Annotated in this window: 52 protein-coding genes (1 of these 52 only partly in view); 22 read left to right on the top strand and 30 right to left on the bottom strand. The window is 71.4% G+C overall.

Annotated elements, in window-relative coordinates; translation table 11 throughout:
* Window positions 1-36, top strand: partial view of a protein kinase domain-containing protein gene (locus ACWD0Y_RS15490; protein WP_450260856.1) — the final stretch only. Its footprint begins 1,671 nt before the window's first position; only the last 36 of its 1,707 coding nucleotides appear in the window; its start codon lies beyond the left edge, outside the window; the stop codon is at window positions 34-36.
* 10 nt (window positions 37-46) lie between these two features.
* Here ACWD0Y_RS15490 and ACWD0Y_RS15485 read toward each other — a convergent pair whose 3' ends face one another.
* From ACWD0Y_RS15485 to ACWD0Y_RS15475, 3 genes are all read right to left on the bottom strand, one after another.
* Window positions 47-1,069, bottom strand: a complete 1,023-nt coding sequence (locus tag ACWD0Y_RS15485; protein ID WP_450260855.1) for a phosphotransferase — start codon at window positions 1,067-1,069, stop codon at window positions 47-49.
* 15 nt (window positions 1,070-1,084) lie between these two features.
* Window positions 1,085-1,531: a pyridoxamine 5'-phosphate oxidase family protein gene (locus tag ACWD0Y_RS15480; protein WP_450260854.1), complete on the bottom strand. Its 447-nt coding sequence runs from the start codon at window positions 1,529-1,531 to the stop codon at window positions 1,085-1,087.
* Between the two features lie 134 nt (window positions 1,532-1,665).
* The gene (locus tag ACWD0Y_RS15475; protein ID WP_450260853.1) at window positions 1,666-2,328 is read right to left on the bottom strand and encodes a response regulator; all 663 of its coding nucleotides are present in this window, start codon (window positions 2,326-2,328) and stop codon (window positions 1,666-1,668) included.
* 325 nt (window positions 2,329-2,653) lie between these two features.
* On the opposite strand from ACWD0Y_RS15475, the gene pdhA reads away from it, so the two are divergent.
* Genes pdhA through ACWD0Y_RS15460 form a run of 3 tightly spaced genes read left to right on the top strand, consistent with a single transcriptional unit; the run spans window position 2,654 to window position 6,296 of the window.
* Window positions 2,654-3,811, top strand: coding sequence for a pyruvate dehydrogenase (acetyl-transferring) E1 component subunit alpha (gene pdhA / locus ACWD0Y_RS15470; protein ID WP_450260852.1), 1,158 nt, complete (start codon window positions 2,654-2,656; stop codon window positions 3,809-3,811).
* Window positions 3,812-3,813: 2 nt separating this feature from the next.
* Entirely contained in the window at window positions 3,814-4,812 is a 999-nt protein-coding gene (locus ACWD0Y_RS15465) for an alpha-ketoacid dehydrogenase subunit beta (protein WP_450260851.1), read from the top strand.
* Window positions 4,813-4,826: 14 nt separating this feature from the next.
* Complete coding sequence (locus tag ACWD0Y_RS15460; protein ID WP_450260850.1) at window positions 4,827-6,296, top strand: dihydrolipoamide acetyltransferase family protein; 1,470 nt, start codon at window positions 4,827-4,829, stop codon at window positions 6,294-6,296.
* A gap of 64 nt (window positions 6,297-6,360) precedes the next feature.
* Here the strand turns inward: ACWD0Y_RS15460 and ACWD0Y_RS15455 are convergent, their stop codons facing one another.
* Window positions 6,361-6,816, bottom strand: coding sequence for a VOC family protein (locus ACWD0Y_RS15455; RefSeq protein ID WP_450260849.1), 456 nt, complete (start codon window positions 6,814-6,816; stop codon window positions 6,361-6,363).
* Between the two features lie 104 nt (window positions 6,817-6,920).
* A complete protein-coding gene (locus ACWD0Y_RS15450; protein WP_450260848.1) occupies window positions 6,921-7,844 on the bottom strand; it encodes a BRO-N domain-containing protein in 924 nt (307 codons plus the stop codon).
* A gap of 208 nt (window positions 7,845-8,052) precedes the next feature.
* Here ACWD0Y_RS15450 and ACWD0Y_RS15445 point away from each other — a divergent pair, with 208 nt between their 5' ends.
* Together ACWD0Y_RS15445 and ACWD0Y_RS15440 are read left to right on the top strand one after the other, a co-directional pair.
* Complete coding sequence (locus tag ACWD0Y_RS15445; protein WP_450260847.1) at window positions 8,053-8,736, top strand: GntR family transcriptional regulator; 684 nt, start codon at window positions 8,053-8,055, stop codon at window positions 8,734-8,736.
* On the top strand, window positions 8,733-10,061 hold the full coding sequence (locus ACWD0Y_RS15440) for an MFS transporter (protein ID WP_450260846.1): 1,329 nt from the start codon (window positions 8,733-8,735) through the stop codon (window positions 10,059-10,061). The genes ACWD0Y_RS15445 and ACWD0Y_RS15440 overlap by 4 nt, the downstream gene beginning before the upstream one ends.
* Window positions 10,062-10,074: 13 nt before the next feature.
* On the opposite strand, the gene ACWD0Y_RS15435 is transcribed toward ACWD0Y_RS15440, so the two are convergent.
* Window positions 10,075-10,899 (bottom strand): maleylpyruvate isomerase family mycothiol-dependent enzyme, encoded by an 825-nt coding sequence (locus ACWD0Y_RS15435; protein WP_450260845.1) that lies wholly within the window; start codon window positions 10,897-10,899, stop codon window positions 10,075-10,077.
* 158 nt (window positions 10,900-11,057) lie between these two features.
* Between ACWD0Y_RS15435 and ACWD0Y_RS15430 the strand changes: the two genes are divergently transcribed.
* Window positions 11,058-11,843 (top strand): carbon-nitrogen family hydrolase, encoded by a 786-nt coding sequence (locus ACWD0Y_RS15430; protein ID WP_450260844.1) that lies wholly within the window; start codon window positions 11,058-11,060, stop codon window positions 11,841-11,843.
* 44 nt (window positions 11,844-11,887) lie between these two features.
* Here ACWD0Y_RS15430 and ACWD0Y_RS15425 read toward each other — a convergent pair whose 3' ends face one another.
* Window positions 11,888-12,217, bottom strand: a complete 330-nt coding sequence (locus ACWD0Y_RS15425; protein WP_450260843.1) for a winged helix-turn-helix transcriptional regulator — start codon at window positions 12,215-12,217, stop codon at window positions 11,888-11,890.
* A gap of 133 nt (window positions 12,218-12,350) precedes the next feature.
* Between ACWD0Y_RS15425 and ACWD0Y_RS15420 the strand changes: the two genes are divergently transcribed.
* Window positions 12,351-13,238, top strand: a complete 888-nt coding sequence (locus tag ACWD0Y_RS15420) for an NAD(P)-dependent oxidoreductase (protein ID WP_450260842.1) — start codon at window positions 12,351-12,353, stop codon at window positions 13,236-13,238.
* 34 nt (window positions 13,239-13,272) lie between these two features.
* Here ACWD0Y_RS15420 and ACWD0Y_RS15415 read toward each other — a convergent pair whose 3' ends face one another.
* A complete protein-coding gene (locus ACWD0Y_RS15415) occupies window positions 13,273-13,767 on the bottom strand; it encodes an LURP-one-related/scramblase family protein (protein WP_450260841.1) in 495 nt (164 codons plus the stop codon).
* A gap of 203 nt (window positions 13,768-13,970) precedes the next feature.
* Here ACWD0Y_RS15415 and ACWD0Y_RS15410 point away from each other — a divergent pair, with 203 nt between their 5' ends.
* The gene (locus ACWD0Y_RS15410) at window positions 13,971-15,788 is read left to right on the top strand and encodes an NHL domain-containing thioredoxin family protein (protein WP_450260840.1); all 1,818 of its coding nucleotides are present in this window, start codon (window positions 13,971-13,973) and stop codon (window positions 15,786-15,788) included.
* Between the two features lie 76 nt (window positions 15,789-15,864).
* Here ACWD0Y_RS15410 and ACWD0Y_RS15405 read toward each other — a convergent pair whose 3' ends face one another.
* From ACWD0Y_RS15405 to ACWD0Y_RS15390, 4 genes are all read right to left on the bottom strand, one after another.
* Window positions 15,865-16,086 (bottom strand): DUF6458 family protein, encoded by a 222-nt coding sequence (locus ACWD0Y_RS15405; RefSeq protein ID WP_450260839.1) that lies wholly within the window; start codon window positions 16,084-16,086, stop codon window positions 15,865-15,867.
* A 104-nt stretch (window positions 16,087-16,190) separates the two neighbouring features.
* Window positions 16,191-17,486, bottom strand: a complete 1,296-nt coding sequence (locus ACWD0Y_RS15400; protein WP_450260838.1) for a M18 family aminopeptidase — start codon at window positions 17,484-17,486, stop codon at window positions 16,191-16,193.
* 46 nt (window positions 17,487-17,532) lie between these two features.
* Window positions 17,533-18,246, bottom strand: a complete 714-nt coding sequence (locus ACWD0Y_RS15395) for a hypothetical protein (RefSeq protein ID WP_450260837.1) — start codon at window positions 18,244-18,246, stop codon at window positions 17,533-17,535.
* A gap of 102 nt (window positions 18,247-18,348) precedes the next feature.
* Window positions 18,349-20,175 carry an acyl-CoA dehydrogenase gene (locus ACWD0Y_RS15390; protein ID WP_450260836.1) on the bottom strand — a complete coding sequence of 609 codons (1,827 nt, stop codon included), beginning with the start codon at window positions 20,173-20,175 and terminating at the stop codon, window positions 18,349-18,351.
* A 177-nt stretch (window positions 20,176-20,352) separates the two neighbouring features.
* On the opposite strand from ACWD0Y_RS15390, the gene ACWD0Y_RS15385 reads away from it, so the two are divergent.
* Entirely contained in the window at window positions 20,353-20,814 is a 462-nt protein-coding gene (locus tag ACWD0Y_RS15385; protein WP_093799970.1) for an SseB family protein, read from the top strand.
* Here ACWD0Y_RS15385 and ACWD0Y_RS15380 read toward each other — a convergent pair.
* Window positions 20,811-21,659 (bottom strand): aldo/keto reductase, encoded by an 849-nt coding sequence (locus ACWD0Y_RS15380; RefSeq protein ID WP_450260835.1) that lies wholly within the window; start codon window positions 21,657-21,659, stop codon window positions 20,811-20,813. The two genes, ACWD0Y_RS15385 and ACWD0Y_RS15380, sit on opposite strands and share 4 nt — an antisense overlap.
* A 202-nt stretch (window positions 21,660-21,861) precedes the next feature.
* Here ACWD0Y_RS15380 and ACWD0Y_RS15375 point away from each other — a divergent pair, with 202 nt between their 5' ends.
* Window positions 21,862-22,821: a pirin family protein gene (locus ACWD0Y_RS15375; protein ID WP_450260834.1), complete on the top strand. Its 960-nt coding sequence runs from the start codon at window positions 21,862-21,864 to the stop codon at window positions 22,819-22,821.
* A 95-nt stretch (window positions 22,822-22,916) separates the two neighbouring features.
* Window positions 22,917-24,023 (top strand): AI-2E family transporter, encoded by a 1,107-nt coding sequence (locus tag ACWD0Y_RS15370; protein WP_450260833.1) that lies wholly within the window; start codon window positions 22,917-22,919, stop codon window positions 24,021-24,023.
* 7 nt (window positions 24,024-24,030) lie between these two features.
* On the opposite strand, the gene ACWD0Y_RS15365 is transcribed toward ACWD0Y_RS15370, so the two are convergent.
* Entirely contained in the window at window positions 24,031-24,861 is an 831-nt protein-coding gene (locus ACWD0Y_RS15365; protein WP_450260832.1) for an MBL fold metallo-hydrolase, read from the bottom strand.
* Window positions 24,862-25,064: 203 nt separating this feature from the next.
* On the bottom strand, window positions 25,065-27,185 hold the full coding sequence (locus ACWD0Y_RS15360) for an ATP-binding SpoIIE family protein phosphatase (RefSeq protein ID WP_450260831.1): 2,121 nt from the start codon (window positions 27,183-27,185) through the stop codon (window positions 25,065-25,067).
* Window positions 27,186-27,312: 127 nt separating this feature from the next.
* Between ACWD0Y_RS15360 and aspS the strand changes: the two genes are divergently transcribed.
* Both aspS and ACWD0Y_RS15350 read left to right on the top strand, forming a co-directional pair.
* The gene (gene aspS / locus ACWD0Y_RS15355; RefSeq protein WP_450260830.1) at window positions 27,313-29,079 is read left to right on the top strand and encodes an aspartate--tRNA ligase; all 1,767 of its coding nucleotides are present in this window, start codon (window positions 27,313-27,315) and stop codon (window positions 29,077-29,079) included.
* A 153-nt stretch (window positions 29,080-29,232) separates the two neighbouring features.
* The gene (locus ACWD0Y_RS15350) at window positions 29,233-30,063 is read left to right on the top strand and encodes a hypothetical protein (RefSeq protein ID WP_450260829.1); all 831 of its coding nucleotides are present in this window, start codon (window positions 29,233-29,235) and stop codon (window positions 30,061-30,063) included.
* A 96-nt stretch (window positions 30,064-30,159) separates the two neighbouring features.
* Here the strand turns inward: ACWD0Y_RS15350 and ACWD0Y_RS15345 are convergent, their stop codons facing one another.
* From ACWD0Y_RS15345 to ACWD0Y_RS15335, 3 genes are all read right to left on the bottom strand, one after another.
* Window positions 30,160-32,250, bottom strand: a complete 2,091-nt coding sequence (locus tag ACWD0Y_RS15345) for a hypothetical protein (RefSeq protein ID WP_450260828.1) — start codon at window positions 32,248-32,250, stop codon at window positions 30,160-30,162.
* 304 nt (window positions 32,251-32,554) lie between these two features.
* Window positions 32,555-34,162, bottom strand: a complete 1,608-nt coding sequence (gene metG, locus ACWD0Y_RS15340) for a methionine--tRNA ligase (RefSeq protein WP_450260827.1) — start codon at window positions 34,160-34,162, stop codon at window positions 32,555-32,557.
* A 109-nt stretch (window positions 34,163-34,271) separates the two neighbouring features.
* Entirely contained in the window at window positions 34,272-36,221 is a 1,950-nt protein-coding gene (locus tag ACWD0Y_RS15335; protein ID WP_450260826.1) for a VWA domain-containing protein, read from the bottom strand.
* A 418-nt stretch (window positions 36,222-36,639) separates the two neighbouring features.
* Between ACWD0Y_RS15335 and ACWD0Y_RS15330 the strand changes: the two genes are divergently transcribed.
* Window positions 36,640-38,697, top strand: coding sequence for a PhoX family protein (locus ACWD0Y_RS15330; protein WP_450260825.1), 2,058 nt, complete (start codon window positions 36,640-36,642; stop codon window positions 38,695-38,697).
* A gap of 42 nt (window positions 38,698-38,739) precedes the next feature.
* Here the strand turns inward: ACWD0Y_RS15330 and ACWD0Y_RS15325 are convergent, their stop codons facing one another.
* Together ACWD0Y_RS15325 and ACWD0Y_RS15320 are read right to left on the bottom strand one after the other, a co-directional pair.
* Complete coding sequence (locus ACWD0Y_RS15325; protein WP_450260824.1) at window positions 38,740-39,729, bottom strand: hypothetical protein; 990 nt, start codon at window positions 39,727-39,729, stop codon at window positions 38,740-38,742.
* Window positions 39,730-39,787: 58 nt separating this feature from the next.
* Window positions 39,788-41,272: an APC family permease gene (locus ACWD0Y_RS15320; protein ID WP_450260823.1), complete on the bottom strand. Its 1,485-nt coding sequence runs from the start codon at window positions 41,270-41,272 to the stop codon at window positions 39,788-39,790.
* Window positions 41,273-41,464: 192 nt separating this feature from the next.
* Here ACWD0Y_RS15320 and ACWD0Y_RS15315 point away from each other — a divergent pair, with 192 nt between their 5' ends.
* Complete coding sequence (locus tag ACWD0Y_RS15315; protein ID WP_450260822.1) at window positions 41,465-41,869, top strand: RNA-binding S4 domain-containing protein; 405 nt, start codon at window positions 41,465-41,467, stop codon at window positions 41,867-41,869.
* 20 nt (window positions 41,870-41,889) lie between these two features.
* A complete protein-coding gene (locus ACWD0Y_RS15310; protein ID WP_093799958.1) occupies window positions 41,890-42,108 on the top strand; it encodes a hypothetical protein in 219 nt (72 codons plus the stop codon).
* Between the two features lie 278 nt (window positions 42,109-42,386).
* Here ACWD0Y_RS15310 and ACWD0Y_RS15305 read toward each other — a convergent pair whose 3' ends face one another.
* Complete coding sequence (locus ACWD0Y_RS15305) at window positions 42,387-44,399, bottom strand: FUSC family protein (protein ID WP_450260821.1); 2,013 nt, start codon at window positions 44,397-44,399, stop codon at window positions 42,387-42,389.
* Between the two features lie 148 nt (window positions 44,400-44,547).
* Entirely contained in the window at window positions 44,548-44,799 is a 252-nt protein-coding gene (locus ACWD0Y_RS15300) for a DUF2630 family protein (protein ID WP_093799956.1), read from the bottom strand.
* 218 nt (window positions 44,800-45,017) lie between these two features.
* Between ACWD0Y_RS15300 and ACWD0Y_RS15295 the strand changes: the two genes are divergently transcribed.
* The 3 genes from ACWD0Y_RS15295 to ACWD0Y_RS15285 all read left to right on the top strand — a co-directional run bounded on the left by ACWD0Y_RS15295 (window position 45,018) and on the right by ACWD0Y_RS15285 (window position 47,642).
* Window positions 45,018-46,070, top strand: coding sequence for an ATP-binding cassette domain-containing protein (locus tag ACWD0Y_RS15295; RefSeq protein ID WP_450260820.1), 1,053 nt, complete (start codon window positions 45,018-45,020; stop codon window positions 46,068-46,070).
* Window positions 46,067-46,927, top strand: coding sequence for an ABC transporter permease (locus tag ACWD0Y_RS15290; RefSeq protein ID WP_450260819.1), 861 nt, complete (start codon window positions 46,067-46,069; stop codon window positions 46,925-46,927). Before ACWD0Y_RS15295 ends, ACWD0Y_RS15290 begins: the two co-directional genes overlap by 4 nt.
* 109 nt (window positions 46,928-47,036) lie before the next feature.
* Window positions 47,037-47,642 carry a tellurite resistance TerB family protein gene (locus ACWD0Y_RS15285; RefSeq protein WP_450260818.1) on the top strand — a complete coding sequence of 202 codons (606 nt, stop codon included), beginning with the start codon at window positions 47,037-47,039 and terminating at the stop codon, window positions 47,640-47,642.
* A gap of 52 nt (window positions 47,643-47,694) precedes the next feature.
* On the opposite strand, the gene ACWD0Y_RS15280 is transcribed toward ACWD0Y_RS15285, so the two are convergent.
* Both ACWD0Y_RS15280 and ACWD0Y_RS15275 read right to left on the bottom strand, forming a co-directional pair.
* A complete protein-coding gene (locus tag ACWD0Y_RS15280; RefSeq protein WP_450260817.1) occupies window positions 47,695-48,087 on the bottom strand; it encodes a hypothetical protein in 393 nt (130 codons plus the stop codon).
* 119 nt (window positions 48,088-48,206) lie between these two features.
* Window positions 48,207-49,163, bottom strand: coding sequence for a hypothetical protein (locus ACWD0Y_RS15275; RefSeq protein ID WP_450260816.1), 957 nt, complete (start codon window positions 49,161-49,163; stop codon window positions 48,207-48,209).
* 318 nt (window positions 49,164-49,481) lie between these two features.
* On the opposite strand from ACWD0Y_RS15275, the gene ACWD0Y_RS15270 reads away from it, so the two are divergent.
* On the top strand, window positions 49,482-49,883 hold the full coding sequence (locus ACWD0Y_RS15270; RefSeq protein WP_450260815.1) for a hypothetical protein: 402 nt from the start codon (window positions 49,482-49,484) through the stop codon (window positions 49,881-49,883).
* A 70-nt stretch (window positions 49,884-49,953) separates the two neighbouring features.
* Here ACWD0Y_RS15270 and ACWD0Y_RS15265 read toward each other — a convergent pair whose 3' ends face one another.
* Together ACWD0Y_RS15265 and ACWD0Y_RS15260 are read right to left on the bottom strand one after the other, a co-directional pair.
* The gene (locus ACWD0Y_RS15265; RefSeq protein WP_450260814.1) at window positions 49,954-50,196 is read right to left on the bottom strand and encodes a DUF397 domain-containing protein; all 243 of its coding nucleotides are present in this window, start codon (window positions 50,194-50,196) and stop codon (window positions 49,954-49,956) included.
* Complete coding sequence (locus ACWD0Y_RS15260) at window positions 50,193-51,062, bottom strand: helix-turn-helix domain-containing protein (protein ID WP_450260813.1); 870 nt, start codon at window positions 51,060-51,062, stop codon at window positions 50,193-50,195. The genes ACWD0Y_RS15265 and ACWD0Y_RS15260 overlap by 4 nt, the downstream gene beginning before the upstream one ends.
* Before the next feature lie 123 nt (window positions 51,063-51,185).
* Here ACWD0Y_RS15260 and ACWD0Y_RS15255 point away from each other — a divergent pair, with 123 nt between their 5' ends.
* A complete protein-coding gene (locus tag ACWD0Y_RS15255) occupies window positions 51,186-51,611 on the top strand; it encodes an ATP-binding protein (RefSeq protein ID WP_450260812.1) in 426 nt (141 codons plus the stop codon).
* Window positions 51,612-51,644: 33 nt separating this feature from the next.
* On the opposite strand, the gene ACWD0Y_RS15250 is transcribed toward ACWD0Y_RS15255, so the two are convergent.
* The 4 genes from ACWD0Y_RS15250 to ACWD0Y_RS15235 all read right to left on the bottom strand — a co-directional run bounded on the left by ACWD0Y_RS15250 (window position 51,645) and on the right by ACWD0Y_RS15235 (window position 55,240).
* Window positions 51,645-52,259, bottom strand: a complete 615-nt coding sequence (locus ACWD0Y_RS15250; RefSeq protein ID WP_450260811.1) for an FMN reductase — start codon at window positions 52,257-52,259, stop codon at window positions 51,645-51,647.
* The gene (locus ACWD0Y_RS15245) at window positions 52,256-53,371 is read right to left on the bottom strand and encodes an LLM class flavin-dependent oxidoreductase (protein WP_450260810.1); all 1,116 of its coding nucleotides are present in this window, start codon (window positions 53,369-53,371) and stop codon (window positions 52,256-52,258) included. The genes ACWD0Y_RS15250 and ACWD0Y_RS15245 overlap by 4 nt, the downstream gene beginning before the upstream one ends.
* Before the next feature lie 120 nt (window positions 53,372-53,491).
* Entirely contained in the window at window positions 53,492-54,766 is a 1,275-nt protein-coding gene (locus ACWD0Y_RS15240; protein ID WP_450260809.1) for a cation:proton antiporter, read from the bottom strand.
* A 3-nt stretch (window positions 54,767-54,769) separates the two neighbouring features.
* Window positions 54,770-55,240, bottom strand: coding sequence for a cation:proton antiporter regulatory subunit (locus ACWD0Y_RS15235; RefSeq protein ID WP_450260808.1), 471 nt, complete (start codon window positions 55,238-55,240; stop codon window positions 54,770-54,772).
* Window positions 55,241-55,485: the final 245 nt, after the last annotated feature.

Raw genomic sequence — 55,485 nt, 5'->3', positions numbered from 1 at the left:
GGTACGGACGCGGCCGGCGGAGCCGCCACCCCCTGATCCGGGCCCCTCATCCGGCGAACGCCTCGCGCACCGCCTCGTACTCCCTCGTCCACCACACCGCCAGGGCCGACACCGCAGGAAACTGCGGGTCGGCCCTTCGGTCGTTCAGCTGGTAGCGCCAGCGCAGTATCCAGAAGTCGTTGAGCCGCTCCCACCACACCCGGTGCACCGCGGCGGCCAGCTCGTCCGCACCGGCCCCGGCCGCCCGCCGGTACGCCGCCGCGTACGCCCGTACCTTCGCCAGCTCCAGCTCCCCGTCCGGCCGCACGAAGAAGATCGCCGCGGCCCGTACCGCCTCCTCCGCGCGCGGCTGCACCGCCAGGCGGTCCCAGTCGACGATCGCGGCGGGCTCGGCGCCCCGGTAGAGCAGGTTCAGCGGATGGAAGTCGCCGTGCACCCATCCGGTGGCGGGCTCGGCGACCGGCGGGGGCCGCCGGTGGGCGTGCCGCTCCAGGAGGGCCCGCCGCTCCAGGAGGCGGTGTTCCGCCAGTACGTCGAAGGCGTCGCGGGGCCGCCGCCCGCGCGCGAGCGTCAGCAGCTCGTCGATCAGGGCGAAGGTGTCGGCGGGGTCGGCGCAGTCGGCGCAGCCGTGCGTACGCCGTGCGGTCTCCTCCATCACCCGGTCGAGGCAGGTGTGCACGAGCCCCAGGAGCGCTCCGAGCCGCCGGGACTCCGCCGTCGTGAGCTGGGCGCCGTCCCGGTGCCGGCCGTCGATCCACGGGTGCAGGGCGTAGCAGCGGCCGCCGATCACCGTGACCGTGCCGCCGTGGGTGTCCTCGACGGGCGGGGCGACGGGGACGCCGAACGCCTGGAGGTGGCGGGTGGCGCGGTGCTGGCGTCTGATCGTGTCGCGGTCGCCGTCCAGGTGGTGCTTGAGGAAGTAGTCGCCGCGGGTGGTCACGAGGCGGTAGCCGTGGTTGAGCAGGCCCTGGGCCACGGGCTCGCAGGAGAGCGGCTCGCCCGGGTCGCGGTAGTGGCGCAGCAGGGAGCCGACGGGCGGTGGAGGGGCGGGTACAGATGAGCGTGACACCCGCCAGATGTTAGATCACAGAGCGTACTCGTCGTGTCGCTCAGGGGTGCAGCTCAGGGTGTGCACGGTGGTGAACTGCGGTTCGATGCGCATGTAGACGGGATCGAAGGGTTCGCCGTTGACGTAGTGGGGGCCGCGGCCGAAGAGCTCCAGCTCGTCGGCGTTCGGTTCGAACAGCTCGGCGGTGCCGGTGAACTGGACGGACCACAGGGTGGCGTCGCCGGCGCCGGGGCCGGAGCTGAAGTTGTCCGCGCCGTACGCGACCACGCTGCCGTGGCAGGCCTGGTGGTGGTTGAGGCCCGCGTGCATGCGCAGCAGCACGTGCCCGCGCACGACGATGTGACGTGCGACGGCGAGGAAGGGCAGGGCCCGCATGCTCGTGACGACTCGGCCGTAGGGGACGCGGCGGAGGAGCTCGACGGCGCGTGGATCCTCGGCGGGCTGGGCGGGCTCGGTGGGCATGCCCTTCACTGTCGGCCACCGGCAGGGGCCCGGAAAAGGGACGGAAGTCCCGAATCGCACCCGGAACCCGGAACCCGGAACCCGGAACCCGGAATTTGGAATTTGGAAAACGGAACCCGGAGGGCGGGGGCCGGCTAGCGCTTCTCCTCCGCCTGCTTGCGCGCCACATACGCGGCGGCCTGGGAGCGGCGCTCCATGCCCAGCTTGGAGAGCAGGCTGGAGACGTAGTTCTTGATGGTCTTCTCCGCGAGGTGCAGCCGCTCGCCGATGACCCGGTTGGTCAGGCCCTCGCCGATCAGGTCGAGGATCCTGCGCTCCTGCTCGGTGAGGCGCGCGAGCCGGCTGTCGTCCTTGGTGGCGCTGCCCGAACGCAGCCGCTCCAGGACGCGGGCGGTCGCCACCGGGTCCAGCAGCGACTTGCCCGCCGCCACGTCGCGCACGGCCGCCAGCAGCTCGTTGCCGCGGATCGCCTTGAGCACGTATCCGGAGGCACCGGCCATGATCGCGTCGAAAAGTGCCTCGTCGTCGGAGAACGAGGTGAGCATCAGGCATTTGATGTCCTCGTTCTGCGAACGGACTTCGCGGCAGACCTCCACACCGCTTCCGTCGGGCAGCCGTACGTCGAGAACCGCCACGTCGGGACGGGTCGCCACGATCCTGACCAGGGACTCTGCGGCTGTGCCGGCCTCACCGACCACCTCGATGTCGTCCTCGACGGAGAGCAGTTCGTGGACGCCGCGCCGGACCACCTCGTGGTCGTCGACGAGAAATACGGTGATTTTTCCATCTTCGCGCACGCCGTCATCCTCACACACGAACTCTTCCCGTGTCGTAGGTCGCCGGGATAACGTGCCGTTGTTCCGGCGGACTGCAAGGCTCTGACCAGTGGTTGTTCCCGAATTCTGCGATTTACTTGGATATCCAAGCAAAATCGCAGGTCAAGTGGGGTTTCGCAGTTATGCGGCCCACTGGGTAACGTGCCTGTGGCAGGCGTTTCGCCGGGGCACCTGTCACATCTGTTCCCGGCCGAGTCGCACCCACCCCGTGCACGAGGACGCGAGCAGGTGAGCCGCACTGGTCACCGGCAGACCCCGGGGGCCGGACAGACGGAGGAGCACGCACGTGACCGTGGAGAGCACTGCCGCGCGTAAGCCGCGACGCAGCAGCACCAAGCGCGTCAGCGCCAAGAAACCCCAGCGATCCGAGCCGGAGCTCGTACAGCTGCTCACCCCCGAGGGTGAGCGCGTCGAGCACCCGGACTACGCGATCGACCTCACCCCGGACGAACTGCTCGGCCTGTACCGGGACATGGTCCTGACCCGCCGCTTCGACGCCGAGGCCACCGCGCTCCAGCGCCAGGGCGAGCTGGGCCTGTGGGCCTCGCTGCTCGGCCAGGAGGCCGCCCAGATCGGCTCGGCCCGCGCGCTGCGTGACGACGACTACGTCTTTCCGACGTACCGCGAGCACGGTGTCGCCTGGTGCCGAGGTGTCGATCCGACGAACCTGCTGGGAATGTTCCGTGGCGTGAACCACGGTGGCTGGGATCCCAGCACCAACAATTTCCATCTGTACACGATCGTCATCGGCTCGCAGACGCTGCACGCGACCGGTTACGCGATGGGTGTCGCCAAGGACGGCGCGGACTCCGCGGTCATCGCGTACTTCGGCGACGGCGCGTCCAGCCAGGGCGACGTCGCCGAATCGTTCACCTTCTCGGCGGTCTACAACGCCCCGGTCGTCTTCTTCTGCCAGAACAACCAGTGGGCGATCTCCGAGCCCACCGAGCGCCAGACCCGCGTCCCGCTCTACCAGCGCGCGCAGGGGTTCGGCTTCCCGGGCGTGAGGGTCGACGGCAACGACGTCCTCGCCTGCCTGGCCGTGACCCGCGACGCGCTGGAGCGCGCGCGGCGGGGCGAGGGGCCGACGCTGGTCGAGGCGTTCACGTACCGCATGGGCGCGCACACCACCTCCGACGACCCGACGAAGTACCGGGCCGACGAGGAGCGCGAGGCGTGGGAGGCGAAGGACCCGATCCTGCGCCTGCGCACGTACCTGGAGAAGGCGGGCCTCGCCGGCGCGGCCTTCTTCGAGGCGCTGGAGACCGAGAGCGAGAGCCTCGGCAAGCGGGTCCGCGAGGCGGTGCGCGCCATGCCCGACCCGGACCAGCTGGCGATCTTCGAGAACGTCTACGCGGACGGCCACGCCCTCGTCGACGAGGAGCGCGCGCAGTTCGCCGCCTACCAGGCGTCCTTCGCGGCCGAGTCAGGGGAGGGCAAGTAAGCATGTCCGTTCAGTCCGTCCAGTCCGTCCAGAAACTCCCCCTCGCGAAGGCGATCAACGAGTCGCTGCGCAAGGCCCTCGAAACCGACCCCAAGGTCCTGATCATGGGCGAGGACGTCGGAAAGCTCGGCGGCGTCTTCCGGGTCACCGACGGGCTCCAGAAGGACTTCGGCGAGGAGCGGGTCATCGACACCCCGCTCGCCGAGTCCGGCATCGTCGGCACGGCGATCGGCCTCGCGCTGCGCGGCTACCGCCCGGTCGTGGAGATCCAGTTCGACGGGTTCGTCTTCCCGGCGTACGACCAGATCGTCACGCAGCTCGCGAAGATGCACGCGCGTTCGCTCGGCACGATCAGGATGCCGGTCGTCATCCGCATCCCGTACGGCGGCGGCATCGGTGCGGTCGAGCACCACAGCGAGTCCCCGGAGGCGCTGTTCGCGCACGTCGCCGGGCTGAAGGTGGTCTCGCCGTCCAACTCCTCGGACGCGTACTGGATGATGCAGCAGGCCATCCAGAGCGACGACCCGGTGATCTTCTTCGAGCCGAAGCGGCGCTACTGGGACAAGGGCGAGGTCGACGTCGAGGCCATTCCCGGCCCGCTCCACACGGCGCGCGTCGTGCGTGAGGGCACCGACCTGACGCTCGCGGCGTACGGCCCGATGGTGAAGGTCTGCGTGGAGGCGGCAGCGGCGGCGGCCGAGGAGGGCAAGTCCCTCGAAGTCATCGACCTGCGGTCGATGTCCCCGATCGACTTCGACACGGTCCAGACGTCGGTCGAGAAGACCGGCCGCCTGGTCGTGGTCCACGAGGCCCCGGTCTTCTACGGCTCGGGCGCGGAGATCGCCGCCCGCATGACGGAGCGGTGCTTCTACCACCTGGAGGCGCCGGTGCTGAGGGTGGGCGGCTTCCACTCGCCGTACCCGCCGGCGCGCCTGGAGGAGGAGTACTTGCCGGGACTCGACCGGGTACTCGACGCCGTCGACCGCTCGCTTGCGTACTGAGGAGAGCCGTGACGATGACTGAGACTTCCCAGACTCCCCGTACCTCCCAGCGCTTCCGCGAGTTCAAAATGCCCGACGTGGGCGAGGGACTCACCGAGGCCGAGATCCTCAAGTGGTACGTCCGGCCGGGCGACACGGTCACCGACGGCCAGGTGGTGTGCGAGGTCGAGACGGCGAAGGCCGCCGTGGAACTCCCCATCCCGTACGACGGCGTGGTGCACGAGCTGCGCTTCGACGAGGGCGTGACGGTCGATGTCGGCCAGGTGATCATCACGGTGGACGTGGCGCCGGGGTCGGACACGCCCGCCGCCGCTCCGGCCCCGGTGGCGGAGCCCGCGCCCGAGGCGGACCGGCCCGAGGAGGCCAAGCCCGCGGCCCGCCAGCCGGTGCTCGTCGGCTACGGCGTGTCCGAGGCCTCCACGAAGCGCCGCCCGCGCAGGGGCGTGGCGGCCCCGGCGGAGACGGTGGCGGCCGCCGCCGCCGTCCAGGCGGAGCTCAACGGTCATGGCTCCGGCGCCACGGCGGCGCCGGAGTCCCGGCGGTCCCGTCCGCTGGCCAAGCCTCCGGTCCGCAAGCTCGCCAAGGACCTGGGCATCGACCTGGCCACGGTCACGCCGACCGGCCCCGACGGGATCATCACCCGCGAGGACGTCCGCGCGGCGGTCCCGGCTCCGGCACGCCCGGAGCAGGAGCAGGCGGCCCAGCGGGCGAAGCCCGGTCCGGTGTCCGCACCGGAGACGGCTGCGGCTGCGGCTGCGGCTCCGGGGCCGGTCACCGCCGGCGCCCGGGAGACCCGTACCCCCATCAAGGGCGTACGGAAGGCCATCGCGTCGGCCATGGTGAACAGCGCGTTCACCGCGCCGCACGTCACGGAGTTCATCACCTTCGACATCACGCGCACGATGAAGCTCGTCGAGGAGCTGAAGTCCGACAAGGACATGGCGGGCCTGCGGGTCAACCCGCTTCTCCTGATCGCCAAGGCGTTCCTGGTCGCGATCAGGCGCAACCCGGACGTCAACGCGGCCTGGGACGAGGCGAACCAGGAGATCGTGCGCAAGGAGTACGTGAACCTGGGCATCGCGGCGGCCACCCCGCGCGGCCTGATCGTCCCGAACATCAAGGACGCCCAGGCGAAGACCCTGCCCGAACTCGCCTCCGCGCTCGGCGAGCTGGTCTCCACGGCCCGCGAGGGCAAGACGCCCCCGGCGGCGATGCAGGGCGGCACGGTGACCATCACCAACGTCGGCGTCTTCGGCGTCGACACCGGTACGCCGATCCTCAACCCGGGCGAGTCCGCGATCCTCGCGGTCGGCGCGATCAAGCTCCAGCCGTGGGTCCACAAGGGCAAGGTGAAGCCCCGTCAGGTGACCACCCTCGCCCTCTCCTTCGACCACCGCCTGGTCGACGGCGAGCTGGGCTCCCGGGTCCTGGCGGACGTGGCGGCCGTACTGGAACAGCCGAAGCGCCTGATCACCTGGGCCTAGGCATCCGCTTTCCCCCGGACCGGGTCCCGCCGCACGGCGGGGCCCGGTCCGGCTGTTTCCGGGCTCAGCCGACGCAGAACTCGTTGCCCTCGGGGTCCTGGAGGACGACGGCGTAGAACTCCATGTCGGGCCGGTCCAGGACCCGGAACACCGTCGCACCGGCGCCGGTCAGCCGTCTCACCGTGTCGGTGACGCGCCGGGTCCGGACGTCGAGCGGAACGCCGCGTCCGCCGCTCACCTTCACGTCGAGGTGCACCCGGTTCTTGACGCTCTTGGCTTCCGGAACCTGCTGGAACCACACCCGGGGCCCCCGCCCCGCCGGGTCGACGATCGACTCGGGGCTCTCGCCGGCCCCGGCGGGCAGCTCCTCCTCGGTCACGCCCGTGCCGGCCCAGTACGCCCGCCACGTGGAGTACCCGCCCGGCGGGGGCTCCGGCACGTAACCCAGCGCGTCGCACCAGAAGGCCACCAGCCTCCGCGGGTCCGCGCAGTCGACCGTCACTTGCAGCGTTGTCTCCATGGGCCGAGCGTCCCGGACGGGTCTGACAGCGGCGGGGCCTCCCGGCGCCCCGGACCACTGCGCCGGCGCCGGACCGGGCGGACCTGCGGCCGGCGCAGGCGGTCCTACGGCCGGTGCAGGACGTAGACCGGCGGTCCCTCCTCCGTGCCGTCCGCGGGGCGGATGCACGCGTGCTCGCGCATGAGTCTCAGGCACTCGTCGACGCGGGGCACCGGCAGCCCCGTCCGCTCCGCGATGGATTCGAGCGACTGCCGGAGCTCACCGTCCTGGGCCAGTGCGGGAGCGATGGTGACGGCCACGGCCCATACGTCCCCCGTCACCGACATGCGCGCCTTCCAGTCGGCCAGCACCGCCTCGGCGGTGAGGCGGGGGTGCCGGACGGCCGGCGGCGCGGTGCGGTCGGTGAGCAGCACGTCGAGCCGGTCCGCGACCCGCTCCATGGCGGGCGCGGTCGCCTGGTGCGCGACAAGGGACGCGTGCTGCGCGGCAAGCGACTCGCGTTGTACGGCTGCGAATTCCTCGTCCGACCGGAGGTTCCGTTCCTCGCTCCGGACGATGGCGTCGGCGATCCGCGCCGGCATGGCGTAGGCCGCGGGGGCCGCGGGGTCCGACGGCTGCACTTCGGCTTCGGGGAGGGCGTAGGAGCCGTACCGCTGGACGGACAGGACCACCTCGGCGACCCATTCCCTGAACGGTGTGCAGGCGGGTTTCGTGCAGCCGATGACGAGGAGGACGAGCCCTTGCAGATCGATGAGCTGAAGGTCCCGGCGCCACTCTCTGCCTGCGGGGATGCCGAGACCGTGACTTCTGGTCAGCGTCTCCAGGCGCTCGCGGTGTTCTTCCGGGACGTGATCGAGGAGAGCCTTCCCGGGCCTGGTGTACCCGAGTTTCCTGCATACGTCGGACGCCGGGAACCAGTGGCTTCCGTCGGGCATCGTCAGCCTCCGGAGCCGTGCCCCGGCCGCGCCGTAGGCGAAGTCGCCGATGTCGATCGCCTCGTGCTGCGGCGGCATGCCGTGTTCGTTCATTCGGACCACCTCCAGGGCGGAACGTAGAACGGCGCGAATCGGATATGCCAGTCGAATCGTGAATGTTCACAAGTGTGGGTGGACCAGGTGGATTTCCCTGCGGATGATCACCAGTGTCCGTATAACGAACGCTGTCGGGCAGTCGCCTTCCGTTCCGGGATGCGGACGCCGGTTTCTGTTGTACCCCTGTTGTATCTATGCTGTGCGCATGCCTGCCGCGCCCCCGCTTCCCGCCCGCCCCGCCACCGCCCCCGGCAAGCAGCCCCCCGCTGCCGAGCGCGTCTACACCCACATCAAGAAGGGTGTGCTCGACCGCCATTACGAGGGCGGCACCCTCCTCACCGAGGGCGATCTCGCCGAAGCCGTCGGCGTGTCCAGGACGCCCGTGCGGGAAGCGCTGCTGCGGCTGGAGGTCGAGGGGCTCATCAAGCTGTACCCGAAGAAGGGCGCCCTCGTCCTCGCCGTCTCCGCCCAGGAGATCTCGGACGTCGTCGAAACCCGGCTGCTCGTCGAGGAGTTCGCGGTGCGCCGGGCGGTACCCGCGCCCCCCGCCCTCGTCGCCCGGCTCGAAGAGCTGCTGGAGGAGCAGAAGCAGCGCGCCCTGGAGGGCGACCTCGCCGAAGTCGCCGTCACCGACCGCTGCTTCCACGCCGAGATCGTCCGCCACGCCGGGAACCAGATCCTCTCCCGCCTCTACGACCAGCTCCGCGACCGTCAACTGCGCATGGGCGTCACCATCATGGAGGCGCACCCCGACCGCGTGGCCAAGAACATCACCGAGCACGCCGAGATGCTCGAAGCCATCAGGGCGGGGGACGCGGAGGGCGCCGCGCAGTGCGTACGCCGCCACGTCGGCCGGGTCAAGGTGCTGGTCCGGGGTGAGGACCGGTGAGGGTTCCCCCCGTTCCACCCGGCCCCGCCGCTCCCGCCGCCGCCCTGCCCGGCGATCCGCCCGGCGGCCGGCGCGCCGCCGCCGTCTGGGGCATCGGCGTCGCCGTCTACTTCGTCGCCGTCATCTTCCGTACGAGCCTGGGGGTCGCGGGGCTGGACGCCGCCGACCGGTTCGACGTCAACGCGTCCGCGCTGTCGACGTTCTCGATCCTCCAGCTCCTCGTGTACGCGGGCATGCAGATACCCGTCGGCCTGATGGTCGACCGCCTCGGGACGAAGAAGGTCCTGACCCTGGGCGTCGTCCTGTTCACCCTCGGGCAGCTCGGCTTCGCCCTCTCTCCCTCGTACGGCACGGCCCTCGCCGCCCGCGCCCTCCTGGGCTGCGGCGACGCGATGACCTTCATCGCCGTTCTGCGGCTCGGCGCCCGCTGGTTCCCGGCCCGCCGCGGGCCGCTCATCGCGCAGGTCGCCGCGCTCTGCGGGATGGCGGGCAACCTCATGTCCACGCTCGTCGTCGCGCGCATGCTGCACGGCGTCGGCTGGACCACCACCTTCGCGGGCAGCTCGCTCGCCGGGGTGCTCGTGCTCGTACTCCTGCTGCTGTTCCTCAAGGACCACCCCGAGGGGCACGAGCCGGCGCCCGCCGAGCACGCGGGCGCGGCCTACGTCCGCAAGCAGATCGCCGCCGCGTGGCGCGAGCCCGGGACGCGGCTCGGGATGTGGGTGCACTTCACGACGCAGTTCCCGGCGATGGTGTTCCTGCTGCTGTGGGGGCTGCCGTTCCTCGTCGAGGCGCAGGGGCTCTCGCGCGGGACGGCGGGCGAACTGCTGACGCTCGTCGTGCTGTCCAACATGGCGCTCGGCCTGGTGTACGGGCAGCTCATCGCCCGCCACGGCGCGGCCCGCGCGCCGCTCGCCCTCGGCACTGTCGGGGCGACCGCCCTGCTGTGGGCGGCGACCCTCGCGTACCCGGGCGACCACGCCCCGATGTGGCTGCTGGTCACGTTGTGCGCGGTGCTCGGTGCCTGCGGTCCGGCCTCGATGATCGGCTTCGACTTCGCCCGGCCCGCCAACCCGCCGGAGCGCCAGGGCACCGCGTCCGGGATCGTCAACATGGGCGGCTTCGTCGCCTCGATGACGACGCTGCTCGCGGTGGGCGTGCTGCTCGACGCCACCGGGGACAACTACCGGATCGCGTTCGCCTCGGTCTTCGTGCTGGAGGCGGCCGGGGTCGTGCAGATCCTGCGCCTGCGCAAGCGCACGGCCCGCCGGGAGCGGGACCACCTGGTCGCCAGCCGTGTCGAGGCGGTGCACGTCCCGGTCTGACGGGGCGACGGCCTTACGGCGTGACGGCGAAGTTGCGCAGGATCGCGTCCGCCAGCTCCTCGTCGCCCTCGACCTTGACGCGGTCGGCGACCGCGCCGTGGCGGACCCGGCCGCAGGCCAGGCGTACGTACGTCTCCCAGTCCATGACGATCGTCGCGAGCGGGCCCAGCGAGGGCGTGCCGTCCACCGTGCCGCGGCCCTCCGCGTCCACGCGGACCGTGCGCATGAACTCGACCGGGCCGTGCACGTCGAAGACGACCGCGGAGCCGGCGGGCGCGTCGGCCCCCTTCGCGACGACCTTCGGCAGGCCCTGGACGAGGACGTCGCGGGTGACGAGCGCGCCGGGGGAGTCGAGGTTGCCGGGCCGGCCGAGCGCCGTGCGCAGGTCCTGCTCGTGCACCCAGGTGTCGAAGGCCCGCATCCGCAGGGCCAGTTCCAGGGTCTGCTCGGCACCGAGCGGGGCGCGGACCATGGTGTCGGGGGAGCGCGTCTCGTTGCGGAGCTGACGGGCGCGGCGGATGATCGTGTATTCGAGCTCGGAGGTCATCTCCGGCGCGGTGTGGTGGCGCCGCACGTCGACCTGCATCTCCATGTACCGGGCGAACTCCGACGTCACGTGGTACAGGTCACGCGGCAGCGAGTGGATCGGCCGGGGGTCGCCGAGCATCTCGCACTCCATGCCGATGACGTGCGAGACGATGTCGCGCACCGACCAGCCGGGGCACGGCGTGCGACGGTTCCACTCGCCCTCGACGAGCGGTGTCACCAGCTCGGATATCGCTTCGATGGAGTGGGTCCATGCTTCGGCGTAGGGCTGGAGGCTGGGATGGACGGTCACGGGACCCCTCGTGCGGTTCAGTGGCGGTGGCGCGGGCTGGTCTGGGCTCTGTGGGAGGCTTGCACGCTAAGTTACGCTGCCCCGTGGCACCCTGGCAGTGCTTTGGTGTGACGATCGTAGGCCCGTGTTGACGGCTCGAATGCCAGGACGGTGGTAGTGTGCGCGCCTCCCTCATCCAGATCGCAGTAGATCCGGACGAATCTGTCAATTCTCGTCGGCTGCGTGTGGCTTCGCTCGTGCGTGAGCAGCGCGAGCGGCACGGCGCGGATCTGGTGGTCCTTCCCGAACTGTGGACGACCGGGGCCTTCGCGTACGAATCCTTCGTCGACGAGGCGGAGCCCCTGGAGGGCCCGACGTACCAGGTGATGGCGGAGGCGGCGGCCGGCGCCGGGGTGTGGCTGCACGCCGGATCGATCGTCGAGCGCGACCCCGAGGGCCCCCTCTACAACACCTCGCTGGTCTTCTCCCCCGACGGCGAGCTCGTCCGTGCGTACCGCAAGATCCACCGCTTCGGCTTCGACAAGGGCGAGGCCGTGCTGATGAGCGCGGGCGAGGAGCTCGTGACGGTGCGGGCCGCGGACCTGACCTTCGGCCTCGGGACCTGCTACGACCTGCGCTTCCCCGAACTCTTCCGCGGCCTCGTCGACGCCGGGGCGCAGGCGTTCGTCGTCCCGGCCGGCTGGCCCGCCCGGCGCCGCGACCACTGGACGCTGCTGGCCCGCGCCCGCGCCGTCGAGAACCAGGCGTACGTCCTGGCCTGCGGCACCGCCGGCACCCACGCGGGGGTGGAGCAGGCGGGGCACAGCATCGTCGTCGACCCGTGGGGCGAGGTGCTGGCGGAGGCAGGAACGGCGGAGGAGGTGCTCACGGTCGACCTGGACCCGGCCAGGGTGGCGAAGACCCGCGACCAGTTCCCGGCCCTGAAGGACCGGCGGCTGCGCTAGCGGCGCCGTGAGGGCGCCGGGACCCGGGGCGTCGGGGGCCCGGCTCAGGGGAGGGCCTCGATGCGCTCCATGTGCGTCTCGCCCCACTCGCCGAGCGGCATGAGCGCCGTGTTGAGCGACTGGCCGAACTCGGTCAGCGAGTACTCCACCCTCGGCGGGACCTGGTGGTAGACCTCGCGGTGGACCAGGCCGCTGGCCTCCATCTCGCGGAGCTGGAGAATCAGCATCCGTTCGCTGATGCCGGGCACCGCCCGCCTCAGTTCCCCGAAGCGCAGGGGTCCTTCGTGGATCGCGAACAGGATCAGCCCCTTCCACTTGCCTCCCATGACGTCGATGGCGGCGTCGAGTCCGCAGGTGTAGGACCGCTGCTTCATCACCACTCCCTACTGACAAAAATGTGGGTACCCGACAAAAATGTAGGTACTTGATGGTGTGTCAGTAAAGCACCAGCATGGGTTTCGCAGCTGCCGAACGATCCGTCCGACCGCCGAGGGGCTGGAGCGAAACATGACTGCGAACCACCGCACACCCGTGACCGTCGTCGGGCTGGGCTCGATGGGCAGGGCGCTGGCCGAGGCGTTCATCGAGGCCGGCCACCCGACGACCGTCTGGAACCGCACCCCCGAGAAGGCCGCGCCGCTCGTCGCCAGGGGCGCCGTGCACGCGGAGACGATCGGGGAAGCGGTCGCCGCGAGCCCGCTGACCGTCGCCTGTCTGTCCACGTACGACGCCACGCTCCAGAGCCTGGAACCGGCCGGCGACGCGCCGGCCGGGCGCACGCTGGTCACCCTGAACAGCGGAACCCCGGCCGGGGCCCGCCGGATGGCCGCCTGGGCGGCCGGGCACGGCGCCCGGTTCCTCGACGGGGCGGTGAAGAACGTCCCCTCGGCCGTGGGGAGACCGGACACGCTCCTGTACTACAGCGGCGACAAGGCCACCTTCGACGACCACGCGGAGACGCTGCGGGTGCTGGGCGGTGACACCGTCCACCTGGGCACCGAGGCGGACCTCGCCGCCCTGTACGAGTCGGCGGTGGGCGGCACCCTGCTGCCGGCCCTCCTCGGCTTCTTCCAGGGCGCCGCTCTCGTCACGGCGCGCGGCCTGCGGGCGAGCACGCTGGTGCCGTACACCGTCAAGTGGCTGGAGATGATCGGCTCCGTCCTGCCGGTCCTGGCGGAGGAGATCGACACCGGCGACTACACCGGTCCCGCTTCCTCCGTCGGCGTCTTCCACGACGGGATCGGCTACGACGAGGAGATGGGAGAGGAGGCGGGCATCGACACCTCCTGGCTCGCCCCCATGAACGATCTGGTGCGGCGGGCGGTCGCCGAAGGCCATCGTGACCACAGCATCTCGTCGCTGGTCGAGCTGCTCAGGAAGCCGGAACGGAACTGACCGGCCCGGCGCCCCGGCCGTCCCCCCTCGGCGGTCAGCCGTCCTCGCGCTCCTTCTCCGCCATCCGGATCACGCACACCGCGACCGCGATCAGCAGCGCCGTGTCGGCGTCGTCCCGTACGACGTCGACGGCGTACGTGTCGCGGACCCGGAACCACTTCCGGGAGATGCGGGCCAGCAGCTCGCCGTCGTGCTCGACCGAGAACTCCCGGTCGAGCACCCGGCCGCTGACGTCCAGCTCGGTCCCCTCGGCCAGGGCGGCGCGGTAGTGGTTGCGCAGCAGCGACAGCCGCTTCCTGCGTACGGTCGCGAGCGTCTGCCCGTCCCGCTCGACGGTCATCGCGTCCCGGATGCTGAGCGCCTTCTCTCGCAGCGTGACCAGCACCCGGCCGGCCGGATCCTTGATCTCCAGGGTGTCGCGCAGCCGCAGCGCCTTGCCGTCGACGAGGAAGGCGCGGTGGCCGTGCTCGTCCTCGATCCAGTAGTCGTCGCCGATGCTGAAGATCTTGTCGCGTACGAGGTACTTCATGCGGTCAGGGCTACCCCGTGGCGGCGACCTCGCACCGGACGTACTTGCCCGACGACCCGAATGCGGCAGCGGTCAGCCGCCCGGGGCTGCCTCAGCGCCGGCCCGGAGCGCGTGAACGTCCTCCCCGGGCAGCCGTGCGGCCTCGAGAGCGGTTGTCCGGCCGGCTGCTCGGCCGTTCATGAGCCGGATGGCAAGCTTGAAGGATGAACGATGCTGCCCCGGCGCCCACCCCCGCGCCCCGCCGTGCCCGTGTCCGTGCCCCCGAGCTGATCGGCAAGGGCGGCTGGCTGAACACGGGCGGCAAGGATCTGACCCTCTCCGACCTGCGAGGACGCATTGTCATCCTCGATTTCTGGACCTTTTGCTGTGTGAACTGCCTGCATGTCCTGGACGAGCTGCGGGAGCTGGAGGAGAAGCACCGGGACACGGTGGTGATCATCGGGGTCCACTCGCCGAAGTTCGTGCACGAGGCCGAGCACCAGGCCGTCGTCGACGCCGTCGAGCGGTACGGCGTGCACCACCCGGTCCTCGACGACCCCGAGCTCGCGACGTGGAAGCAGTACGCCGTACGGGCCTGGCCGACGCTCGTCGTCATCGACCCCGAGGGGTACGTCGTCGCGCAGCACGCCGGTGAGGGCCACGCGCACGCCATCGAGAGGCTCGTCGAGGAGCTGGAGGCCGCGCACGAGGCGAAGGGGACGCTGCGGCGCGGGGACGGGCCGTACGTCGCGCCCGAGCCGGTCGCGACCGACCTGCGCTTCCCGGGCAAGGCGCTGCTGCTGCCCGGCACGGGGCACTTCCTGGTCTCGGACACCACCCGCCACCAGCTCGTCGAGCTCGAAGCGGACGGCGAGACCGTCGTACGGCGCATCGGCGACGGCGGGGACGGCGGGTTCAAGGAGCCGCAGGGGCTCGCGCTGCTGCCCGACGGGCGGGTCGTCGTGGCCGACACCGTCCATCACCAGCTGCGTGCGTACGACCCGGCGAGCGGTGCCGTCGAGGTCCTCGCCGGCACCGGAAAGCAGTGGTGGCAGGGGTCCCCGGCCTCCGGGCCCGCCCGCGAGGTCGATCTGTCCTCGCCGTGGGACGTGGCCTGGTGGCAGGGCAAGGTGTGGATCGCCATGGCCGGTGTGCACCAGCTGTGGACGTACGACCCCGAGGCCGGGACCGTGCGGGCCGAGGCCGGGACGACCAACGAGGGGCTGGTGGACGGGCCCGCCGCCGAGGCGTGGTTCGCGCAGCCGTCCGGACTCGCGGTCTCGGCGGACGGCGAGCGGCTGTGGGTGGCGGACTCGGAGACGAGCGCGCTGCGGTACGTCGACAGCGAGCTGGTGGTGCACACCGCCGTCGGGACCGGACTCTTCGACTTCGGGCACCGCGACGGCGCGGCGGGGCAGGCGCTGCTCCAGCACCCGCTCGGGGTGACGGCGCTGCCCGACGGATCGGTCGCGGTCAGCGACACGTACAACCACGCGCTGCGGCGCTACGACCCGGCGAGCGGTGAAGTGACCACTCTGGCCACGGACTTGAGGGAGCCGAGCGACGCCGTGCTCGTCGGTGACGACATCGTCGCCGTCGAGTCCGCCCGTCACCGGCTGACCCGGCTGCGCCTGCCCGACGAGGCGGTGCGCGTCGAGTCCGTCGCCCACCGCACGCAGCGCGCGGCGACCGAAGTGGCGCCGGGGAAGCTCCGGTTGGACGTCGTCTTCCAGGCGCCGAGCGGACAGAAGCTGGACACGCGGTACGGGCCCTCGACGCGGCTGCTGGTCTCCTCGACCCCGCCGGAGCTGCTGGCCGGGGGCGAGGGGGCCGGGACCGACCTGAGCCGCGATCTGGAGCTGAACCCGGAGGTCACCGAGGGGGTGCTGCACGTCTCGGCGATGGCCGCCTCCTGCGACGACGACCCCGCCAACGAGTACCCGGCGTGCCATGTCCACCAGCAGGACTGGGGCGTGCCCGTCCGCGTGAGCGCGGAAGGAACGCCCCGGCTGCCGCTCGTGCTCGCCGGCATGGACGGCTGAGCAGCCGGCGGCCTCCGGGCCCGGGCCCGGCGTGCGCTGTCCGGGCCCGGCTGCGCCGGTCGGCCGTCGCCGGGCGTCAGGGGTTGTGGTGCCGGTCGTCGGTCACGACGGTGGTGGTGGGCGGTACGACCATGCGACGGCGCCTGGCGACGCTGGCGTAGACCGCGACCCCGATGATTCCGACGAGCATCATGATGATCCCGACAAGGTCGAGGTTGACGCTCTCCATCTCCCAGTCGGTGGCGAAGGCGAGTATCGCCCCGCCCGCGATGAGGAGAATGAATCCTCCCAGTCCCATGAGTCTGCCTCCCTGTAGGCCCGGCTGTTGGGCCGGTGTACGTCTTTCGCGTACCCGGCCCTTCAACAGGCAAGCGTGCAAGCAGGCTTCGGGATTCGGGAGGGTCAGCCTTCCAGGAACGCCGTCACCGCGTTCGCCAGCAGATACGGGTCGTCCGCCCCGCACAGCTCGCGCGCGCTGTGCATCGACAGGATCGCGACGCCGATGTCGACGGTCCGGATCCCGTGCCGGGCGGCGGTGATCGGGCCGATCGTCGTGCCGCACGGCATCGCGTTGTTCGACACGAAGTTCTGCCAGGGCACCCCGGCCTTCTCGCACGCCGCCGCGAACACGGCCTGGCCGCTGCCGTCCGTCGCGTACCGCATGTTGACGTTGACCTTGAGGATCGGTCCGCCGTTGACGCGCGGGTGGTGCGTCGGGTCGTGGCGCTCGCGGTAGTTGGGGTGCACGGCGTGCCCGGTGTCGGACGACAGGCAGACCGTGCCGGCGAAGGCGCGCGCCCTGTCGTCGTAGCTGCCGCCGCGCGCGAACACCGAACGCTCCAGCACGTTGCCCAGCAGCGGCCCGTCGGCGCCGGTGTCGGACTGCGACCCGTTCTCCTCGTGGTCGAAGGCGGCGAGCACCGGAATGGACGGGAGCGGGCCGTCCGAGCCGCTGACGGCCACCAGCGCCGCGACCCCCGCGTGCACGGAGATCAGGTTGTCCATGCGCGGCCCGGCCACCAGCTCGCGGTCACGGCCGAGGTAGGACGGCGGGTCGATGCTGTGGGCCATGAGGTCCCAGCCGGCGACCTCTCCCGGGGCCAGGCCCTCTTCCTCCTCCAGGAACCGGATGAGGTCCCCTTCGTTCACGTCTCCGAGGCCCCAGATCGGCTGCATGTGCCGCTGCTTGTCGAGCTTGAGGCCGTCGGTGTTCACCGACCGGTCCAGGTGCACGGCCAGCTGCGGCACGCGCAGCAGCGCCCGGTCGATGTTGACCAGCCGGTGCGAGCCGTCGCGCAGCGTCAGCCGTCCGGCGATGCCCAGGTCCCGGTCGAGCCAGGTGTTGAGGAGTGTCCCGCCGTAGATCTCGACGGCGATCTGCCGCCAGCCCTCCGCGCCCATGTCGGGCAGCGGCTTCACGTGCAGGTGCGGGGAGTCGGTGTGCCCGCCGATGATCCGGAACGGCGTGCTCGCCTGTGCGCCCTCCGGTACGTACCAGGCGATGATCGCTCCGCCGCGCAGCACGTACTTCCCGCCGGCCGTCGCGTCCCAGGCCTCGGTCTCCGCGACCTGCCGGAACCCGGCCTTGTCCAGTCGCTCTGCGGCGTTCGCCACCGCGTGGTACGGCGTCGGGCTGGCTGCCAGGAAGGACATCAGGTCGTCGGTGTGGCCGCGGTCGAAGCGGGCGGGTGCGCTCATGGGGTTCACCATAACCAGGGGCGGACGCGGGCCCGTACCGCCCGTGTCAGAGCCCCGGCGGCCGCTCGAACCGCCGCTGTATCGTCCGGCGTTCGCCGCGCCGCACCTGCGGCAGCATCCGCGGGGCGCCGGCCGGCCGCTGCTCCTGCCGGCGCCGCCCGACGCAGAACAGGCAGCCCTCGCCGGGGGGCGCGGTCGGGTCGATGGGCGAGCCGGGGTGCTCGGCGCAGCCCGACGCGTTGCGCGGCCGGGAGAGCTCGCGGGCCACGATGAAGGCGCGGTGCAGGGTGTCCGCGATCTCCACGAACTCCTCGGCGGGGGAGGAGACGGTGACGGCGAAGGCGCGGTCGTTGACCTCCTGGACGTACCCCTTGAGCCGGCTCCGCGTGTACGGCGGATCGGGCACGGGGTAGCCGAGGCGGCGCTGCTCGGCCGGGGCGGGGACGCTGCGCTCGCCGCGGCGGCGGCGGTCGTTGCAGAGCAGGCAGCGGCCCCAGCCCGCGGGGGCCTCGGGGTCGGTGGCGCCGTTGGGGTGCAGCTCGCAGCCGGTGTAGCTCTTGACGGGGGCGAGGTCGGCGGCCGTCTTGAAGGCGACGTACAGCGTGTCGGCGACCGGTTCGTACTCGAGCGGGTGGGAGCCCTCGTACAGCTCGCCGATCTGGTCGCCCACGGAGCCGAGCTTTCCGCGCAGCTCACTGAGCGCGTACGGCCGGCCGGCCGGGACGGAGTAGCCACCCCTGCGGGATTCCATGGAACTCATGCCGTCCAGAGTCGCACGGGCCTCCGACAACGGGCCGGGACCGCCCCCGGGGGAGCGGCCCCGGCCCGTGGCCGGAGGGTTTCGGGAAGTGGACCGGGTGGGCTAGAAGGCCGCCTCGTCCAGCTCCATCAGGGACTGGTCGACGGACTCGGCCAGGGCGCGCTCGACACCGACGCCCGGCAGGACGTTCGCGGCGAAGAACTTCGCCGCCGCGATCTTGCCCGTGTAGAACGGCACGTCCTTCGGGGACGCGGTCGGCAGCTTCTCGGCGGCCACGGCCGCGCCCCGGAGCAGCAGGTAGCCGACGACGACGTCACCGGAGGCCATCAGCAGGCGGGTGGTGTTCAGGCCGACCTTGTAGATCGACTTGACGTCCTTCTCGGTGCCCGCGAGGTCCGTCAGCATGGTGCCGACGATGGCCTCCAGGTCCACGGCCGCCTTGGCGAGGTGGTCGCGGGCCGCGGCGAGCTCCTCGCCGCCGGTGCCGACGGCGAGGAACTTCTTGATGTCCTCGGCCAGCGAGTTCAGCGCGGCGCCCTGGTTGCGGACGATCTTCCGGAAGAAGTAGTCCTGGCCCTGGATCGCGGTCGTGCCCTCGTACAGGGTGTCGATCTTCGCGTCGCGGATGTACTGCTCGATCGGGTACTCCTGGAGGTACCCGGAGCCGCCGAACGTCTGGAGCGACTGCGCCAGCTGCTCGTACGACTTCTCGGAGCCGTAGCCCTTGACGATCGGCAGCAGCAGGTCGTTCATGGCGACGAGCGCCGAGGTGTCCTCGCCCGCCGCTTCCCTGGCGGTGATCTCGTCCTGGACGGACGCGGTGTGCAGGACCAGGGCGCGCATGCCCTCGGCGTACGCCTTCTGCGTCATGAGCGAGCGGCGGACGTCGGGGTGGTGCGTGATGGTGACCTTGGGCGCCGTCTTGTCCATGAAGTTGGCGAGGTCCGGGCCCTGGACGCGCTCCTTGGCGTACTCCAGCGCGTTGAGGTAACCGGTCGACAGCGTCGCGATCGCCTTCGTGCCGACCATCATCCGGGCGAACTCGATGATCATGAACATCTGGCGGATGCCGTCGTGCTTGTCGCCGATCAGCCAGCCCTTGGCGGGGTGCTGGTCGCCGAAGGTCATCTCGCACGTGTTGGACGCCTTGAGGCCCATCTTGTGCTCGACGTTCGTGGCGTAGACGCCGTTGCGCTCGCCCAGCTCGCCGGTCTCCCAGTCGAACTCGTACTTCGGGACGAGGAAGAGCGAGAGCCCCTTGGTGCCGGGGCCCGCACCCTCCGGCCGCGCGAGCACGTAGTGGAGGATGTTCTCCGACATGTCGTGCTCGCCGGACGTGATGAAGCGCTTCACGCCCTCGATGTGCCAGGAGCCGTCCTCCTGCCGGACCGCCTTCGTGCGGCCTGCGCCGACGTCCGAACCGGCGTCCGGCTCGGTCAGGACCATCGTCGAGCCCCACTGCTTGTCGACGGCTATCTGCGCGATCTTCTTCTGCGCCTCGTTGCCCTCCTCGAAGAGGACGCCGGCGAACGCCGGGCCCGAGGAGTACATCCAGACCGCCGGGTTGGCGCCGAGCAGCAGCTCCGCGTAGGCCCAGATCAGCGAGCGGGGGGAGGTGGTGCCGCCGATCTCCTCGGGGAGGCCGAGACGCCAGTACTCGCTGTCCATGAAGGCCTGGTAGCTCTTCTTGAAGGACGCCGGTACGGGCGCGGTGTTGGTGGCCGGGTCGAAGACCGGCGGGTTGCGGTCGGCGTCCTCGAAGGAGGCGGCGAGGTCGTTCTCCGCGAGGCGGGCGATCTCGTCGAGGATGCTCTTGGCGGTCTCGACGTCCATCTCCGCGAACGGGCCGGTGCCGTACAGCTTGTCGCGGCCGAGGACCTCGAAGAGGTTGAACTCGATGTCGCGGAGGTTCGACTTGTAGTGACCCATGGCAACGGCTCCGTAAGGATCGGGAGGCAGATTCCTCGTACATCTACTACTGGCAAGTAGCTACGATGATGCTACCCGTCGGTAATAAGGCGCAACCCCTCAACGGGTCATCTGTGACGCTTCTCAACGCAAACTGCGGCCAGCGGCCGGAGGCGCCGACTCGATACGCTTGCGCGCATGTACGGCTACGACCAGAACCAGGGTGGACAGCAGCAGTACGCGCCGCCGCAGCCCCCGCCCCAGGGCGGCTACGGGGAGCAGCCGCTCTACCCGGAGCCGTCGCCGCCCTCGCTCGCCGACGCGGTGCGCGCCTTCACCACCGGATCGCTCTCCGCCGAGGACTTCCAGCAGATCTTCGCCACGTCGAGGGTCTACTGCCCGCGCGGCGACAATCCGGGATTCCTCGCGCTGCACAACACCCAGCAGCCGGTGATCCCGATGTTCACCTCGCTCAAGGAGCTGCGTAAGTACGCCGGCAAGGAGTCGAAGTACTTCGTGATCACCGGTGCGGAGGTGATCGACCTGCTGCCGACCGGGTACGGCTTCGTCCTCGACATGGAGGGTGAGCACCGGATGGTCTTCGACGCGAAGGCGGTGGAGCAGATGGTCGACTTCGCCATGCGGCGGATGTACGGCTAGGCGCCCGGGGACGGCCGGCCGAGGCGGTCGAGGCGGTCGAGGTGGGCCGGGGTCAGGCGGAGATCTGCCGCGGCGAGGTTCTCCTCCAGGTGGTCGATCCGGGCGGTGCCCGGGATCGGGAGGACGACCGGAGAGCGGCCGAGGAGCCACGCGAGCGCGACCTGCGCGGGGGTGGCGCCCAGTTCGGCCGCCACGGCGGCGACCTCGGCCGTCGCGCCTGACGCCGCCGTGGCGACGGGCCGCCACGGCAGGAACGCGATGCCCGCCGCCTCGCAGGCCGCGAGCACGGGCTCGTACTCGCGGTCCAGCAGGCTGTACCGGTTCTGCACGCTCGCGATGTCGACGATCTCCCGTGCCCGGTGGAGTTCGGTGACGGTGACCTCGGACAGTCCGATCCGTCCGACCTTGCCCTCGGTCCGGAGCTCCCGCAGCGTGCCGAGCTGGTCGGCCAGGGGCACCTCCGGATCGATGCGGTGCAGCTGGAGGAGTTCGAGCCGCTCGACGCGCAGCCGGCGCAGCGCGTGGTCGACCTGGTCGCGCAGGACGTCTGGCCGCCCGTCCAGCTTCCACTCGGCGGCGGGGCCCGACCGCGCGACGCCGACCTTGGTGGTGATGAGCAGCCCGTCCGCGTACGGGTGCAGGGCCTCGGCGAGGAGCTCCTCGTTGGCGCCCCCGCCGTACAGGTGGGCGGTGTCGATCAGCGTGACGCCCAGCTCGACGGCCCGCCGGGCGACGGCGAGGGACGCCTCGCGGCCGGGGCCGGGCTCGGCCGGCAGCCGCATGGCTCCGAACCCGAGCCGCCGTACCCCCAGATCCCCGCCGATGTGGAACATGGTCGATGTCATTCGGTCTTTCCGCCCCCTCGGTGAAGTGGCAACGCTAACAGGGGAGTTGGTCTTGGTGCGGGGGCGTTCGCGGAAAGGCGGAAGGGGGCCGGACGCGGCGGTGGCGCGCATCGGCACCCGGGGAATTCCTCCCGGGCTCCTCTCGTTGGGGGTGGCAAGAAGTTCTACGTTCAACTAAAGTGGACGTACAAGGAGGCCCGCCATGCCTGCAGTAACCGTTGAGAACCCGTTGGCCCTGCCGAAGGTCGTCGCGCCGGGCGACGCCGTGTCGCGCCCCGTGCTGGCCGTCACGACCGCTCCGGGCGGTTTCGAAGGCGAGGGCTTCCCGGTGCGCCGGGCCTTCGCCGGTATCGACTACACGTACCTCGACCCGTTCATCATGATGGACCAGATGGGTGAGGTGGAGTACGAGGCAGGAGAGCCGAAGGGCACGCCCTGGCACCCCCACCGCGGCTTCGAGACGGTCACGTACCTGATCGACGGCACGTTCGTCCACCAGGACAGCAACGGCGGCGGCGGCACGATCCGCAACGGCGACACCCAGTGGATGACCGCCGGGTCCGGCCTGCTGCACATCGAGGCGCCGCCGGAGTCGCTGGTCATGTCGGGCGGCCTGTTCCACGGCCTCCAGCTGTGGGTCAACCTGCCCGCCTCCGACAAGATGATGGCCCCCCGCTACCAGGACATCCGCGGCGGCCAGGTGCAGCTGCTGACGTCGCCGGACGGGGGCGCGCTGCTCCGTGTCATCGCGGGCGAGCTGGACGGCCACGAGGGCCCCGGCATCACGCACACGCCGATCACGATGATCCACGCGACGCTGCGGCCGGGCGCGGAGATCACGCTTCCGTGGCGTGCGGACTTCAACGCGCTGGCGTACGTCCTGGCCGGCCGCGGCAGCGTCGGTACGGACCGCCGCCCCGTCCGCACGGGCCGGACCGCGGTCTTCGGCGACGGGGACTCGCTGACCGTCCGCGCGGACGAGCAGCAGGACGCGAACGCCCCGGACCTGGAAATCGTCCTCCTCGGCGGGCGCCCGATCCGGGAGCCGATGGCGCACTACGGGCCGTTCGTGATGAACACGCAGCAAGAGCTGAAGCAGGCTTTCGAGGACTTCCAGCGGGGCCGCCTGGGCACCGTCCCGGCCGTTCACGGCATGCGCTGAGCGGTGTGGGCCCGCCCGGGTGACGGACCGCGGTCCGTCACCCGGGCGGGCCCCGCCGGCGGGCCGCCCCGCGCCGCCCGTGATCCGCTGGGACCGTGCAGCCGACTCAGCCGACTCAACCGCTCCTCCCCGAGTCCGCGCACCGGGTCGCCGCCTGGTGTGTCGTCGCGCTGCTCGTCACCGGGGTCGCCGCGGTGGGGGTCTGGCTGTGCGTCACCTTCAAGACCGCCGTCACCCCCGTCCTGCTCGCCCTCCTCGGAACCGCGCTGCTCGGGCCCCTGCACCGGCGGCTCGTCAAGCTGCGGCTGAACCGGTCGCTCGCCGCCCTGCTCACCTGTGTCGCGGTGGTCGCCGTCGTCGGCGGCGCCTCGTACATCGTCGTCAACGCCCTCGTCGAGACCGGTGACCAGATCCTCGGCTCGCTCCGGCAGGCGGCCGGGGACCTGTCCCGGCACTTCGGGGCGGCCGGGACCTCCCTGGACGACGTGGCCCAGAACGCCAGGGGACTGCTCGGCAGGTTCGGCGGGACCGCGGCGTCCGGGGTGATCACCGGGCTCAGCGTCGTCGGGGAGATGGCCGCGGTCGCCGTCCTGGCCCTGCTGCTGATCTTCTTCTTCCTCCGGGACTCGGACCGGGCCGCCGGGACCCTGCGGGCCCTCTCCCCCGGCTCGACCGGCGACACCGTCGAAGCGATGGGCCGCCGCGCCTTCGAGGCCGTCGAGGGCTTCATGCGCGGTACGACGTTCATCGCGCTGATCGACGCGGTCCTCATCACCGTCGGGCTGCTGGTCCTGGAGGTGCCCGGCGCGGTCGGCCTCGGCGCGCTGGTCTTCGTCGGCGCGTACATCCCCTACCTCGGCGCCTTCATCTCCGGCGCGGTCGCGGTGCTCGTCGCGCTCGCGGACCGGGGTTTCGTGATCGCGCTGTGGGCGCTGGGGGTCGTACTGGCCGTCCAGGTGCTGGAAGGGCACGTCCTCCAGCCCGTGATCCAGAGCCGGACCGTGCAGATGCATCCGGCTCTGGTGATGCTGGCGATCACCGCCGGGGCGTCCGTCGCGGGCATCCTCGGGATGCTTCTCGCCGTACCGCTGACGGCGGCCGTCTTCGGGGTGATCGGAGAGCTGCGCAGGCGTCACGAGCATCACGGGCACGAGAGCGCGAGGGCCGCGCCGGGCGGGGGCGCGCCGGGCGCCGGGCTCTAGGGCGCTCTCACATGGCCTGCGGGGGGACGGTGTCCTCGGTCACCGGTTCGAAGCCCGCGAGCATCTGCTCCAGTGCCTGCTGGTCGGGGCCGATGAAGGGGTCCGAGCCGGGGGCCGACGCGAGCGTGTCGAGCATCCGCGGGGCCAGGCCGACAGCCGGCGGCAGGTGGGTGGAGAGGACGGTCTCGGGGGCCATGGCGCGCAGGGGCTCGACGGTGGCGAGGTACTTGCCGGTGTCGACGGCGTGCACCCAGGGGCTGTCCACGGTGGCCCACAGCAGCTGGGCGGCGCGCAGGTCCGCGGCGGCGAGCGCGGCGGCCTCGCCGCCGACGGCGACTTCCGCGCTGGGCATGGGCCCGCCGAAGCAGTCGGAGCTGAAGCAGGTCCGCGACCGGTCGTCGTAGAAGCCGACGGTGGCGGGGTTGTCGAACAGCGGCGGCCGGAAGGCCCTGAGCGTACGGTCGCCGACGTCCAGGCTCTGGCCGGGGTTGACCAGACGTACGCGGTCGAGCGGCAGGGGGCGCTCGGTGGACATGATCCCGGCGCCGATGAACGTGGTCACGAGGCGCGCCCGGGGAGCGGCGGCGAGCAGGTCGAACAGGCCGCCCGTGTGGTCGCGGTCGGGGTGGGTGAGCCATATCCAGCACACGTCGGCGGGGTCGATGACGGAGCCGAGCGCGTCGAGGAAATTCCGGTCGGGGAGGCTGAGGCCGGTGTCGACGACGACCGGCTCGTCGGCGAACAGGACGAAGGCGTTGACCGGGAGGAAGCCGATGCCCGGTACCTCCAGGCAGTCCGCCAGTACGGTGGTGTCGCTTCTGGTCTTCTGCGGGATCATGGCGGCTCTCCGTGGTCCCCCCGGCGGCAGAACGGAACAGGGCGGGGCGGGCGGCGCTGACGGGTCGTCCGTCTTTTTGACCATTCTGCTCCTGTGGGGCCGGTACGGCGCCCCGGCAGCCGGGCGCCCCGCGTGGTGCGGGGGCTTCGGGGCCGGTGCCGTGCCGGGGCGCGGGGGCGGGCGTTCCGGAAGTGCGGATCGCTCTAATGGCCCTGCGAAGCGCCGTCCTCGTAGAGCTCGAACCAGATGCACTTGCCCTCGCCCCTCGGGTCCACCCCCCAGGTGTCCGCGAGCATCTCCATCAGGATCAGCCCGCGTCCGCTGGACGCCATCTCCCCCGGGCGCCGCTTGTGCGGCAGTTCGTCGCTGGAGTCCGCCACCTCGACCCTCAGCCGCCGCGCGCCGGGCTCGCCCGTCGCCTCGGCGACCAGCAGGGCGTCACCGTCCGTGTGCACCAGGACGTTGGTGACCATCTCCGAGACCATCAGCACGGCCGAGTCGAGCTGCTCCGCGTCCGCCCAGTCGTGCAGCAGGTCCCGCAGCTGCTGCCGGGCGGCGGCGATCCGCTCCGGCTCGGCCTGGGCCACGGACAGCGCCGTACGCCGGACCGGGGCGTGCGGGCCCACCGGGGAGCCGGGGCCGCAGCCGTCGCCCTCGCGGCACAGCAGCAGCAGCGCGATGTCGTCCTCGCGGCGGTCCACGAGCGGGCCCGTGGTGTAGTGCGAGGCGGGGCCGTGCACGGCGGCGACGAGGGCGTCGGCGAGCTTCTCCAGGCTGTCGCCGGTGTGCTCCTCCATGATCTGGCGGAGCCTGGCCCAGCCGGTGTCCAGGTCGTGGCCGCCGGTCTCGATGAGGCCGTCCGTACAGATCATGATCGTCTCGCCCGGTTCGAGGACCAGGCGCGTCGTCGGGTAGTCCGTGTCCGGGACGATGCCCAGGGGGAGCCCGCCGGCGGTCGGCCGGACCAGCACCGTCCCGTCGCTCAGGCGCACCGCCGGTTCGGGGTGGCCCGCGCGGGCGATGTCGAGGAGGCCGGTGGTGGGGTCGGCCTCGATGTAGAGGCAGGTCGCGAAGCGCGGGCTGGAGTAGTCGCCGGGGTCGTAGGTGTCGGCCCCCGGAAAATCATGCAGCCCGTGCAGGAAGCGGGAGGCGCGGGAGAGGACCGCGTCCGGGCGGTGTCCCTCGGAGGCGTACGCGCGCAGGGCGATCCGCAGCTGGCCCATCAGCCCGGCCGCCCGTACGTCGTGTCCCTGTACGTCGCCGATGACCAGCGCTATTCGCCCGTTGGGCAGCGGGATCATGTCGTACCAGTCGCCGCCGACCTGGAGGCCCCCGCCGGTCGGCACGTACCGCGCGGCCACCGTCATGCCGGGGATCTCCGGGCCCAGCGTCGGCATCATCGACCGCTGGAGGCCCAGCGACAGCTCGCGCTCGCTCTCGGCCACCGAGGCCCGTTCCAGCGCCTGGGCGAGCATCCGGGCGACCGTCGTCAGCACGGAGCGCTCGTCGGGGGTGAACGCGACGGGGTGCGCGAAACCCGCCATCCAGGCGCCCATGGTGCGGCCGGCCACCGTCAGCGGCAGGAAGGCCCAGGAGCGGCGGGAGGGGGTGCGGCCGAGGGGGCGGCCGGCGGGGTAGCGGTGGCTGTACTCCTCGGGGGACGAGAGGTAGATGGCCCGGCCGGTCCGTACGACCTCGGACGCCGGATGGTCCGTGTCCAGCAGCATGTCGGCGAACGGGAGCTCGTCGCCGGGGCCGTATCCGTGGTGCCCCAGGACCGTGATGCGGCTGCCCGACGAGCCGAAGACGGCGAGGCTGTCCGGTGAGAAACCGGGCATCGACAGGGACGCGGCGACCCGCAGCACCTCGGACGTGGACCGCGCCTCCGCGAGCGCCCGCCCCGCGTCCAGCAGGAACGCCTCGCGGGAGCGGCGCCAGTCGCCGGTGACCGGGGAGTGCGCGGCCTCGCCCGGCTGCGGCTCGGCGACCTCCTGGAGGGTGCCGAAGAGCTGGTAGTCGCCGTTGGCGGAGACCGGCTTGGAGCGGCTGCGTACGGTCCTGAGCAGCCGCCCCTCCACATCCATGATCCGGAGCCGGGCCTCGGCGAGGGTGCCCTCGGCGGCCGCGAGGTTCACGATCCCGTTGATCTCGTTCCAGTCGGCGGGGTGGAAGCGGGAGCGCACGGCGGCCTCGGGAAGCACCACGGACTCGGCGGGCAGGCCGAGGAGCCGGGCGGCTTCCGCGTCGAGCGTGACGACTCCGGATGCGTTGTCCCAGTGCCACAGGCCGGTCGCGATGGCGGCCAGGATGTCCTCGGTACGCATTGCTTCATCTTTACAGGTCGGGGCCGGACCGGCCGTGCGAAGCCCGGGCCAGAAAAAGGAGAGGCGCCGGGCGGTAACCTGGAGTGTCTTGTGACAACCCCGAATCCCGAAGGCTGGATGAACGACGATGCATCGGTACAGGTCCCACACCTGCGGCGAGCTCCGCGCCTCTGACGTCGGCACCGACGTCCGGCTGAGCGGCTGGCTGCACAATCGTCGAGACCTGGGCGGCATCCTCTTCATCGATCTGCGCGATCACTACGGCATCACGCAGCTCGTCGCCCGCCCCGGCACCCCGGCGTACGACGCCCTCGACAAGCTCAACAAGGAGTCGGTCGTCCGCGTCGACGGCCGGGTCGTCTCGCGCGGCGCCGACAACGTCAACCCGGAGCTGCCCACCGGCGAGATCGAGGTCGAGGTCTCCGGGGTCGAGCTGCTGGGCGCGTCGCAGCAGCTGCCGTTCCAGATCAACACCGACGACGGGGTGGGTGAGGAGCGCCGTCTGGAGTACCGCTTCCTCGACCTGCGCCGCGAGCGCATGCACCGCAACATCATGCTGCGTACGGCCGTCATCTCGGCCGTCCGTCACAAGATGACGGCGCTCGGCTTCAACGAGATGGCGACCCCGATCCTGACGGCGACGTCTCCCGAGGGCGCCCGCGACTTCGTGGTCCCCTCCCGCCTGAACCCGGGCAAGTTCTACGCCCTCCCGCAGGCTCCGCAGCAGTTCAAGCAGCTGCTGATGATCTCGGGCTTCGACCGCTACTTCCAGATCGCGCCGTGCTTCCGCGACGAGGACGCCCGCGCCGACCGCTCGCCGGGCGAGTTCTACCAGCTCGACGTCGAGATGAGCTTCGTCGAGCAGGAGGACGTCTTCCAGCCGATCGAGAAGCTGATGACCGAGCTCTTCGAGGAGTTCGGAGGCGGCCGCCACGTCACGTCGCCCTTCCCGCGGATCCCGTTCCGCGAGTCGATGCTGAAGTACGGCAACGACAAGCCCGACCTGCGCGCCAAGCTGGAGCTCGTCGACATCTCGGACGTCTTCGCCGGCTCGGAGTTCAAGGCGTTCGCCGGGAAGCACGTCCGCGCGCTGCCGGTGCCGGACACGGCGGGCCAGTCCCGGAAGTTCTTCGACGGCCTCGGCGACTACGCCGTCGAGCACGGCGCGAAGGGCCTGGCCTGGGTGCGGGTCGGCGAGGACGGTTCGCTGAGCGGCCCGATCGCCAAGTTCCTCACCGAGGAGAACGTCAAGGTCCTCACCGAGCGCCTGTCGCTGGCCCCCGGTCACGCGGTCTTCTTCGGCGCGGGCGAGTTCGACGAGGTCTCCAAGATCATGTCGGCGGTCCGGGTCGAGGCCGCCAAGCGCGCCGGTCACTTCGAGGAGGGCGTCTTCCGGTTCTGCTGGATCGTCGACTTCCCGATGTACGAGAAGGACGAGGAGACCGGCAGGATCGACTTCTCGCACAACCCCTTCTCGATGCCGCAGGGCGGTATTGAGGCCCTGGAGACCCAGGACCCGCTGTCCATCCTGGGCTGGCAGTACGACATCGTCTGCAACGGCGTCGAGCTGTCCTCCGGCGCGATCCGCAACCACGAGCCCGACGTCATGTTCAAGGCGTTCGAGATCGCCGGTTACTCGAAGGAGACCGTCGAGCGCGAGTTCGCGGGCATGCTCCGCGCCTTCCAGTTCGGCGCCCCGCCGCACGGCGGCATCGCCCCGGGCATCGACCGCATCGTGATGCTGCTCGCCGACGAGCCGAACATCCGCGAGACGATCGCGTTCCCGCTCAACCAGAACGCCCAGGACCTGATGATGGGCGCGCCGACGACGCTGGACGAGGCCCGCCTGCGGGAGCTCAACATTCAGTTGCGGAAGCCGGTTTCCGACAAGTAGTGCGTTTAGGTTGAAGGGGTTCGGAATCGATCGGTTCCGGGCCCCTTCTTCCATGTCGCGGATGCTTCCTGGAAGCGAGGGCCTGTGTGGCCGGCCTCTCCGCGGAACGCGTCGAGGCGGTCCGTTCGGCAGCACGACGACGAAAGGCACGAAATGAAGCGCCGGAACCGGACCATGGCGCCGCTGACCGCGCTGCTGGCGGCAGCCGCATTCCTGGCGGCTGGCTGCGGTACGAGCACGAGCGGCACGAGCGCCAGTACGGGTTCCACCGCCCCCGCCACCGGGGCGCCGCGAGACGACCCACGGCCCGGCGCACCGGCGCACGAGGTGTCCGGCGGCAAGGCGGGCAGGGGCGCACCGGACCGGCCCGCGTCGCCGGAGAAGCGCCCGCTGCTCCGGCTCCCGGGCCTGGGGCCCAAGACCCTCGCCCGGGTCCCCGGCCGCACCCGCCAGGCACTCGTCGTCACCGGAGAGGGCCGCGACGAGAACCGGGGCACGGCGGTCCTCTACGAGCGCGACCGCCCCGGCGCCCCCTGGCGCCCCGGCCCCTCCTGGCCCACCCACAACGGCCTGCGCGGCTGGACCGGCAAGCACATGCACGGCGACCTGCGCTCCCCGATCGGCGTCTTCACCCTGACGGACGCGGGCGGCCTGCTCCCCGATCCGGGCGCGAAGCTGCCGTACGACGAGGGCCCCGCCTTCACCGCCCGCGGCACGGGCTCCCTGGGCGAGCCGCTCGCGGGCTCCTTCGACTACGTCATCGCCATCGACTACAACCGCGAGCCCGGCACCACCCCGCTGGACTGGACCCGTCCCCTCGGCGCGGCCCGGGGCGGCGGCATCTGGCTCCACGTGGACCACGACGGCCCGACGCAGGGCTGCGTGTCCCTGCGGAAGGACGTGATGAAGTACCTCGTGCGCACGATCGACCCGGCGAAGAACCCGGTGGTGGTGATGGGCGACGCGGCGTCGCTGCGCGACTGAGCGGGCGCACAGCACTTCGCCCCGCCGGTCGGGTGACCGGCGGGGCGAAGGACGTGGCCGGGCCGGGGAGGGGACCGGCCGGCTTCCGCGGTGCCGTCAGGCGCTGACCGGCTCCTCGGATCCGGCCGGGTCGGAGTCGAGCGCCTCGGAGGTGTCGTCGAACCCGGCCGTGCGCTGAGCGGGGACTTCCTCGGCGAGGCGGGTCGTCATGCGGGCGCGGCGCTCGTCGGCCTTGGCGCACAGGGCCAGGGCGGCCGCGTTGAAGCGCGCCAGGGAGGGCGGGTCGGACGGGCCGAGGAGGTGCTCCTTCAGCTCGGCGCGGGCCTCCTTGTACGGGTCCTTCTCCGGACGGCGCACGGACTCCAGGAGCTCCGGGACGCCGGACGCGTCCGGGGAGAGGACGGCGGCGGCCCGCACGGTCGGGAAGCCGGCCCGGAACTCGCTCTCCGTCATGCCGCTGGTGTTGGCCACGGCGTACGGCTTCTCGCTGTACAGGTAGTCCGAGACGACGCTCGACACATCGCTGATCAGCAGGTCTGCCTGGTTGAAGCAGCTGTAGATGCCGGGGCGCGCGGTGACGACGATCCGGTGCTCCCACTCGGGGAAGGACGCCCAGTAGGCCGCCTCCCAGGCCGCGGCGGCCGCCGCGACGGCCGCCGCGCGGCCCTCCTCGGGCGAGCCCTGGAGCAGCATCCGCTCCAGCTCGTCCACGCCGGTCCGGAAGCCGGTGCTGGTGAGCCGGTCGAGTTCGGCGGTGCGGCGGTCGAGTTCGGCGGCGGCCTCGGGACCGGGGCGGGGGCCGGAGCGTCCGGTGTTGGCCTCGGCGATCATCGCGCGGATGCGCTGGTCGGCGGCCCCGGCCTCCGGGTCGACGGAACCGGTCATCGGGTGCGGCTTGTAGAGCAGCCGTACGCGGTCGTCCTCCAGGAGCGCGCGGACGAGGTTCTCGCCGGCCAGGACGACCGAGGTGTTGCCGGGGTTGCCGTCCCAGCCCTCCCAGGTGGGGGCGTACAGCACGGTCGTGTACGTGCCCTCGGGAGCGCCCGTGTAGGGCAGGATCGGGGCCAGCTGCGGGCGGCCCACCTCCACCACGTCCTTGTCGTCGACGCCGGTCTCGGCGAGCTGGTAGCGCTCGCGCGCCGCCGGGCCGGCCACCCACACCTCGTCGTACGCCTTGGCGTACGGGTTGCAGCTGGACAGCTTGTCGCTCTCGCCGTGGTTGGTGAAGGCGTGCTTGATGGAGGGGATGCGCAGCACCTGCGAGGTCTTACCGGAGTTCGCCGGGTGCAGCATCATCTTCAGCGTCGAGTTCTCCAGTGCGAACATGTGCGCGACCTTGGGGATGCAGATGATCGGCACGTCCGTGGCCTGGATCTTCTGCACCATGAAGCGCTCGCGCAGCACGATCAGCGGCTTGCCGTCCAGCTCGGAGAGCGTGGAGAGCCACATGTTCGCCTGGTACGCCGAGGTGGTGCCGCCGGAGAAGTACATCGCCACGGTCGGCCGGTACTCCGCGAGCCAGGCGTCCAGCCACTCCAGCGTCTCCTGCTGGGTGGCGGGGCGCTTCTTCGGCAGCAGCCAGGTGGCCAGGCGGACGGTGCCGGCGGCCATCAGGGCGAGGGAGACGCCGATGCCGGCGGCGCCGCCGTACACGTCCCCGGTGACCGCGGTGACCAGCAGGCCGGCGGTGGCGGGCACGGAGAAGGTGAGCAGCCGGTGGCCGGGGCGGCGGGCCAGGATCCGCGGGGGAGCGGTGGAGGGGCGCAGCGCCGAGGCGTCGATGTTGCGGGTGACGATGGGCAGCGTGCGGACACGCCGGACCATCAGCGCCACCGCCTGGCAGACGAAGTGCAGCGCGTAGAAGAACAGCAGCGCGATGGTGAGGGGGGAGTGCTCACGCAGCGGCTGGATGTCGTCGATGCGCAGCAGGCCGACCAGGATCAGCATGTCGCGCAGCAGCTGCCGGACGGTGACGTCGAAGCGTATTCGGTTCAGCTTCGAGAGCAGGGAGGGCCGCTTGTACTGGAGGTACAGGTCGAGTGCGAGACCCGCGGCGGAGGCGGCGACGAACACCGGCACATGGGCCAGCAACGCGCCGACGAGCTGAGCTGCGAATGCCGCGAGCATCGCGAGCAGCGCGGAGAGCTGCACGACGCGGCGGCGGCGGGGGAGTCCGGTAGAGGGCACGGGCGGGGCTCCTGGCAGGGAGGAACGATCGAATGGGGGAAGCCGTTGGGGGGCGGCCGGCCTTCTCGCACCTGAAAGGCGGGATGGGGATGACGAGGAAGGTCGACCGCTGACCGTATGACGCGCATCGCCTCCGCACCAATCGGTCGAGACAATAATCACCTCAAGCGGACATATGACCGGCCTTCCGGGCCTGCCTCCCCGTCAAGGGCCGGACGCGGCGGGGGGCGGCCGACGAAGGGGCAGGGCCCGGTGGTGATGTCCGGGCCCTGCCCCCTCGTGCGCCGTACGGTACTGCTGATGCTCAGTCCTTCTTCGGCTCCTCCAGGCGGGGGAACAGCACCGCGCCCTTCGTCACCGTCACGCCGGCCGGGAGCTGCCCCCACGTGGCCGCGTCCTGGACCGGCCGGCCGTCGAGGGCGCCCAGGGCCGCCTCCGCGCCCAGGGAGTCCCACAGCTTCTGCGAGGTCTCGGGCATGACCGGGTTCAGCAGGACGGCCATCGCGCGCAGCGACTCGGCGGCCGTGTAGAGGATCGTCGCGAGGCGGGCCCTGCCCTGGGGCGACTCGTCCTTGGCCACCTTCCACGGCTCCTGCTCCGTGATGTAGCCGTTGACCTGCTTCACGAAGTCGAAGATCGCCAGGATGCCGCCCTGGAAGTCCAGCTCCTCGCCGATCTTCCGGTCGGCCTCGGCGACCGCCTTCGCGAGACCGCCCTGGACCGCCGTCTCCGCGTCACCGGCCGCCGTCGCCTCCGGCAGCGTGCCGCCGAAGTACTTGCCGACCATCGCGGCCACGCGCGAGGCGAGGTTGCCGTAGTCGTTGGCCAGCTCGCTCGTGTAGCGGGCGGTGAAGTCCTCCCAGGAGAACGACCCGTCCTGGCCGAAGGCGATCGCCCGCAGGAAGTACCAGCGGTAGGCGTCCACGCCGAAGTGCGAGGTCAGGTCCTGCGGCTTGATGCCGGTCAGGTTCGACTTCGACATCTTCTCGCCGCCGACCATCAGCCAGCCGTTGGCCGCGACCCGGCCGGGGACCGGCAGGCCCTGCGCCATCAGCATCGCGGGCCAGATGATCGCGTGGAAGCGGAGGATGTCCTTGCCGATGAGGTGCACGTTCGCCGGGAACGTCTCATCGAACTTCGCCTGGTCGGAGCCGTAGCCGACGGCCGTCGCGTAGTTCAGGAGAGCGTCGATCCACACGTAGATGACGTGCTTGTCGTCCCAAGGGACCGGAACGCCCCAGTCGAAGGTCGAGCGCGAGATGGAGAGGTCCTCGAGACCCTGCTTGACGAAGTTCACGACCTCGTTGCGGGCCGACTCCGGCTGGATGAAGCCCGGGTTCGCCTCGTAGAACTCGATGAGCTTCGGGCCGTACTCGCTCAGCTTGAAGAAGTAGTTCTCCTCCTTGAGGATCTCCACCGGCTTCTTGTGGACGGGGCACAGCTTCGTGCCGTCCTCCGCCTCGATGAGGTCGCTGGGGAGCTTGTACTCCTCGCAGCCCACGCAGTACGGGCCTTCGTACCCGCCCTTGTAGATCTCGCCCTTGTCGTACAGGTCCTGCACGAACTCCTGCACACGGTCGGTGTGCCGCTTCTCCGTCGTGCGGATGAAGTCGTCGTTCGCGATGTCCAGGTGCTCCCAGAGGGGCTTCCAGGCCTCTTCGACGAGCTTGTCGCACCACTCCTGGGGCGAGACCCCGTTCGCCTCGGCAGTGCGCATGATCTTCTGACCGTGCTCGTCCGTGCCGGTGAGGTACCACACCTTCTCGCCGCGCTGACGGTGCCAGCGCGTGAGCACGTCACCTGCAACGGTCGTGTAGGCGTGGCCCAGGTGAGGAGCGTCGTTGACGTAGTAAATCGGGGTCGTGACGTAGAACGCCTTCGCCCCCTGCTTCTCGGATCCAGTGGCCGCCATGGTCGAAATCCTAACGGCCCACGGGAGATCCACTCACACGCATAAAACGGCGGGACGGTGACGGCGGTGCCCCGTCCTCGCGGGGTCCCGCCGTCACCGTCCCGGTGGTCTAGCCCTTGAGGCCCTTCAGCCCCTGGACCAGCTGTGTGTACAGCTCGGCGTCCGCGACCTCGCGCGGGGCCGGGCCCGCGTGGAAGAACGCGGCGTTGGGGACGTCGAGCTTCCGGAGGAAGTCGAAGCCCTTGGCGTCGTGCTCGCCGAACGCGACGAACTGCCAGAAGAGGGACTTTCCGGCGGCGTCGGCCAGGGCCTGCTTGGCGGGCCCCTTGGCGTCGGGGGGACCGTCCGTCTGGAAGACGACCAGGGCGGGGCGGCCGCTGCCGGACTTCTCGTGGTGCGCGACGACCTCTTCGACGGCGCGGTGGTAGCTCGTACGCCCCATGTGCCCGATGGCGGCGTGCGCCTCGTCCACCCGGCCCTCGTACGCACCGAGGCTCACGTCGACGGTCCCGTCGATGTCGGTCGAGAAGAACACGACGTGTACGGCGGCGTCGCCGTCGAGGTGCGCGGCGAGGGCGAGGGTCCGGTCGGCGAGGTGCTGGGCGCTGCCGTCCTTGTAGAACGACCGCATGGACCCGGACCGGTCGAGCACCAGGTACACGTCCGCCCGCGCCCCGGCGAGCTGCTCGGCGTCGAGCGCGGCCCCGGCGGCCCGGTAGTGGGCGGCGAGCGCGGGGGCGCGCGACGTGATGTCCGCGAGGGAAAGGGCGGAACCCCCGCCTTCGCCGGCAACGCCGTCGCTGTCGTCGGCGCTCTGGCCGAGGGGCTCCCCTTCGGCGGCGAGCGGCTCGGGTTCGGTGACCGTTTCCGGTTCCGGGGCGGCGGCGACGGCCGGAGTGAGCGCCGGCTCGGGCTCCGGGGTGGTGGGGGCGGTGTCGGTGGCCGGCTCGGCCTGGGGCTCGGTGGTGACCGGCTCCGGGTCGGCTGCCGGATCGGGCTCGGCGGCCGGGGCGGGCTCCGGGGTGGTGGGGGCGGTGTCGGTGGCCGGCTCGGCCTGGGGCTCGGTGGTGACCGGCTCCGGGTCGGCTGCCGGATCGGGCTCGGCGGCCGGGGCGGGCTCCGGGGTGGTGTCGGTGGCCGCGGCGGGCTCTGTGGCCGGTTCGGCCTGGGGCTCGGTGGTGACCGGCTCCGGGTCGGCTGCCGGCTCGGGCGAGGTGTCCTCGGTGTCGGCCGGGGTCTCGCCGGCCGGCCCGGTCTCCGGCTCGGTGACCGTTTCGGGTGCGGCGTCGGCGGCGAGCGGCTCGGGTTCGGTGACCGTTTCCGGTTCCGGGGCGGCGGCGGCCGGAGTGAGCGCCGGCTCGGCCTCGGCGGCCGGGGCGGCGGGCTCGGGATCCGGGGCGGTGGTGGCCGCAACGGGCTCGGCGGCGGGGACGGCCTCGGCCTCGGCGGCGGCCGGTTCGCGGGTGGTTTCCGGCTCGGCGTCGGGCGCGGTCTCCTCGGCGGGATCGGCGGGCTCGGCGGCCGTCGTCGTCGCCGGTACGGCTTCGTCGGCCTTGGCGGCCTCGTCGGCGGCGGCGGGCTCGGCGGGGGCTTCTGCCGCGACCGGCTCGGGGGTGGCCGTGTTCGCCTCGGGCTCGGTGGACTGCGAGGGGACCGTGGCCGGGGCCGAGGGGGACGCGGTGGCCGGGTCGGCCGGGGTGGACTGGGCCGGGACGTTCGGCGCCGGAGGGGGAGTCGTCGTGCGGGACGCGGACGGGTTGTCGAAGGCCGCCGCCACCAGGTCCGATGCGATGCCCGGCGCCGTCGGCTTCCCGGCCGGCTTCTCCGCCGCCGTCTCGTCCTCCTGGGCCGTGGCCTGCGACGGGGCGGGCACCGAGGCCACCGTCTCCCTGACCTCGGCGGACGCGGTTTCCGGTTCCGGCGCGGAGGCCGGGTCCGGCTCACGTTCGGCCTGGGACGGAACGGAAGCTGCCGTCGAGGTCTCCCGTGCCGGCGGCTGCTCGTTGCTCTCCGCTCGATCGCGTCCGAACACCTTGCGCAGCAAGCTCCGAATGCCCATGGGCGAGGCCTTTCGCATGAGTTGGGTGCGATGCAGGTCCGCACCCGTGGGATCAACCCTGGCCAGGGCGGACACGTAAGGTTAGCGGCCCCGCCCGTTGATCTTCGGGAGGGTCAGCCGTGCCGTTCCGGTTCCGGGCGCGTTCCGGGCGCGCGCGGCTCGCGCCGGCGAACACCGGCGCCCCGTGCGACCCTCCGGGCCGCCCCGGCGGCCGCCCCCGCGCCCCGTACTCCGTACGCGCCCTCGCCGCCGCGTCAACTCCCGCACGGCCGTCACGCATTCACCTGGCGTTCACCCCACAGCCGCCGGAACGCGCGCGCACGCCCCTAACGTCACGGCCGGAGACATTCCGACACGAACACGATGTCGGCGCAGGGCGCGCCGAAACACAGCCCGTACAGCCCATTTGGAGGGGTCCGTGCGCAATCTGCTGCCGCTGCTCAACTCGCCGCACCCGGGTGGGCGCTCCGCGCTGACCTGTCGCTACCGCTGCGGGGACGCCTGCTTCCAGGACGTCCCGAACACCAGCGACAACGAGTACGCCGGTGACGTCATAGCCGGTGCCCTGTCAAGACGGTCGATGATGCGCGCCGCCGCCGTGGTGACCGTGGCCACCGCCGCCGGAGCATCGGCCCTCGCCGGCCCCGCCGCCCCGCAGGCCGTGGCGGCGGAAGGCCGCCAGAAACCCCAGGCCGGCAAGGACAGGAGCGACGGCGCCCGCGGACTGCGCTTCGCGCCCGTCGCGCCCAACACGGCCGACGCCGTCACCATCCCCGACGGCTACGCCCAGAACGTCGTCATCCGCTGGGGCGAGCCCATCCTCCGCGGCGCCCCCGCCTTCGACCCGGACAAGCAGTCCGCCAAGGCGCAGGCCGGCCAGTTCGGCTACAACAACGACTTCCTCTCCCTGCTCCCCCTCCCCGGTGAGCACGGCCGCCAGGTACTCGTCGCCAACCACGAGTACACGGACGAGATCCTGATGTTCAAGGGGTACGACCCGGCCAAGCCCACCCGCGAGCAGGTCGAGACCGCCTGGGCCGCCCACGGCCTGTCCGTCGTCGTGGTCCAGGAGGAGCGCAAGTCCGGCAAGCTCACGCCGGTCACCCGCCACCACCTCAACCGCCGCCTCCACACCACCTCCGTCTTCGAGCTGACCGGCCCCGCCGCCGGCAGCGCGCTCCTGAAGACGTCCGCCGACCCGACCGGCAGGAAGGTCCTCGGCACGCTCAACAACTGCGCCGGCGGCACCACCCCGTGGGGCACGACCCTGCACGGCGAGGAGAACTTCAACCAGTACTTCGCCAACGGCTCCAGCGCCACCGACAAGCGCTACGGCATCGGATCCGGCGCCACCGAGCGCAAGTGGGAGCTCTTCGACAAGCGCTTCGACGTCAAGCAGGAGCCGAACGAGTCCCACCGCCAGGGCTGGGTCGTCGAGCTCGACCCGTACGACCCCGACTCGACGCCCCGCAAGCGCACCGCGCTCGGCCGCTTCAAGCACGAGGCCGCGCAGCCCCGCCTGACCGCCGACGGCCGCCCCGTCGTCTACATGGGCGACGACGAGCGCTTCGACTACTTCTACAAGTTCGTCTCGTCCAAGCGGATGAAGAAGGGCAGCTCGCGGGCCGCCCGCGAGCACAACCTCACCCTTCTCGACGAGGGCACGCTGTACGTCGCCAAGATCACCGGCGACTCCCCCGGCGAGGTCGACGGCACGGGCAAGATCCCCAATGACGGCGAGTTCGACGGCAGCGGCGTCTGGATCCCGCTCGCCACCGGCACCACCTCGCACGTCCCCGGCATGACGGCCGAAGAGGTGTACGTCTTCACGCGCCTCGCGGGCGACAAGGTCGGCGCGACCAAGATGGACCGCCCCGAGGACGTCGAGCCGAGCCCCCGCACCGGCCGCGTGTACGTCGCCCTGACGAACAACACCGACCGGGGCAAGCCCGGCAAGGCGGGCGCCGACGAGGCGAACCCGCGCAACCTCAACAAGCACGGCCAGGTCCTGGAGCTCGCCGAGCACTGGGACGACCCGGCATCGGACGGCTTCGCCTGGCGGCTCTTCCTGGTCGCGGGCGACCCGGACGACCCGGCGACGTACTTCGCGGGCTTCCCGAAGGACAAGGTCAGCCCGATCTCCTGCCCGGACAACGTGGCCTTCGACCCGCACGGCAACCTGTGGCTGTCCACGGACGGCAACCAGCTCGGCTCCCACGACGGCCTGTTCGGCGTGGCGACGCGCGGTGAGCGGCGCGGTGAGCTGAAGCAGTTCCTGACCGTCCCGAAGGGCGCGGAGACCTGCGGCCCGGTCATCCAGGACCGCCGCGTGCTCGTCGCGGTCCAGCACCCGGGCGAGGTCGACGGCGCGAGCGTCGAGAAGCCGGCGTCGGTCTGGCCCGACGGCCCCGGCAGGATCGTCCGCCCGTCGGTCGTGGCGGTCTACCGCAAGGACGGCCGCGACATCGGCGTGTAGCCGTACGCCGAAGGGGCTGGAGCGTGCCGGTGACGGCGGGCTTCAGCCCCTTCCGCGTTCCGCGCCCACCTGGTCGCGCCACCTCGTGTACTGCTCCGCCGCGTCCCCCGTGTACGCCCACGGCACCCGCGCCGCGCGTCCGTCCAGCAGCGCGAAGGCCTCCCGCGCCTCGTCCGGCAGGCCCGCCCAGCAGGCCGCGTGCGCCAGGTAGTTCAGTTCGCCGACCTCCTCCGGGGCCACGGGGCCGGGCGGCCGCCCGCCCAGCCACCGCTCCTGGGTCCGGCGTACCTCCGTCACGGCCAGCTCGTGGTGCCAGTGCTGGTCGAAGCCGCGCACCGGGCGGCCCCTGGCCGCCGCCGCGACGTACCGGTACTCCTCCACCCGCGCGATCTGCACCAGCACCGGCAGCGGCGACCCGGCGGGCGCCGCGCCCGCCGCGTCGCGGGCGAAGTCGTACATCCGGCCGTGCGTGCCGTGCCAGCGCGCCGAGTGGTAGCGCAGCAGCTGCACATGGCCCTCGATGTTGTACGGGTCGCGGCGCCGCAGCTCCTCCCACCACTCGCGCAGCTCCGCCCGGCCGACCCCGTCGCCGTACAGCCGCGCCACGGTCAGCAGCGACACCCAGGGCATCGGGTCTGCGGGGCGCGCGTCGGCCGCGCTCAGGCAGGTCATGACGGCGACGTCGATACGGGCGCGGTCGATCTCGGTGCCGCGTCCCGCCTCGATGGCCTGGTTGAAGACCCGTACGACCTCGGTCGCGGCCCGCAGCACCGCGGCGTCCGGGCTGTCCGGCTCGGCCGCCCGCCACGTCTCCACCACGGAGCTGCTCGCGGCCGCGTTCGCGAGCAGCCGCAGCCGGTGGGTGCGCAGGGGCCAGTTCTCGCCCGTGGCGCGCAGCAGGTCGCGTACGCCCTGCCAGCGGCCGATCACGATGTCCTGCCGGGCCGCGGTCAGCGGCCGGTCGCCGAAGTCCGGGTCGAAGTCGGGCGCGCGACCGGAACCGGATCCGGAACGGCGGCGGCGTACGGCCATCGGAGCACCTCCTGGTCAGAGAGTCGGCGGTCGGAAATCCGTGGTCATGGAGCCGGGGTCAGAAGTCGGTGGGGAATCCGGCGTCGACGTGGTCCCGGCGGCCCCCGCGCTCCGTTCCGGAACCGACGTGCACCGCTTCGATCGGGATGGCGCGGGTGGCGTCGAGCCGCGCGGGGGTGTAGTACGCGCTGCCCTGCCGCCAGTACCAGAGCATCGGGACGACGCCGGCGGCCAGCCCGCCGAGGCCGATCGCGATCGCGGCCGCGCTGAGCTCGGTGAGCGAGGCCGCGAAGACGCAGAACATGAACAGCGAGCCGAGCAGCGGCCAGGCCCCGCCGAGGACGAAGTCCTTCGGGGAGGCCAGCAGCGTCTTGCGGTAGGCGACGACGGCGGCGAGCCCCGCGAGCCCGTAGTACAGCGTCGTCTGGAGACCGATCGCGGCGAGCGCGTCCGACATGATCTTCTCGGTCGAGCCGAGCGCGTTCGAGGCGACGAAGAGGACGAGCGCGACCGTGCCGACGACGGCGACCGCGACCCACGGGGTGTTCCAGCGGCGGTGCACGATGCCGAGCGCGGCCGGCATCGTACGGTCGCGGCCCATCGCGAAGAGCGAGCGCGTGACCTGGATCAGGGTGGTTTCGAGGGTGGCGATGGTGGAGAGCACGACGGCCAGGACCATCAGCTTGCCGCCCGCGCCCGGCCAGATCACCTCGCCGAGGACCGCGAGGACGTTGGTGTCGTGGGCGGAGATCTGCTCGCTCGTCAGGATGACGTTGACGGCGATCGTGAAGACGACGAACAGCAGGAAGACGACGCCCACACCCACCAGCGAGGCCAGCCCGGCGGTGCGGCGGCTGTCGCGGGTCTCCTCGCTGAGGTTGCTGGTGACGTCCCAGCCCCAGTAGTAGAAGGCGGCGATCAGGGTGCCCGCGGCGAAGCCGGTGAAGCCGTCGAAGTGGCCGAAGCCGAGCCAGGACCAGTCGAAGGCGGCCGCCGCGCCGTTGTGGAGGAGCGCGCCGAGCACGAAGAGGGCGAGGATCGCGAGCTCGACGCCGGAGACCAGGAGCTGGGCGCGGGCGGAGAGGCGGGCGCCGCCGAGGACGACGGCGAGCATCAGCAGGAACCAGCCGGCGCCGGCGGCGGTGGCGAGCGCGGTGTTCGACGCGAGGTCCGGGTCGAAGAGGGAAAGGGTCATCTGACCTGCGGGAAGCGATCCGGCGACCATGAAGATCGTGGCGGCGACGACGAGCGCCCAACCGCTGATGAAGCCGAGGAAGGGGTGCAGGGTGCGGCCCACCCAGGAGTAGGTGGCGCCCGCGTTCACGTCGATGCGGCCGAGGCGGCCGAAGGCCAGGACGATGCCGAGCATGGGGATCGCGCAGTAGAGCAGCGCGGCAGGGCTTGCGAGGCCGACGGCGCCGACGAGGACAGCGGTGGTGGCGGCCAGGGAGTAGGCGGGGGCGCTGCCCGCGACGGCCATCACGATCGTTTCGAAGGTGCCGAGGGCGTTGGGCTGGAGTCCTCTGCCGGAGGTGTGGCTCATGCTGTTCTCAACTGCTTCCGGAGGTGTGCCGGACACAATTGGAATGCTCTGTTCCCCTTGTGTGACACGACATTTGGCGACAAGTCAGAGATGTTGTCCCAGTCCGGAGGTGTCCCCTCCGGACGGGAGATCGTGCGCATAGTAGTGCGCTTCGCGCGCGGTCAGCAGCCGGGCGGTCGTACCCTCGGACCCATGGCTTCAGACGAGGGGACGACCAGCGCCGGGACCGTACGGATCGACGTCTGGATCTGGTCCGTACGGCTCACCAAGACCCGCTCCCAGGCGGCGGCGGCCTGCAAGGCGGGCCATGTCCGCGTCGGCGGCGAGCGGGTCAAGCCGGCGCACGCGCTGAAGGCGGGCGACGAGGTGCGGCTGTTCCACGCCGGCCGGGAGCGGATCGTGGTCGTCTCGCGGATCATCCGCAAGCGCGTGGGCGCCCCCGCGGCGGCCGAGTGCTACGTCGACAACAGCCCGCCGCCCCCGCCCCGCGAGTTCGTCGCGCCGGTGGCGGTGCGCGACCGGGGCGCGGGCCGGCCGACGAAGCGCGACCGGCGCGAGATGGAGCGGCTTCAGGGGCCGAAGCCGACGGCCGGCTGACGGCTGGCAGAGTGAGGGCCATGTCGTCGACTTCCCCGCGCCGCCCGTGCCCGTTCTGTGGCCGTGAGGTCGCCGTCGTCGCGGGCCGCTTCGTACGCCACGACCCGCGCACCCGGGCCGCCACCGCCGAGCTGACCCTGTGCGCCGGTTCCAAGCGCACGGCTCCTCCCGCGGCGTCGCAGCGCACCCTGGACGGCTACGAACTGCCACCGTTCCCCGGCCAGCTGCCCCTGTTCTAGCGCGGCGCGCGGTACCGCTGCGCGGGGCTTCTCCCCCGCCCCTTCCCGAACTGGGGACGGGCCCGAAGCCCCCGCACCCGCCCCCGAAGGCCCCGCGTCCCGTGTCACGGTGCCGGGAGGGGACGTGTCGGGGGCTCCCCGCAGGGCGTCGAACGCAGCCACCCCGCAGCGGATCCCGGTGCCCGAACGTTCGGCGCCCGAGGAGACGCCCCGGCACGGCACCGACCCCGAAGCCCCCGCACCCTCCGCCCCCCAAGGAGCCCCCGCCCCCGCCGGCGTCACCCCCGTGGAGTCACCGGCGAAGCCACCGCCCGCGCCGCCGCCACCTCCTGCCGCAGCGGGGCGAGGACGCTCTCGTCGTCGCCGGGGAGGTCCGTCCGTACCTCCACCAGCGTGTCGCTCGTCCGCAGCCCCTCCGCCAGCTCATGCAACTCCCGCGCCACTTCCGCCACTTCCGACTCGTCCGGCGGCTGCGCCCCGTGGTTGACGCGGACCCGGGCCGCCGTCGTCGCGTCCACGATCCGCTCGGTCGCGACCACCAGCGGCCACCACGCCGCCGCCCGCGCCCCGGTCGGCGGCGGCTCGGTCAGGGCGCGCTGGAATTCGGAGCGCACGACCGACAGGTCCCGGTAGAGACGGCGGCGCAGCAGCTGCCGCAGCCGCTCGCCCTGAGGGCTCGACGGGCCGAACGCGCACTCCACGTAGCCCGCCGTGTCCGCGACCGTGTCCGCGAGCCGCGCGCCCACCCGCGTGCTCCAGCTCTCCGGCCACAGCAGGTACCCGGCCAGCAGCGAGATCGCGCAGCCGAGGAGGCTGTCGTACAGGCGCGGCAGGACCAGCCCGAACCCCTGGTGGTTCAGCACGTCCGACAGCAGCAGGATGACCGGCGTGATCGCCGCCGTCTGGAACGCGTACCCCTTCGCCGTGAAGACCGGGATGAGCGCGGCCAGCACCACCATCACCGGTACGTCCCACCACCCCCGCTCCAGCTCCGCCAGGACCGCGGCGGCGACCACCAGACCGAGCGCCGTCCCGAACGCCCGCTGCACGGCCCGCGAGAAGACCGACCCGAAGTCCGGCTTCAGTACGAACACCACGGTCAGCGCGACCCAGTAGGAGCGCGGCACGGAGATGAGCGAGACGAGCGCCTGCGCCAGGCCGATGCACAGGGCGAGCCGCAGGCCGTAGTGCCAGGAGGCGCGGGAGAGCAGGACGTTGCGGGTGGCGCGGCGGACCCGTACGCCGAGGGCGGCGGGGCGGCCGAGCCGGTCGTCGACATTGGCGATGCCGGCCGCGTCGGGTCCGGCGCTGAGGACCACGGCCGCCGCGTGCCGCAGCGCGTGGTCGACGGCGCGCCCGGACGGCGAGGTGGGAGCGGGCAGATCCAGCTCCACTCCCCCCGCACCCGCACCCGCACCCGCGCCCGCACCCACTCCCATCCCCGCGCGCCCGTCCGCGACCGTGTCCGCCAGCCCCCGTACGGCGGCCGGGATCTCGGGCGGCAGCGGCCGCCGCCGCAGATGTGCGGCGGGCGCCGACTCGACGAGCGGTACGACGACGTTGAGCTGCGCGAGCAGCCGTACGAGCGGACTCCGGCGGCCGTGGTCGCGGGCCCGCCGGGCCAGGACCAGGTCGTACGCCGTGTTCAGGGACTGGGTGACGGCCTGGCGCCTGGCGTCGTACGTGTCCGGGTCCCGGCCCGCCGCCTCCAGCAGGTCCGCGGCCGCCCGGTACGTGTCCGCGACCGCGCCCCGCTCCGGCACCCCGCCCCGCAGCGGCCAGGCGACCAGTGTCAGTACGAGGACGAAGAGGCCGCCCAGGGTGAGCAGCAGCGGCGCCGTCCACCAGGGGTCCGGCATGGGCAACCCGGCTCCGACGACGGCCTGGAGCAGGAGCAGCAGGCCGGACACGGAGGCGACCGCGCCGATCGACGAGATCATCCCCGACACGAGCGCGACCAGCGTCAGGGCTCCGACGGCGAGCCACCCCTGCCCGTACACGAGCGTGCCGAGGGTGACGCCGACCGCGCCGAACAGCTGCGGGACGGCGATGTTGAGCAGACGCATCCGGTACGCGTCGGCGGTGTCGCCGATGACGCCGGACAGCGCGCCCATCGACACGAGCGCTCCGTACGCCGGCCGGTCGACGGCGAACCCGACGGCGAGCGGCGCGGCCATCGCGATCCCGGCCCGGACGGCGGCGGCCCACGGGACCGGTGCCCGCTGCGGCCGCAGCCCTTGCGTCAGCCACTCGGGCGGCGTCAGCCGGCCCCCTGCTCTCTGCTCAGCCATGCCCTCAACAGATCGAAGTCGAACTCCTCGTGCACGGCAGCGACGCGGAGCAGTATCACTGTCCACAGCCTGTGGACAACTTTCGGAGCGGGGGCACCCTCGCGCCCGTACGTCCACATCCTGTGGATTTCGGTGGATTCCTGCCGGTTCAGTTCTTGTAGTTCTCGACCTCGACCGCCGGCCGCACCTTCGCCTCACCCGGATCCTCACCGAATTCCGACTTCGCGCGGCGCTGGCGCAGCAGGTCCCAGCACTGGTCGAGCTGGACCTCCACAGCCTTCAGCCGGGTGCGCTCGGTGTCGTCGAGCCCCAGTTTCCGGGTGGAGCGCTCACGCAGTTCGCGCTCCTCGCCGACCAGGCTGTTGATGGTGTCGAGAATTTTCTGGTTGGCGTCTTCCATGGCGGCTCGCCTCCGTCGCATCGGTCGGATCGCCCGGACCACTCCACTACCCCACACCCACCCCAGCACACCTCCGGCCGCCGTGCAGCTCCAAGGCGCCGCGCACGGCGGGCGGGACGGAGAAATGAGCTGTAGGACCAAAGAACGATTACTTTGCGGGACCGGGCCGGTCAACACTGGGAAAGAGGTTCCGACGACCCCTCGGAGGGGCGGAAGACATGAGTGGACACCCCGGCCCGGAGCTCGCCGTCGAGACGGCGGGCCTGGTCAAAGTGTTCGGTGAGAACCGGGCTGTCGACGGCATCGACCTCGCTGTGCCGACCGGCACCGTGTACGGCGTCCTCGGCCCCAACGGCGCCGGCAAGACCACCGCGGTGAAGATGCTCGCGACCCTGCTGCGCCCGGACGGCGGCGTGGCGCAGGTCTTCGGCAAGGACGTGGTGCGGGAAGCCGACGCGGTGCGCGGGAGGGTGAGCCTCACCGGTCAGTACGCGTCGGTCGACGAGGACCTGACCGGTACGGAGAACCTGGTGCTCCTCGGCCGGCTGCTCGGCCACTCCAAGCCCGCCGCCCGCGCCAGGTCGGCCCAGCTCCTGGAGGCGTTCGGGCTGGCGGAGGCGGCCGGCCGCCAGGTCAAGAACTACTCCGGCGGCATGCGGCGCCGTATCGACATCGCCGCGAGCATCCTCAACACACCCGACCTGCTCTTCCTCGACGAGCCGACGACCGGCCTCGACCCGCGCAGCCGCAACCAGGTGTGGGACATCGTGCGGGCGGTCGTGGCGCAGGGCACGACGGTGCTGCTGACCACGCAGTACCTGGACGAGGCCGACCACCTGGCGTCCCGCATCGCCGTGATCGACCGCGGCAAGGTCATCGCCGAGGGCACGAAGGGCGAGCTCAAGGCGTCGGTCGGCTCCGGTTCCGTGCACCTGCGGCTGCGCGACCCGGCGCAGCGCCCCGAGGCCGAGCGGGTGCTGACGCGGGCGCTGGACACCGCCGTACAGCTGGACGCGGACCCGGTCGCCCTGACGGCGACGGTCAACGGGCGGGCGAGCGACCTCGGCGCGGCGGAGCAGGCCGCGCGGGCGCTGTCGGAGCTCACCGCGGCGGGCATCACCGTGGACAACTTCGCGCTCGGCCAGCCCAGCCTCGACGAGGTCTTCCTGGCCCTGACCGACGGCGACAAGAAGAGCGACAAGAAGCGCGGCACGACAGACGGGACGGCGGACGTCACGACGGACGACACGACGACAGGAGCCACGGCATGAGCACCGTCGCGACCAAGGACAAGAGCCTCGACCCACTCGCCCTCGAAGCACCGAAGGCAGAGGAGCTGGCCGCGCTCCTCGTGAGCAGGGACCGGCCACCGCGCCCCAGCGCGCTCTCCGCCTCCCTCACCTTCGGCTGGCGCGCCATGCTCAAGATCAAGCACGTGCCGGAGCAGCTCTTCGACGTGACGGCGTTCCCGATCATGATGGTGCTGATGTACACGTACCTCTTCGGAGGAGCGCTGGCCGGGTCGGTCGCGGAGTACATCCAGTTCCTGCTGCCCGGCATCCTGACCATGAGCATCGTCATGATCACCATGTACACGGGCGTCTCCGTCAACACCGACATCACCAAGGGCGTCTTCGACCGCTTCCGTACGCTGCCGATCTGGCGCCCGGCGCCGATGGTCGGCTACCTGCTCGGCGACGTCATCCGCTACCTGATCGCGTCCGTCGTGATGCTGACGGTCGGCCTGATCATCGGCTACCGCCCGCACGGCGGGGTGCTCGGCGCCGTGGCCGGTGTGGCGCTGCTGATGGTCTTCGCGTTCGCGTTCTCGTGGATCTGGACGATGTTCGGCCTGTTCCTGCGCACCGAGAAGTCGGTGATGGGCGTCAGCATGATGGTGATCTTCCCGCTGACGTTCCTGAGCAATGTCTTCGTCGACCCGAAGACGATGCCGGGCTGGCTCCAGGCGTTCGTGAACAACAGCCCGGTGACCCACGTGGCCACGGCGGTGCGCGAACTGATGGCGGGCAACTGGCCGGCCGCCGACATCGGCTGGACGCTCGGCTGGTCGGCGGTGCTGCTGGTCGTCTTCGGCACGGTCACGATGCGGCTCTACAACCGCAAGTGACGGCCTTCTTTACTTCTGCTTTGCCATCCGGGAACCCGATCACTCCCCGAGACGTTCACCTGACAGAACGCGAAGGCAGTCGACAGCCGTACAAGCCGAGGTGGCACCAGTGGTGAATTGGGACCGGATCAAGGACCAGGCCAAGAGCTTCCAGCAGTCCCAGAGCAGTCGGGGCACGGGCGGGGGGCACGGACAGGGCGGTGCCCCCGGCCAGAGCGGGGCCTACGGGCAGAGCGGATCCGGATCCCGCGGTTCGGGCTCGGGCTCGGGCGGGTCCAAGGCCCAGCTGATCGGTCTGTTCAAGACCCAGCTCGCCTCGGTCAAGACCGAGCTCAAGAGCGGCGCCTACCGGGACGCCAGCATGGCGATGTGCGCCCTGGTGGCAGCCGCCGACGGGCAGGTGGAGCCCGCGGAGCGGCAGCGCGTGGAGGAGCTGATCGTCTCCAACGAGGTGTTGCAGAACTTCCCGGCGGACCAGCTCCGCCAGCGCTTCAACCAGCATGTGGACCGGCTCCTGTCCAACTTCGAACTGGGCAAGGCCGAGGTGCTCCAGGTGATCGCCAAGGCCGCCAAGAAGCCCGCGGAGGCCCGTGCGGTCATCCAGACCGGCATGGTCGTCGCCGGCGCCGACGGATACTTCGAGCCGTCCGAGCAGTACGCCATCCGTGAAGCCTGCGCCGCTCTCGGTGTGCCGCCCACGGAGTTCGGCATCTGAGCGGAGTGCGCGCACCCGGCCCCGCCGCACCGTAGCCGCCGGCCGGCTCCCCTCAGCCGTGCGGGACGACGACGATCTGGTGCGCGTCCTCGTAGACGACGCGCCCCGGATCCGTCGACCGTACGAGCCGGTACGCGACGCCGTGGGCGGCCAGGATCTCCAGATAGCCGCCCACGCGCGCGATCAGCTCCACGGCGGTCGGCTTGAACCAGGCCGCCGCGCCCGGATTGACGCGCTCGTCGTAGACGGCCGGGTCGACGGTGCTCGGGTCGGTGTACGCCGCGTCGTACCAGTCGTTGTTCGTACGCCGGAACCGCTCCTGCTCCGCCGTCAGCTTCCCGTCCCGCGCCAGGCCGTTGACGAGCCCGAAGACCCCGGGGAAGTTCCCCCGCGCCCGGGGAACCGTGCCCTGGAACCGTACGTACGCCACCGGATCGTGAACCATCCCGTCATCGTAGGCACCGGCACCGGCACCGGCACCGGTCCTGCGACAGCGATCACGGCCGTCTTCTCTCCGCCGATCCTGGTGCTCAAAACCTTCCACATCGGCATGCACGGCGGGTCTCAGCGCGTGCCCGGTGCCGGTGCCGGGGTTGGGGACGGGCCGTGGGGCGGGTGCTTCGCGGTGTGGGTCTCCCAGGCCGCGTCCTGGCGGCAGCGGCCGCACCGCGTCTCGTCGTCCAGCGGCCGGAAGAGGTGCTCGGGGCCGGGGCCCTCGCAGGTGACGAGGGGCTTCGGGCGGTGGGCCTCCGGCCGGAGCGCGGTCTCGTGCGGCGGGCGTACGGCGGGCCGCTCCTGCGGCATCTTCTCCGTCAGGCGGTGCCGCAGGAACCCGACGGCGGACCGGACGCCGGCCGGCGGCAGCCCGCTGGTCAGCGCGTGCCGCAGGTCCGTCGCGCTGATGCCTCTGCGCAGCCAGTCGGCCGCGATTGCGGAGAGGGTGCGGGCCTCGCGTTCGCCCAGGTGCAGCTCGCGGCGGGTCTGGCGCAGGGAGAGCAGGACGTTCTCCGCGAGCGCGCGTTCGGGGTCTTCGGGGTCGTCGGTGGCAGGGGCCGCCGGTTCCGCTTCGGGCTCCTGCGGCTTGGTGGGTGGGTGGGGAGTGTTCTTCTCCCCGTTGTTAACCCCCGAAGGGGAGTCACCGACCGTCCGAGGAGTTGGTTCACCGACCGTCCGCATGTGCGTACTCGGTACGCCCCCGTCCCGGACGGCCGTCGCCTCCTCGGGGGTGAGGCGGACGTTGGCGAGGAGCTGATCGGTCACCCAGCGGCCCCGCTCGTCCTGGTGGCGCCACTCGTGCAGGAAGCCGCAGGCGGCGAGGAGTTGCTTGACCTTCTGGTACGCCCGGCCCTTGATGCCGAGGCGCTCCGCGTGCGCGCTGAGGGACCTGGCGGTCGAGCCCTCGGGGAGGCCCTGTACGTACAGGAGCAGGATCTTCGCGTCGCTGTTCAGACGCGGGTGCTGCACGACGTCGTGCGAAGCCTTCGTGTAGCGCCGAAGGGGCGCGATAGCATGCCGAAGCATCCTCGGGACTCCTAGATGGTCCTCGATGGTGAAGGTCCTCGGATGGTGTTGGCGCACCGCCGGGGACCGCCCCGTGTCCGGACAGACACGAAGCGTGATGATGCGGTTACCGTACAGCACCGCGCCCAACTACCGCATATGCCCAGCGAAATGCCCCCACCTGAGGGTGAGGGCACTCGGCTGCTGCGCACCGTTCCGGCATCGGCTGCCGCATCGCGGCGGGGCGATCAATCCACTCGGGCGCACGTCGAAGTACTCGCATGCGTCTGAGTACGTGCGCTCTGGCCGGCGACGGGCGCGAGGCGGAAGTCTCGGGCCATGCGACAACGACTCCCGAAAATCGATTCCCAGCTGGCAGCGATCCTCGTGCTGGCTGTGGTGACGGTAGCGGCGTGGGCCGCCTGGCTCGGCTGGGACCAGCATCGCGACGTACAGCCTGATGGGTCGACGACCGGCCCGTACGAGGCGTGGCAGGTGATCGGGCTGGTGCTGACTCTGCTGGCGCCGCTGTACTGGGCGGCGTCCCGGCGCTACATCGCAGCCGCTGTGCTCGGCACCACGGCCGGCCTGACCGTTGCCGCCTATTACGACTGGTCGGACGACGGCAGCGGCCTCTTCGTGATCGGCGTGGGGATGGTCATGGTGGGGAGTTTCGTCGTGACCGCCGCCGCGACCGCCGTGATCACCGCTGTGAAACGACCGCTGCCCGGACAAGCGTAGTGAGCAGACACCGACGCCCTCCCCACACGACAGGTGTCGCTGGTGAGGGCGTCGGTCGCGGGCTCGCGCGTCAGGCGCGGGCGTACGAGACGAACGCGGCCCAGGAGGCGGGGGCGACGGCGAGCTGCGGGCCGTCGGTGACCTTGGAGTCGCGGACGTGGATGGTGGTGGGGTGCGCGGCGATCTCTACGCATTCGCCGCCTTCACCGCTGCTGTAGCTCGACTTGCGCCAGTCGTAGGCGACTTCGAGGCAGTCGCCGCCCGCACCGCCGCTGTAGCTGGACTTGAACCAGGTGGGTTCATCGATGTTCATAGTTCTCCCAGCATCCTCTCGATCAGAGCAAGCGACTCCCGAGGCGTGAGAGCCTGCGCCCGGATGATCCCATAGCGGGCAGCAAGCTCGCGGACCTCCCGTGCGTCAGTTACCAGGCGTGGATGACCTTGGACCTCTGTATAGCCCACCTGCTGCTCGCTCTTGGCTGTCAGCACGTTGAACGAGCCGTCCATGTTGGGATGTTCCTCGCGATCGGTCGGCATTACTTGAAGTTCGACTGTGCGCAATCGGCCGAGGCGGAGCAGCTGACGCAGTTGGCGGTGCAGAACCTCGCGTCCACCGATGGGCCGTTGCAGCACGACCTCTTCCAGAACGAAACTGAAGATCGGAGAGGGCCACTGCTCGAATATCTGCTGTCGGGAAAGCCGGTCGGCCACTCGCTTTTCGATCGTCTCTTCGCTCAGTAGTGGTCGCCACTGAGCGAAGATGGCTCTCGCGTATTCCTCTGTCTGAAGCAGGCCATGCACGGCCTGGTTGCCGTAGTGGTGCAGCTCAATCGCTTCCGCCTCAAGCTTCGCGTAATTCCGGTACCACTCCGGATGCCGCGTCCGTGCCTTCTTCTGCGCCTCCCGCACGTCCGGGATCGCCGCCCGCAGCACCCCGCCCGCCTTCAGCGCGTCGTCGGCCCGGTCCAGGAACTCCGGCTGCGGGGTCCGTACGCCCCGTTCCATCGCGGAGACGAGGTCGAGCCCGCAGTGGGTCGCCGTGGCCAGGTCCTTCTGGCTCATGGCGAGGTTCTCCCGCAGCACCCTCACCTGTTTGCCGATCGCACGGAACAGGTGCGCGGTGCCGTCCGCCTCCGAGGGCAGCTCGGGGCGTGATTCCTGGTTCACGGATTCCGTCATGCCGTACCGCTCTCCCGGTCACGGCCGACGTGCCGTACACCGTGCCGTGCGTGCCCGTACAGTTACCCAGCGTCCAACGGTCATACCTGGTCAGGGTACGGCGGGACAGACACGCTCTGTCACATGAACGTCGAAATCGCTTCCGTCACCGCCGAGTTCGTCCAGCGCTTCAGCTCCACCCGCCGTGGGGCCAGGCTCGCGCGGATGCTCGCCGTCCAGCAGCTCGACACCTGGGGTGTGCCGTTCGGTACCGCGCCCTCCGACGCCGTCGCCCATGTCGTCGCGGAGCTGGCCGCGAACGCCGTGACGCACGGGCACGTGCCCGGACGGGACTTCGAGGTGCGTCTCCTGTGGCTGGCGGGAGGGCGGGTCCGTATCGAGGTGGCGGACACGCGCGGTGAGCGACGGCCGCGCGCCCGCCCCGCCGGGGACGACGGGGACGGCGAGGGCGGGCGCGGGCTGCTCGTGGTGGAGGCGCTGGCGGACGCGTGGGGCGTGACGGAACGTAACGTCGGCAAGGTCGTGTGGGCGGACCTCACCGTCACGTGAACCGGGTCGGTCGGCCCGTCCGGACCGGCCGGATCAGCCGGTCCGCAGCGCCGCGAGCTGCTGGGCGAACGGCACCACCGCTTCGCCGGCGGGCCGGCGGGACCCGGCGCGCGACTCCATCAGCTCCGCCAGCTCCGCGCCCGCCCGCTCGATCCGGCGCGGGAGGTCGTCCGTACGGGCGTCCCCCTGCGAGCCCCAGTCCTCCGAGGCGGCGTACACCGCCGTCGGTACGACCAGCGCCCGCAGGTAGGCGAAGAGCGGACGCATGGCGTGCTCCAGCGCCAGGGAGTGCCGGGCCGTGCCGCCGGTCGCGGCGATCAGGACCGGCTTGCCGACGAGGGCGGTGTTGTCGATCAGGTCGAAGAACGACTTGAACAGACCGCTGTACGAGGCGGAGAAGACGGGGGTGACGGCGATCAGGCCGTCCGCCTCCGTGACCGCGTCGATCGCTTCGGACAGTGCCGGGCTCGGGAAGCCGGTGACCAGGTGGTTCGCGATGGCGGTCGCCAGCTCCCGTACCTCGACGACGCGGATGTCGGCGTCGTCCGGGGCACCCAGGGAGGTGCGCGTCGCCTCCGCCAGCCGGTCCGCGAGGAGCCGGGTGGAGGAGGGCACGCTCAGGCCCGCCGATACGACCACGAGCTTCATGAGGTCACCTCGTTCTCTTCCTGTGCGGTCTTCTCCTGTGCGGTCACCGAGGCCACCCGGGAGGCGTGGGTCGGGGCGTCCGGCACGTTCGCCGGGCGGTTCTTCGCGAACTCCTTGCGCAGCACCGGCACGACCTCCTCGCCGAGCAGGTCGAGCTGTTCCAGGACGGTCTTGAGCGGGAGGCCCGCGTGGTCCATCAGGAACAGCTGGCGCTGGTAGTCGCCCGCGTACTCGCGGAAGGCCAGCGTCTTCTCGATGACCTCCTGCGGCGAGCCGACGGTCAGCGGGGTCTGCTCGGTGAAGTCCTCCAGGGAGGGCCCGTGCCCGTAGACCGGCGCGTTGTCGAAGTACGGACGGAACTCGCGCACCGCGTCCTGGGAGTTCTTGCGCATGAACACCTGGCCGCCGAGCCCGACGATCGCCTGGTCCGGGGTGCCGTGCCCGTAGTGGGCGTAGCGCTCGCGGTAGAGCTCGACCATCCGCCGGGTGTGGTCGGCCGGCCAGAAGATGTGGTTGTGGAAGAAGCCGTCGCCGTAGTACGCCGCCTGCTCGGCGATCTCGGGGGAGCGGATGGAGCCGTGCCAGACGAAGGGCGGTACACCGTCCAGCGGGCGCGGTGTGGAGGTGAAGCCCTGGAGGGGGGTGCGGAACTTGCCCTCCCAGTCGACGACGTCCTCGCGCCACAGGCGGTGCAGCAGCGCGTAGTTCTCGACGGCGAGCGGGATGCCCTGGCGGATGTCCTTGCCGAACCACGGGTAGACCGGGCCGGTGTTGCCGCGTCCCATCATCAGGTCCACCCGGCCGCCGGCCAGGTGCTGGAGCATCGCGTAGTCCTCGGCGATCTTCACCGGGTCGTTGGTGGTGATCAGCGTGGTGGACGTGGACAGGATGATGTTCTCGGTGCGCGCCGCGATCCAGCCCAGCATGGTCGTGGGCGACGAGGGAACGAAGGGCGGGTTGTGGTGCTCGCCCGTCGCGAAGACGTCGAGCCCGACCTCCTCGGCCTTGAGCGCGATGGCGACCATGGCCTTGATGCGCTCGTTCTCCGTCGGCGTCCTGCCGGTGGTGGGGTCGGTCGTCACGTCACCAACGGTGAAGATCCCGAACTGCACAGCGCTCACCTCCGAGGCGGGGAAGCCTCTAGTTGAATGTTGAACAAACCCTACAACGGTGCGCCTCCCTGTCGTATTCCAGGGCGGTCCGTGGCTCCCCGCGGACCGCCGCGCTCCCGTTCAGACGCCGCGCCGCTGCTCCGGTGCCACGTGCGCCGTCAGGCCGAACGCCTCGCGGTGCAGGGACGGCGGGCCCTGCTCCCGCGCCCCGGCCGCCCGCCCGGCGCCCTTTCCCCGCCCTCGCCCCCACCGCCTCATCCGCGAAACCAGTGGCTCGGTCCAGCGCGCCGCCAGGGGGCCCAGGAGGACCAGGATCAGGACGTACGCCGTCGCGATCGGCCCGATCCGGGGCTCCGTCGCCACCGTCAGGCCCGCGATCACGATCGAGAACTCGCCCCGCGCCACCAGCGCCCCGCCCGCCCGCAGCCGGCCCCGTGTGCCGATGCCGGCCCGCCGGGCGGCGTACCAGCCGGTGAGGATCTTCGTGAACGCCGTCACGACGGCCAGCAGCAGCGCGGGCAGCAGCACCGGCGGGATGTCCGTCGGATCGGTCGACAGGCCGAAGAAGACGAAGAAGACGGCGGCGAAGAGGTCCCGCAGGGGTGCGAGGAGCGTGCGCGCGCCCTCCGCGACGTCCCCCGACAGCGCGATGCCGACCAGGAACGCGCCGACCGCCGCCGAGACCTGGAGCTGCTGCGCGACACCGGCCACCAGCACCGTCAGTCCGAGTACGACGAGCAGCAGCATCTCGGGGTTGTCGGACGACACGGCCCGGCTGATGAGACGCCCGTGGCGCAGCGCGACGTACAGGACGATCCCCACCGTGCCGAGCGCGATCACCAGCGCCACGCTGCCGCCCGCCAGGCCGACGCCCGCGAGCAGCGCGGTCAGCAGCGGCAGGTAGACCGCCATCGACAGGTCTTCGATCACCAGGATGCCGAGCACGGCAGGGGTCTCGCGGTTGCCGAGACGGCTCAGGTCGGTGAGTACCTTGGCGATGACCCCCGACGACGAGATCCAGGTGACGCCCGCGAGGGCGACGGCGGCGACCGGCCCCCACCCGAGGAGGAGCGCGGCGGCGGCGCCCGGTGTCGCGTTGAGGACGAAGTCCACGGCCCCCGACGGATATTGGGTCCTGAGGCTGGTGACCAGCTCGGACGCGCTGTACTCCAGCCCGAGCAGGAGCAGCAGCAGGATGACGCCGATGTCGGCGCCGACGGCCACGAAGTCCTCGCTGGCGTCGAGCGGCAGCAGCCCGCCGTGCCCGAAGGCGAGCCCGGCCAGCAGGTAGAGCGGGATGGGGGAGAGGCCGACCCGTTCCGCCAGTCTGCCGATGACGCCGAGCGCGAGGATGAGCGTTCCGAGTTCGATCAGCAGCGCGGCGGTGTTGTGCACGGCTCAGCCCCCCGTGATGATCCCGGCGAGCGCGTCGGCGCCCTCGCGCGTGCCGACGACGACCAGCGTGTCCCCGACGCTCAGCCGGAAGTCCGGCCCGGGTGACGGCGTCACGGCGGTCCGCCGGAGTACGGCGACGACCGAGGCGCCGGTGCGGGTGCGCGCCCGGGTGTCGCCGAGCGGCCGCCCGACGTACGGCGACTTGCCGGTCACGGGGATGTGCTCGGTGACGAGGTCGACTCCGGACGTGCGCACGGCGTGGCCGGGCTCCGCGTCGATGAGGTGGGAGAGGGCCGTGGCCTCGTCGGGCGTCAGGGGGACGGAGAGCAGGCACGCGTCGGGATCGTCGCGGTCGTAGAAGCCGAGGAAGCGCCGCCCGTCCTTGTGCGCGACGACGGAGATGTGCTGACCGCCGTCGGTGACGAAGTCGTACTGCGTGCCGACGCCCGGCAGCGTGGTGCGGCGCGTACTCATGCTCTGCCTCCCGGTCTGCTGCCCGGCCACGGCAAGGAGGGACTTCCGGGCGGCGGCCGAAAGCACACAAAGCGGCCGGCTGCTTTGCCTACGCATTACCCTACTCCGGGCTCGTCCGGGGCTCCTGTCGGACGTAAGGGCAGCTCAGGCGCCGGGGAAAGGCGGTGGCGCTCCCGGCCCGGGCCGGGAGCCTCATCGAGGAGATGGCCGAGTCCGGCGTCATCGACAAGACGGCGCTTGTCTTC

The organism is Streptomyces altiplanensis, assembly GCF_053591575.1.
Note: the sequence above shows the minus strand (reverse complement) of the source record. Positions and strands in the feature narration are given on the sequence as shown.

Coding starts and splice junctions, on each gene's coding strand:
- metG (WP_450260827.1), bottom strand. CDS start 34,162: ATGGCGGCCACTGGATCCGAGAAGCAGGGGGCGAAGGCGTTCTACGTC.
- ACWD0Y_RS15335 (WP_450260826.1), bottom strand. CDS start 36,221: ATGGGCATTCGGAGCTTGCTGCGCAAGGTGTTCGGACGCGATCGAGCG.
- aspS (WP_450260830.1), top strand. CDS start 27,313: ATGCATCGGTACAGGTCCCACACCTGCGGCGAGCTCCGCGCCTCTGAC.
- ACWD0Y_RS15290 (WP_450260819.1), top strand. CDS start 46,067: ATGAGCACCGTCGCGACCAAGGACAAGAGCCTCGACCCACTCGCCCTC.
- ACWD0Y_RS15265 (WP_450260814.1), bottom strand. CDS start 50,196: ATGAACATCGATGAACCCACCTGGTTCAAGTCCAGCTACAGCGGCGGT.
- ACWD0Y_RS15465 (WP_450260851.1), top strand. CDS start 3,814: ATGTCCGTTCAGTCCGTCCAGTCCGTCCAGAAACTCCCCCTCGCGAAG.
- ACWD0Y_RS15235 (WP_450260808.1), bottom strand. CDS start 55,240: ATGAGTACGCGCCGCACCACGCTGCCGGGCGTCGGCACGCAGTACGAC.
- ACWD0Y_RS15300 (WP_093799956.1), bottom strand. CDS start 44,799: ATGGAAGACGCCAACCAGAAAATTCTCGACACCATCAACAGCCTGGTC.
- ACWD0Y_RS15405 (WP_450260839.1), bottom strand. CDS start 16,086: ATGGGACTGGGAGGATTCATTCTCCTCATCGCGGGCGGGGCGATACTC.
- ACWD0Y_RS15315 (WP_450260822.1), top strand. CDS start 41,465: ATGGCTTCAGACGAGGGGACGACCAGCGCCGGGACCGTACGGATCGAC.
- ACWD0Y_RS15425 (WP_450260843.1), bottom strand. CDS start 12,217: ATGAAGCAGCGGTCCTACACCTGCGGACTCGACGCCGCCATCGACGTC.
- ACWD0Y_RS15415 (WP_450260841.1), bottom strand. CDS start 13,767: ATGAAGTACCTCGTACGCGACAAGATCTTCAGCATCGGCGACGACTAC.
- ACWD0Y_RS15445 (WP_450260847.1), top strand. CDS start 8,053: ATGCCTGCCGCGCCCCCGCTTCCCGCCCGCCCCGCCACCGCCCCCGGC.
- ACWD0Y_RS15385 (WP_093799970.1), top strand. CDS start 20,353: ATGTACGGCTACGACCAGAACCAGGGTGGACAGCAGCAGTACGCGCCG.
- ACWD0Y_RS15480 (WP_450260854.1), bottom strand. CDS start 1,531: ATGCCCACCGAGCCCGCCCAGCCCGCCGAGGATCCACGCGCCGTCGAG.
- ACWD0Y_RS15270 (WP_450260815.1), top strand. CDS start 49,482: ATGCGACAACGACTCCCGAAAATCGATTCCCAGCTGGCAGCGATCCTC.
- ACWD0Y_RS15375 (WP_450260834.1), top strand. CDS start 21,862: ATGCCTGCAGTAACCGTTGAGAACCCGTTGGCCCTGCCGAAGGTCGTC.
- ACWD0Y_RS15410 (WP_450260840.1), top strand. CDS start 13,971: ATGAACGATGCTGCCCCGGCGCCCACCCCCGCGCCCCGCCGTGCCCGT.
- ACWD0Y_RS15450 (WP_450260848.1), bottom strand. CDS start 7,844: ATGAACGAACACGGCATGCCGCCGCAGCACGAGGCGATCGACATCGGC.
- ACWD0Y_RS15420 (WP_450260842.1), top strand. CDS start 12,351: ATGACTGCGAACCACCGCACACCCGTGACCGTCGTCGGGCTGGGCTCG.
- ACWD0Y_RS15455 (WP_450260849.1), bottom strand. CDS start 6,816: ATGGAGACAACGCTGCAAGTGACGGTCGACTGCGCGGACCCGCGGAGG.
- ACWD0Y_RS15350 (WP_450260829.1), top strand. CDS start 29,233: ATGAAGCGCCGGAACCGGACCATGGCGCCGCTGACCGCGCTGCTGGCG.
- ACWD0Y_RS15255 (WP_450260812.1), top strand. CDS start 51,186: ATGAACGTCGAAATCGCTTCCGTCACCGCCGAGTTCGTCCAGCGCTTC.
- ACWD0Y_RS15365 (WP_450260832.1), bottom strand. CDS start 24,861: ATGATCCCGCAGAAGACCAGAAGCGACACCACCGTACTGGCGGACTGC.
- ACWD0Y_RS15310 (WP_093799958.1), top strand. CDS start 41,890: ATGTCGTCGACTTCCCCGCGCCGCCCGTGCCCGTTCTGTGGCCGTGAG.
- ACWD0Y_RS15250 (WP_450260811.1), bottom strand. CDS start 52,259: ATGAAGCTCGTGGTCGTATCGGCGGGCCTGAGCGTGCCCTCCTCCACC.
- ACWD0Y_RS15275 (WP_450260816.1), bottom strand. CDS start 49,163: ATGCTTCGGCATGCTATCGCGCCCCTTCGGCGCTACACGAAGGCTTCG.
- ACWD0Y_RS15380 (WP_450260835.1), bottom strand. CDS start 21,659: ATGACATCGACCATGTTCCACATCGGCGGGGATCTGGGGGTACGGCGG.
- ACWD0Y_RS15320 (WP_450260823.1), bottom strand. CDS start 41,272: ATGAGCCACACCTCCGGCAGAGGACTCCAGCCCAACGCCCTCGGCACC.
- ACWD0Y_RS15400 (WP_450260838.1), bottom strand. CDS start 17,486: ATGAGCGCACCCGCCCGCTTCGACCGCGGCCACACCGACGACCTGATG.
- ACWD0Y_RS15295 (WP_450260820.1), top strand. CDS start 45,018: ATGAGTGGACACCCCGGCCCGGAGCTCGCCGTCGAGACGGCGGGCCTG.
- ACWD0Y_RS15305 (WP_450260821.1), bottom strand. CDS start 44,399: ATGGCTGAGCAGAGAGCAGGGGGCCGGCTGACGCCGCCCGAGTGGCTG.
- ACWD0Y_RS15390 (WP_450260836.1), bottom strand. CDS start 20,175: ATGGGTCACTACAAGTCGAACCTCCGCGACATCGAGTTCAACCTCTTC.
- ACWD0Y_RS15260 (WP_450260813.1), bottom strand. CDS start 51,062: ATGACGGAATCCGTGAACCAGGAATCACGCCCCGAGCTGCCCTCGGAG.
- ACWD0Y_RS15325 (WP_450260824.1), bottom strand. CDS start 39,729: ATGGCCGTACGCCGCCGCCGTTCCGGATCCGGTTCCGGTCGCGCGCCC.
- ACWD0Y_RS15395 (WP_450260837.1), bottom strand. CDS start 18,246: ATGAGTTCCATGGAATCCCGCAGGGGTGGCTACTCCGTCCCGGCCGGC.
- ACWD0Y_RS15360 (WP_450260831.1), bottom strand. CDS start 27,185: ATGCGTACCGAGGACATCCTGGCCGCCATCGCGACCGGCCTGTGGCAC.
- ACWD0Y_RS15460 (WP_450260850.1), top strand. CDS start 4,827: ATGACTGAGACTTCCCAGACTCCCCGTACCTCCCAGCGCTTCCGCGAG.
- ACWD0Y_RS15280 (WP_450260817.1), bottom strand. CDS start 48,087: ATGGTTCACGATCCGGTGGCGTACGTACGGTTCCAGGGCACGGTTCCC.